The 54,625-nt window shown below is 63.2% G+C and carries 56 protein-coding genes and 2 pseudogenes (2 of these 58 running past the window's edge); 22 read left to right on the top strand and 36 right to left on the bottom strand.

Annotated features, from left to right (window positions below; all coding sequences use genetic code 11):
* Positions 1 to 905: the 3' portion of an ABC transporter substrate-binding protein gene (locus BVH03_RS14915; protein WP_075961887.1), read on the top strand. It extends 40 nt beyond the left edge of the window; the window shows 905 of its 945 coding nt (coding positions 41-945); its start codon lies off the left edge, out of view; the stop codon is at positions 903 to 905.
* A 73-nt stretch (positions 906 to 978) separates the two neighbouring features.
* The gene (locus BVH03_RS14910; RefSeq protein WP_075961886.1) at positions 979 to 1,932 is read left to right on the top strand and encodes an ABC transporter substrate-binding protein; all 954 of its coding nucleotides are present in this window, start codon (positions 979 to 981) and stop codon (positions 1,930 to 1,932) included.
* Positions 1,933 to 2,078: 146 nt separating this feature from the next.
* Here BVH03_RS14910 and BVH03_RS14905 read toward each other — a convergent pair whose 3' ends face one another.
* Together BVH03_RS14905 and fnr are read right to left on the bottom strand one after the other, a co-directional pair.
* Positions 2,079 to 2,627: an adenine phosphoribosyltransferase gene (locus BVH03_RS14905; protein WP_075961885.1), complete on the bottom strand. Its 549-nt coding sequence runs from the start codon at positions 2,625 to 2,627 to the stop codon at positions 2,079 to 2,081.
* Positions 2,628 to 2,653: 26 nt separating this feature from the next.
* Entirely contained in the window at positions 2,654 to 3,388 is a 735-nt protein-coding gene (fnr, locus tag BVH03_RS14900) for a fumarate/nitrate reduction transcriptional regulator Fnr (RefSeq protein WP_075961884.1), read from the bottom strand.
* Between the two features lie 145 nt (positions 3,389 to 3,533).
* On the opposite strand from fnr, the gene BVH03_RS14895 reads away from it, so the two are divergent.
* On the top strand, positions 3,534 to 4,016 hold the full coding sequence (locus BVH03_RS14895) for a hypothetical protein (RefSeq protein WP_075961883.1): 483 nt from the start codon (positions 3,534 to 3,536) through the stop codon (positions 4,014 to 4,016).
* Between the two features lie 32 nt (positions 4,017 to 4,048).
* On the opposite strand, the gene hemN is transcribed toward BVH03_RS14895, so the two are convergent.
* From hemN to ccoN (BVH03_RS14820), 15 genes and pseudogenes are all read right to left on the bottom strand, one after another.
* On the bottom strand, positions 4,049 to 5,431 hold the full coding sequence (gene hemN, locus BVH03_RS14890; protein ID WP_075961882.1) for an oxygen-independent coproporphyrinogen III oxidase: 1,383 nt from the start codon (positions 5,429 to 5,431) through the stop codon (positions 4,049 to 4,051).
* A 164-nt stretch (positions 5,432 to 5,595) separates the two neighbouring features.
* Positions 5,596 to 6,279, bottom strand: coding sequence for a sulfite exporter TauE/SafE family protein (locus tag BVH03_RS14885; RefSeq protein ID WP_075961881.1), 684 nt, complete (start codon positions 6,277 to 6,279; stop codon positions 5,596 to 5,598).
* Positions 6,272 to 6,475 carry a cbb3-type cytochrome oxidase assembly protein CcoS gene (gene ccoS / locus BVH03_RS14880; protein WP_027910383.1) on the bottom strand — a complete coding sequence of 68 codons (204 nt, stop codon included), beginning with the start codon at positions 6,473 to 6,475 and terminating at the stop codon, positions 6,272 to 6,274. The genes BVH03_RS14885 and ccoS overlap by 8 nt, the downstream gene beginning before the upstream one ends.
* A complete protein-coding gene (locus BVH03_RS14875; RefSeq protein ID WP_075961880.1) occupies positions 6,472 to 8,910 on the bottom strand; it encodes a heavy metal translocating P-type ATPase in 2,439 nt (812 codons plus the stop codon). Before BVH03_RS14875 ends, ccoS begins: the two co-directional genes overlap by 4 nt.
* Entirely contained in the window at positions 8,910 to 9,416 is a 507-nt protein-coding gene (locus BVH03_RS14870; RefSeq protein WP_075961879.1) for a FixH family protein, read from the bottom strand. Before BVH03_RS14870 ends, BVH03_RS14875 begins: the two co-directional genes overlap by 1 nt.
* Before the next feature lie 104 nt (positions 9,417 to 9,520).
* A complete protein-coding gene (gene ccoG / locus BVH03_RS14865; RefSeq protein WP_075961878.1) occupies positions 9,521 to 10,927 on the bottom strand; it encodes a cytochrome c oxidase accessory protein CcoG in 1,407 nt (468 codons plus the stop codon).
* A gap of 180 nt (positions 10,928 to 11,107) precedes the next feature.
* Entirely contained in the window at positions 11,108 to 12,055 is a 948-nt protein-coding gene (gene ccoP, locus BVH03_RS14860; protein WP_075961877.1) for a cytochrome-c oxidase, cbb3-type subunit III, read from the bottom strand.
* Positions 12,052 to 12,255 carry a CcoQ/FixQ family Cbb3-type cytochrome c oxidase assembly chaperone gene (locus tag BVH03_RS14855; protein WP_075961876.1) on the bottom strand — a complete coding sequence of 68 codons (204 nt, stop codon included), beginning with the start codon at positions 12,253 to 12,255 and terminating at the stop codon, positions 12,052 to 12,054. Before BVH03_RS14855 ends, ccoP (BVH03_RS14860) begins: the two co-directional genes overlap by 4 nt.
* A gap of 4 nt (positions 12,256 to 12,259) precedes the next feature.
* The gene (gene ccoO / locus BVH03_RS14850; protein WP_027910389.1) at positions 12,260 to 12,868 is read right to left on the bottom strand and encodes a cytochrome-c oxidase, cbb3-type subunit II; all 609 of its coding nucleotides are present in this window, start codon (positions 12,866 to 12,868) and stop codon (positions 12,260 to 12,262) included.
* Positions 12,865 to 14,319 carry a cytochrome-c oxidase, cbb3-type subunit I gene (gene ccoN, locus BVH03_RS14845; protein ID WP_075961875.1) on the bottom strand — a complete coding sequence of 485 codons (1,455 nt, stop codon included), beginning with the start codon at positions 14,317 to 14,319 and terminating at the stop codon, positions 12,865 to 12,867. Before ccoN (BVH03_RS14845) ends, ccoO (BVH03_RS14850) begins: the two co-directional genes overlap by 4 nt.
* Positions 14,320 to 14,604: 285 nt before the next feature.
* Positions 14,605 to 15,053: pseudogene (locus tag BVH03_RS14840) on the bottom strand (transposase).
* 164 nt (positions 15,054 to 15,217) lie between these two features.
* The gene (gene ccoP, locus BVH03_RS14835) at positions 15,218 to 16,147 is read right to left on the bottom strand and encodes a cytochrome-c oxidase, cbb3-type subunit III (protein WP_075961874.1); all 930 of its coding nucleotides are present in this window, start codon (positions 16,145 to 16,147) and stop codon (positions 15,218 to 15,220) included.
* Complete coding sequence (locus tag BVH03_RS14830; protein WP_177344911.1) at positions 16,144 to 16,332, bottom strand: cbb3-type cytochrome c oxidase subunit 3; 189 nt, start codon at positions 16,330 to 16,332, stop codon at positions 16,144 to 16,146. The genes ccoP (BVH03_RS14835) and BVH03_RS14830 overlap by 4 nt, the downstream gene beginning before the upstream one ends.
* Positions 16,333 to 16,336: 4 nt before the next feature.
* Entirely contained in the window at positions 16,337 to 16,945 is a 609-nt protein-coding gene (gene ccoO, locus BVH03_RS14825) for a cytochrome-c oxidase, cbb3-type subunit II (protein ID WP_073264723.1), read from the bottom strand.
* Complete coding sequence (ccoN, locus tag BVH03_RS14820) at positions 16,945 to 18,384, bottom strand: cytochrome-c oxidase, cbb3-type subunit I (RefSeq protein ID WP_070887082.1); 1,440 nt, start codon at positions 18,382 to 18,384, stop codon at positions 16,945 to 16,947. Before ccoN (BVH03_RS14820) ends, ccoO (BVH03_RS14825) begins: the two co-directional genes overlap by 1 nt.
* A gap of 100 nt (positions 18,385 to 18,484) precedes the next feature.
* Between ccoN (BVH03_RS14820) and BVH03_RS14815 the strand changes: the two genes are divergently transcribed.
* Both BVH03_RS14815 and BVH03_RS14810 read left to right on the top strand, forming a co-directional pair.
* Positions 18,485 to 19,180, top strand: a complete 696-nt coding sequence (locus BVH03_RS14815) for an alpha/beta family hydrolase (protein ID WP_075961915.1) — start codon at positions 18,485 to 18,487, stop codon at positions 19,178 to 19,180.
* 298 nt (positions 19,181 to 19,478) lie between these two features.
* Entirely contained in the window at positions 19,479 to 19,850 is a 372-nt protein-coding gene (locus BVH03_RS14810; RefSeq protein WP_075961873.1) for a hypothetical protein, read from the top strand.
* Positions 19,851 to 20,021: 171 nt separating this feature from the next.
* Here the strand turns inward: BVH03_RS14810 and BVH03_RS14805 are convergent, their stop codons facing one another.
* From BVH03_RS14805 to BVH03_RS25965, 5 genes are all read right to left on the bottom strand, one after another.
* A complete protein-coding gene (locus tag BVH03_RS14805) occupies positions 20,022 to 22,070 on the bottom strand; it encodes a TonB-dependent receptor domain-containing protein (RefSeq protein ID WP_075961872.1) in 2,049 nt (682 codons plus the stop codon).
* Positions 22,071 to 22,328: 258 nt separating this feature from the next.
* A complete protein-coding gene (locus BVH03_RS14800; protein WP_075961871.1) occupies positions 22,329 to 22,511 on the bottom strand; it encodes a hypothetical protein in 183 nt (60 codons plus the stop codon).
* An 81-nt stretch (positions 22,512 to 22,592) separates the two neighbouring features.
* Positions 22,593 to 22,757 (bottom strand): DUF2986 domain-containing protein, encoded by a 165-nt coding sequence (locus BVH03_RS14795; protein ID WP_075961870.1) that lies wholly within the window; start codon positions 22,755 to 22,757, stop codon positions 22,593 to 22,595.
* A gap of 29 nt (positions 22,758 to 22,786) precedes the next feature.
* Positions 22,787 to 23,215, bottom strand: a complete 429-nt coding sequence (locus BVH03_RS14790) for a GNAT family N-acetyltransferase (protein ID WP_075961869.1) — start codon at positions 23,213 to 23,215, stop codon at positions 22,787 to 22,789.
* Positions 23,216 to 23,968: 753 nt separating this feature from the next.
* Positions 23,969 to 24,244: a hypothetical protein gene (locus BVH03_RS25965; protein ID WP_143485973.1), complete on the bottom strand. Its 276-nt coding sequence runs from the start codon at positions 24,242 to 24,244 to the stop codon at positions 23,969 to 23,971.
* Positions 24,245 to 24,821: 577 nt separating this feature from the next.
* Between BVH03_RS25965 and BVH03_RS14785 the strand changes: the two genes are divergently transcribed.
* Positions 24,822 to 25,160 carry a hypothetical protein gene (locus BVH03_RS14785; RefSeq protein ID WP_075961868.1) on the top strand — a complete coding sequence of 113 codons (339 nt, stop codon included), beginning with the start codon at positions 24,822 to 24,824 and terminating at the stop codon, positions 25,158 to 25,160.
* Between the two features lie 154 nt (positions 25,161 to 25,314).
* Here the strand turns inward: BVH03_RS14785 and BVH03_RS26370 are convergent, their stop codons facing one another.
* The 5 genes and pseudogenes from BVH03_RS26370 to acnA form a co-directional block, all read right to left on the bottom strand.
* The gene (locus BVH03_RS26370) at positions 25,315 to 25,473 is read right to left on the bottom strand and encodes a hypothetical protein (RefSeq protein WP_168175622.1); all 159 of its coding nucleotides are present in this window, start codon (positions 25,471 to 25,473) and stop codon (positions 25,315 to 25,317) included.
* A 718-nt stretch (positions 25,474 to 26,191) separates the two neighbouring features.
* Positions 26,192 to 26,341, bottom strand: a complete 150-nt coding sequence (locus BVH03_RS27255) for an IS3 family transposase (RefSeq protein WP_371915363.1) — start codon at positions 26,339 to 26,341, stop codon at positions 26,192 to 26,194.
* A 277-nt stretch (positions 26,342 to 26,618) separates the two neighbouring features.
* A complete protein-coding gene (locus BVH03_RS14775; protein ID WP_371915362.1) occupies positions 26,619 to 27,737 on the bottom strand; it encodes a methyl-accepting chemotaxis protein in 1,119 nt (372 codons plus the stop codon).
* Between the two features lie 117 nt (positions 27,738 to 27,854).
* Positions 27,855 to 28,184: pseudogene (locus tag BVH03_RS27250) on the bottom strand (PAS domain-containing protein); the annotation flags it as partial.
* A gap of 343 nt (positions 28,185 to 28,527) precedes the next feature.
* Positions 28,528 to 31,266 carry an aconitate hydratase AcnA gene (acnA, locus tag BVH03_RS14770; protein WP_075961866.1) on the bottom strand — a complete coding sequence of 913 codons (2,739 nt, stop codon included), beginning with the start codon at positions 31,264 to 31,266 and terminating at the stop codon, positions 28,528 to 28,530.
* A 242-nt stretch (positions 31,267 to 31,508) separates the two neighbouring features.
* Between acnA and rlmM the strand changes: the two genes are divergently transcribed.
* Together rlmM and tusA are read left to right on the top strand one after the other, a co-directional pair.
* Complete coding sequence (gene rlmM / locus BVH03_RS14765) at positions 31,509 to 32,564, top strand: 23S rRNA (cytidine(2498)-2'-O)-methyltransferase RlmM (RefSeq protein WP_075961865.1); 1,056 nt, start codon at positions 31,509 to 31,511, stop codon at positions 32,562 to 32,564.
* A gap of 77 nt (positions 32,565 to 32,641) precedes the next feature.
* Positions 32,642 to 32,884: a sulfurtransferase TusA gene (gene tusA / locus BVH03_RS14760; protein WP_013791937.1), complete on the top strand. Its 243-nt coding sequence runs from the start codon at positions 32,642 to 32,644 to the stop codon at positions 32,882 to 32,884.
* Between the two features lie 257 nt (positions 32,885 to 33,141).
* Here the strand turns inward: tusA and BVH03_RS14755 are convergent, their stop codons facing one another.
* Complete coding sequence (locus BVH03_RS14755; protein ID WP_075961864.1) at positions 33,142 to 34,533, bottom strand: MATE family efflux transporter; 1,392 nt, start codon at positions 34,531 to 34,533, stop codon at positions 33,142 to 33,144.
* Positions 34,534 to 34,647: 114 nt separating this feature from the next.
* Here BVH03_RS14755 and pdxB point away from each other — a divergent pair, with 114 nt between their 5' ends.
* Complete coding sequence (pdxB, locus tag BVH03_RS14750; RefSeq protein WP_075961863.1) at positions 34,648 to 35,796, top strand: 4-phosphoerythronate dehydrogenase PdxB; 1,149 nt, start codon at positions 34,648 to 34,650, stop codon at positions 35,794 to 35,796.
* 21 nt (positions 35,797 to 35,817) lie between these two features.
* On the opposite strand, the gene BVH03_RS26365 is transcribed toward pdxB, so the two are convergent.
* Positions 35,818 to 35,994 (bottom strand): PA1571 family protein, encoded by a 177-nt coding sequence (locus BVH03_RS26365; RefSeq protein ID WP_168175621.1) that lies wholly within the window; start codon positions 35,992 to 35,994, stop codon positions 35,818 to 35,820.
* 164 nt (positions 35,995 to 36,158) lie between these two features.
* Here BVH03_RS26365 and BVH03_RS14745 point away from each other — a divergent pair, with 164 nt between their 5' ends.
* Positions 36,159 to 36,734, top strand: a complete 576-nt coding sequence (locus BVH03_RS14745; RefSeq protein WP_083640068.1) for a DUF1287 domain-containing protein — start codon at positions 36,159 to 36,161, stop codon at positions 36,732 to 36,734.
* Positions 36,735 to 36,793: 59 nt separating this feature from the next.
* On the opposite strand, the gene BVH03_RS14740 is transcribed toward BVH03_RS14745, so the two are convergent.
* Together BVH03_RS14740 and BVH03_RS14735 are read right to left on the bottom strand one after the other, a co-directional pair.
* Positions 36,794 to 37,081 carry a DUF3509 domain-containing protein gene (locus tag BVH03_RS14740; protein WP_070887068.1) on the bottom strand — a complete coding sequence of 96 codons (288 nt, stop codon included), beginning with the start codon at positions 37,079 to 37,081 and terminating at the stop codon, positions 36,794 to 36,796.
* Between the two features lie 113 nt (positions 37,082 to 37,194).
* Complete coding sequence (locus BVH03_RS14735) at positions 37,195 to 37,416, bottom strand: hypothetical protein (protein WP_075931448.1); 222 nt, start codon at positions 37,414 to 37,416, stop codon at positions 37,195 to 37,197.
* A 586-nt stretch (positions 37,417 to 38,002) separates the two neighbouring features.
* On the opposite strand from BVH03_RS14735, the gene dnaX reads away from it, so the two are divergent.
* From dnaX to BVH03_RS14705, 6 genes are all read left to right on the top strand, one after another.
* Complete coding sequence (dnaX, locus tag BVH03_RS14730; RefSeq protein WP_075961862.1) at positions 38,003 to 40,099, top strand: DNA polymerase III subunit gamma/tau; 2,097 nt, start codon at positions 38,003 to 38,005, stop codon at positions 40,097 to 40,099.
* 17 nt (positions 40,100 to 40,116) lie between these two features.
* A complete protein-coding gene (locus tag BVH03_RS14725; RefSeq protein WP_075961861.1) occupies positions 40,117 to 40,443 on the top strand; it encodes a YbaB/EbfC family nucleoid-associated protein in 327 nt (108 codons plus the stop codon).
* Positions 40,444 to 40,699: 256 nt separating this feature from the next.
* The gene (gene recR, locus BVH03_RS14720; protein WP_075961860.1) at positions 40,700 to 41,299 is read left to right on the top strand and encodes a recombination mediator RecR; all 600 of its coding nucleotides are present in this window, start codon (positions 40,700 to 40,702) and stop codon (positions 41,297 to 41,299) included.
* A 103-nt stretch (positions 41,300 to 41,402) separates the two neighbouring features.
* Positions 41,403 to 41,909, top strand: a complete 507-nt coding sequence (locus tag BVH03_RS14715) for a sigma-70 family RNA polymerase sigma factor (protein WP_075961859.1) — start codon at positions 41,403 to 41,405, stop codon at positions 41,907 to 41,909.
* Positions 41,910 to 41,912: 3 nt separating this feature from the next.
* On the top strand, positions 41,913 to 42,860 hold the full coding sequence (locus BVH03_RS14710) for a FecR domain-containing protein (protein ID WP_075961858.1): 948 nt from the start codon (positions 41,913 to 41,915) through the stop codon (positions 42,858 to 42,860).
* A 115-nt stretch (positions 42,861 to 42,975) separates the two neighbouring features.
* Positions 42,976 to 45,465, top strand: a complete 2,490-nt coding sequence (locus BVH03_RS14705; protein ID WP_075961857.1) for a TonB-dependent siderophore receptor — start codon at positions 42,976 to 42,978, stop codon at positions 45,463 to 45,465.
* A 173-nt stretch (positions 45,466 to 45,638) separates the two neighbouring features.
* Here the strand turns inward: BVH03_RS14705 and BVH03_RS14700 are convergent, their stop codons facing one another.
* A complete protein-coding gene (locus BVH03_RS14700; protein ID WP_075961856.1) occupies positions 45,639 to 46,553 on the bottom strand; it encodes an AraC family transcriptional regulator in 915 nt (304 codons plus the stop codon).
* A gap of 273 nt (positions 46,554 to 46,826) precedes the next feature.
* Between BVH03_RS14700 and BVH03_RS14695 the strand changes: the two genes are divergently transcribed.
* Positions 46,827 to 47,564 carry an SDR family oxidoreductase gene (locus BVH03_RS14695; protein WP_075961855.1) on the top strand — a complete coding sequence of 246 codons (738 nt, stop codon included), beginning with the start codon at positions 46,827 to 46,829 and terminating at the stop codon, positions 47,562 to 47,564.
* Positions 47,565 to 47,840: 276 nt separating this feature from the next.
* On the top strand, positions 47,841 to 48,113 hold the full coding sequence (locus BVH03_RS14690) for a putative quinol monooxygenase (RefSeq protein WP_075961854.1): 273 nt from the start codon (positions 47,841 to 47,843) through the stop codon (positions 48,111 to 48,113).
* A gap of 219 nt (positions 48,114 to 48,332) precedes the next feature.
* On the opposite strand, the gene BVH03_RS14685 is transcribed toward BVH03_RS14690, so the two are convergent.
* Together BVH03_RS14685 and BVH03_RS14680 are read right to left on the bottom strand one after the other, a co-directional pair.
* Complete coding sequence (locus BVH03_RS14685; RefSeq protein WP_075961853.1) at positions 48,333 to 48,761, bottom strand: organic hydroperoxide resistance protein; 429 nt, start codon at positions 48,759 to 48,761, stop codon at positions 48,333 to 48,335.
* 189 nt (positions 48,762 to 48,950) lie between these two features.
* Complete coding sequence (locus tag BVH03_RS14680; protein WP_075961852.1) at positions 48,951 to 49,400, bottom strand: MarR family winged helix-turn-helix transcriptional regulator; 450 nt, start codon at positions 49,398 to 49,400, stop codon at positions 48,951 to 48,953.
* A 189-nt stretch (positions 49,401 to 49,589) separates the two neighbouring features.
* On the opposite strand from BVH03_RS14680, the gene BVH03_RS14675 reads away from it, so the two are divergent.
* Positions 49,590 to 49,982: a hypothetical protein gene (locus BVH03_RS14675; RefSeq protein ID WP_075961851.1), complete on the top strand. Its 393-nt coding sequence runs from the start codon at positions 49,590 to 49,592 to the stop codon at positions 49,980 to 49,982.
* 4 nt (positions 49,983 to 49,986) lie between these two features.
* Here the strand turns inward: BVH03_RS14675 and BVH03_RS14670 are convergent, their stop codons facing one another.
* Complete coding sequence (locus BVH03_RS14670) at positions 49,987 to 50,247, bottom strand: DUF2892 domain-containing protein (protein WP_075961850.1); 261 nt, start codon at positions 50,245 to 50,247, stop codon at positions 49,987 to 49,989.
* 11 nt (positions 50,248 to 50,258) lie between these two features.
* Positions 50,259 to 50,636, bottom strand: a complete 378-nt coding sequence (locus tag BVH03_RS14665; RefSeq protein WP_075961849.1) for a termination factor Rho — start codon at positions 50,634 to 50,636, stop codon at positions 50,259 to 50,261.
* A 233-nt stretch (positions 50,637 to 50,869) separates the two neighbouring features.
* Between BVH03_RS14665 and BVH03_RS14660 the strand changes: the two genes are divergently transcribed.
* The 3 genes from BVH03_RS14660 to katE all read left to right on the top strand — a co-directional run.
* Complete coding sequence (locus BVH03_RS14660; RefSeq protein ID WP_075961848.1) at positions 50,870 to 51,268, top strand: DUF2513 domain-containing protein; 399 nt, start codon at positions 50,870 to 50,872, stop codon at positions 51,266 to 51,268.
* Positions 51,269 to 51,286: 18 nt separating this feature from the next.
* Entirely contained in the window at positions 51,287 to 53,743 is a 2,457-nt protein-coding gene (locus BVH03_RS14655; protein ID WP_075961847.1) for a glycogen/starch/alpha-glucan phosphorylase, read from the top strand.
* A 241-nt stretch (positions 53,744 to 53,984) separates the two neighbouring features.
* Positions 53,985 to 54,625: the beginning of a catalase HPII gene (katE, locus tag BVH03_RS14650; RefSeq protein WP_075961846.1), read on the top strand. 1,498 nt of this gene lie beyond the right edge of the window; the window shows 641 of its 2,139 coding nt (coding positions 1-641); the start codon lies at positions 53,985 to 53,987; its stop codon lies beyond the right edge, outside the window.

Genomic DNA, 54,625 nt, shown 5'->3' with positions numbered 1-54,625 from the left:
TCGCCGTGGCTGCGCCCCTGGCACACGCCGCAGACCCAACGGTGCTGCGCATTGGTGATCAGAACTACTACAACGTGCGCGCCTCGGTGGAGGCTTCCGGCGTATTGGAAGGCGCGCCGTACAGCGTGGACTGGAAGCACTTCCAGTCCGCCGCCCCGGTCGCCGAGGCGCTGGAGGCAGGCGCCGTCGACCTTGGTTTTCTCGGTGACTCGGGCTTCATCTTCCTGGCTGCCAAAGGCGCGCCGGTCAAGCTGATCGGCGTGTCGCGGCAGAACCCGGACACCATCGCCTTGCTGGTGCCGAAGGACTCCACCGTCAAAACCATCGAAGACCTCAAGGGTAAGAAGGTCGCCTACTGGCCCGGCGCCTGGAGCCAGCAACTGACCTTGCGTGCGCTGGAAAAGGCCGGTCTGCCCCAGGATTACATCGAGTTCGTCAAACTGATGCCCATCGATGCGGCGGCTGCCTTTCCCCAAGGCAGCATCGATGCCTTCCCTGTGTGGGAGCCCTATATCTCACAGCAAACCCTGTTCTCTGGTGCCAAGCCAATCATTACCGCCAAGGGGCTGATGCCGGGGCTGTCGAGCATCGCCGCCAACGCCGAATCGATCGAGCCCAAGCGCGCCGCCATCGCCGACTTCCTTGGCCGCTTGCAGAAAGCCCGCGCCTGGGTCGAGGCTAACAAGGAGGACTACGCCGATCTGTGGGCCAAGAAGGCCAACCTGGATCAGGCGGTATCTCGCAACTGGATCGGCCACGCCAACATGACCATCGGCCCGGTCGACGAGCAGGCTGCGCGCGACTATCAGGAGACCGCTGACTTCCTCATAGAGACCGGTACGCTGAAACAGAAAGTCGACACCAGCAGGATCATCGACACGTCATTCGACAAGGCCTTTGATTAACCCTCAATTCGCTGGCCATCACTCACGAGACCGCGCGCGCGGATCGACAGCCCATACCACAGGACATCTCCACATGCGCATCTTTCGCTGTCTGGCGCTGGCCACGGCCACCGCGCTGGTTTCGGTCTCCGCTCTGGCCGAGACCCTGGTCATCGGTGACCAGAGTTACAACACCCGTACCGTCATGGAGGCTGCCGGCGTGCTCGATGACGTGCCCTATGAGGTCGACTGGAAGCAGTTCACCGCGGGCTCGCCGGTCGCCGAGGCACTGAATGTCGGCAGCCTCGACCTGGGCTTGCTCGGCGATGCGCCGCCGTTGTTTCTCGGCGCTCTGGGCGCGCCCATCAAGGTGGTGGCGGTAACCAAACAGAATCTGCAAGGCGTGGCCATCTTGGTGCGCGAGGACTCGCCGATTCGCAACCTGGCGGATTTGCGCGGCAAGCGCGCTGCCGTGTGGAAGGGTTCCTGGAGCCAGCAACTGCTGTTCACCGCGCTGGACCGTGAGGGTATCGCCCGGGACGATCTGCAGTTGAGCTACCTGAGCGCGCTCGATGCCTCCCATGCACTGGAGGGCGGTTCGGTGGACGTGATCGCCACCTGGGAGCCCTACGTCACCCAGGCCGAGCGCCACGGCGCCCGCGTGCTGACCACTGCCGAGGGGCTGATCCCCGCGCAGAGCTTCGCCGTCGCCAGCGACAAGGCTCTGGCCGGCAAACGCGCGATCATCGGCGACTTTCTGCAGCGCCTGAAACGTGCCCGTGAATGGGCGCTGGCCAACCCGGCCCACACCGACGCCTACGCCAGCGCCTGGGCCAAGCACACCCGCGCTAACGAATCCGTCGCCCGTGCCTGGTTCGCCCGTGCCCGCACCGACATCGGCCCGGTAACGCCGGCAGCCATCGAGCAGGCGCAACAGACCGTCGATTTTTTCGCCGGTCTGGGGCTGGTGAAGGGGTATCCGGCCGAGCGGCTGTTCGACAGCTCCTTCACCTCGACCTTGCAACCGGCCACCGCCCGGGCGCAATGAGTAAAGATCCTGGCGCTCGATGGATACCGGTCCTCAGGTCCAGATGGGCCGAGGGCGCGGAAAAACACATCGGAGAGCGGGGGGCAGACGCCCATCGGTTGAGCGAGCGTTTCGCTCGTCGATGGGCGCGTTGCCGGAAGGCGCTCTCAGCGCTCGTCGAGGGTGAAAGCCGTCAGGCTGTAGGTGGGGATGCCCATGTCCTGCAGTTTGCGCGAGCCGCCTAGCTCCGGCAGGTCGATGATCGCGGCCGCTTCATACAGTTCGGCGCCCATGCGCTTGACCAGTTGCACGGCAGCCAGGAGCGTGCCGCCAGTGGCGATCAGGTCGTCGACGATCAGTACCTTGTCGCCTTCGCACAGACTGTCGGCGTGGGCCTCCAGGAAGGCCTCGCCGTATTCGGTCTGGTAGCCCTGGCTGAGCACGTCAGCCGGCAGCTTGCCCTGCTTGCGAAACAGCACCAGCGGCTTGTTCAGCTCGTAGGAGAGAATCGATCCGATCAGAAAACCCCGTGCATCCATGGCGCCGACGTGGCTGAAGTCCGCTTCGACGTAGCGCTGGATCAGGCTGTCGATGACCATGCGCAGGGCACGAGGGGACTGGAACAGCGGCGTGATGTCGCGAAATACCACGCCCGGTTTGGGGAAGTCGTTGACCGGGCGGATAAGGGTCTTGATGGTGAATTCATCAAAGATCATGGCTGGGTGAATCCTTAACGGGGGTATCAGCCTTTAAGGTTACCACCTGCCAGGGCGCACAGCTCGATCGGGTCGAGAATATGCACTTCCTTGCCTTCGGCCTCGATCAGGTTGCTCTGCTGGAAGCGTGTGAACACCCGCGAGACGGTTTCCACGGCCAGGCCCAGGTGATTGCCGATCTCGTTGCGCGACATCGACAGGCGGAACTGGTTGGCCGAGAAGCCACGGGCGCTGAAGCGCGCGGACAGGTTGACCAGAAAGGTGGCGATGCGCTCGTCGGCGGTCTTCTTGGAGAGCAGCAACATCATTTGCTGGTCGTCACGAATTTCGCGGCTCATCACGCGCATCAACTGGCGGCGCAGCTGGGGCAGGCTCACCGACAGTTCGTCGAGGCGCTCGAAGGGGATTTCGCAGACCGAAGTGGTTTCCAGTGCCTGGGCCGATACCGGATACAGCTCGGTGTCCATGCCGGACAGGCCGACCAGTTCGCTAGGCAGGTGGAAGCCGGTGATCTGCTCCTCGCCGGCGTCGCTCAGGCTGAACGTTTTCAGCGCGCCGGAGCGTACGGCGAACACCGAGTTGAAGGTGTCACCCTGGCGGAACAGGAACTCGCCTTTTTTCAGGGGACGGCCGCGTTTGACGATATCGTCGAGCGCGTCCATGTCTTCGAGATCCAGCGAAAGGGGCAGGCAGAGGCTGGCGAGGCTGCAGTCCTTGCAGTGTGCCTGGTGAGTAGTACGCAGCTTGATGCTTTCGGACATCGCCCTTATCCCTAGGTAATCACTCAGAAGTCGTAAGGGTAACGCACCAGAGGGGTGCGCGGCCACCTGCCGCAGGGGGCTCAAGTGTCGCACGTGCCTGCCGATAGACTTGAACCGAGTAGTGAACGGAAAAGGAGAATTGCTGATGCGTGTGGATACCCCCGTTTCGGTCGAGCGCAATACCTCGCTGGCCAGCTCAGCGCTGGCTGCCGCCCCTGCACCTGCTGAAACCAGCGATCAAGCCGTTGTAGCCGTGCCGCTAGCCAGCGTAGCTGCAGAGCCTGGCGTCAAAATCACCTTGTCGATGGAAGGTCTGGCGCGATCCAAGGAGAAGGACAAGAATAAAGATATCGATGAAAGCGATTTGCCTATGACCATCAAGGAACTTCTGAAGATGATTCGTGAGTTGAAGATGCAACTCGCGCAGAAAATGGCCGAGTTGCAGGCGATCATGCAAAGCGATACGGACGACGAGACGCGGCAGGCCAGTGTTCAGGCCCTGCAGAACCAAGTCAGCTCCATCAGCGGTGCACTCAGCTCTGCCAGCGCTCAATTGGTCAAGGCGATGAGAGATTCGGGCCTCAGCCAACAGCAGAGTGCCACCGTGTCGTCGCTGATGAGCAGCTGATCGGCAGGTTCGTCGGTCACGCCGCGACGCACTCAGATCACCCGCGAAAAACGCTGCAGGTTGGTCTCGCCCAGGTAGCGGTCGAACAGCATGCACAGCGAGCGCACCAGCAGGCGTCCCGCCGGCAGGACCTCGATGCCGCTGTCACGCAAATCGATCAGACCGTCGCGGTGCAACTGCTGCAGCGCCGGCCAGGCGTCCGCGAAGTAGCTGGGCATAGTGATGGCGAAATGCTCTTCGATATCCGCGAACGCCAATTGGAAGTGACAGATCAGCTGCTGAATCACGGCGCGGCGAATGCGATCGTCAGCGTTGCAGCCCAGGCCGCGTTGGGTCGCCAACTGGCGATTGTTCAGGCTGGTCTGATAGGCGGCCAGGTCCGAGCCGTTCTGGCAGTACAGGTCGCCGATCTGGCTGATCGACGATACGCCCAGACCGATCAGGTCGCAGTGGCCGTGGGTGGTATAGCCCTGGAAGTTGCGCTGCAGGCTGCCGTCTTCCTGGGCGCTGGCCAGCTCGTCATCGGGCAGGGCGAAATGGTCCATGCCGATATAGCGATAACCCGCGCTGGCCAGCTGCTCGATGCTGCCCTGCAGCATGGCCAGCTTGGCTGCCGCGCTCGGTAGCTGCCCGCTGTCGATGCGCCGTTGCGGCATGAAACGCTCCGGCAGATGGGCGTAGTTGAACAGCGACAGACGATCCGGCTGCAGGGCGATGACCTGCTGCACCGTACGGGCGAAATTCTCCGGCGTCTGCAGCGGCAGGCCATAGATCAGGTCGATGTTCACCGAGCGAAATTGCAGGGTGCGCGCCGCCTCGATGATGGCGCGGGTTTCTTCCAGGCTCTGCAGGCGGTTGATGGCGCGCTGCACGTTGGGGTCCAGGTCCTGCACGCCGAGGCTGACGCGGTTGAAACCCAGCTCGCGCAGCAGGCCCATGGTCGACCAGTCCGCCTCGCGCGGGTCGATCTCGATGCTGTAGTCGCCGGAGTCGTCGTCGAGCAGTGTGAAGTGCTCGCGCAGCTTGCCCATCAGCTGGCGCAGTTCGTCATGGCTGAGAAAGGTCGGGGTGCCGCCGCCCAGGTGCAGCTGTTCGATGCGCTGGCGCTTGTCGACATGCAGGCCGATCAGCGCCATCTCCCGCTCCAGGGCTTGCAGGTACGGCTGGGTGCGGCCGCGATCCTTGGTGATGACCTTGTTGCAGGCGCAGTAGTAGCAGATGTTGGCGCAGAACGGCAGGTGCAGGTACAGCGACAGCGGACGCAGGGCGCGGCGACTCTCGCGCAGGGCGTGCAGCAGGTCGAATGAGCCGACGCCGTCGTGGAACTGCACGGCGGTCGGGTAGGAGGTGTAGCGCGGGCCGGCTTGATCGTAGCGGCGGATCAGGTCGGAATCCCACTGGATGGCGTCGAGCATGGCGAATTCCGCTTCAGCGTTGATTGCTCAGCAGTCTAGGGGGCGTATGGGCGGGGCTTTTTGATCTGAGTCATGGGGTCGCAGCGGTGGTGTGACCGCTCGTAGATTCGCAGATCGGCTCGTAGCCTGGGTGTCGCTTCGCTCACCCAGGCTACGGGGGAGCGTTAGTGACCCATCAACCAATGCTGATGCGGGCCGGGCAGGGTCCACAGGCCGAACAGGATCACCAGCAGGCCGCCGGCGATGCGCACGCCACGCCGGCGCAGCAGGCTGACCAGGCGCTCGGCCGCAAGCCCCGTGGCCAGCAACACCGGCAGGGTACCGAGGCCGAAGGCGAACATCAGCGCGGCGCTGCGCAGGGCATCACCCTGGCTCGCCGCCCACAGCAGGGTGCTGTACACCAGGCCGCAGGGCAGCCAGCCCCACAGGCCGCCGAGCATCAGGGCACGCGGCGCGTTGCTGATCGGCATGACGCGTCGGGTGATCGGTTGCAGGTGCCGCCAGAGGCCGCGGCCGAGTGCTTCGATACGCGTCAGGCCGCTCCACCAGCCGGCCAGGTAAAGGCCCATGGCGATCAGCAGCAGGCCGGCGATGCTGCGCATTACCGTGGCGAGCGGACCACTGGCCAACGCCCACCCAGCCAGGCCGAGCAGCAGGCCGGCAGCCGTGTAGCTGAGGATGCGCCCGGCGTTGTAGGCGACCAGCAAGCGTAGGCGCTGGTGGCGCCGTTCGGCGGGGATGGCCAGGGTCAGCGCGCCCATCAGCCCGCCGCACATGCCCAGGCAATGGCCGCCGCCGAGCAGGCCGAGCATCAGCGCGGAAAGCAGTTGCGGCAGCAGGTCAGTCATGGTCTTTGGCGGCGGGCTCGTGTTTGGCCTGTTTCACCGCTGCCTGGTGGCGCGGGTCATCGTCATCGAAGAGGATGCGGTGCGCCGGGCTGTCGAGGTCGTCGTACTGGCCGCTGTCCACCGCCCAGAAGAACAGCCACACGGCGAAGGCGACCAGCAGCAGGGCGACGGGAATCAGGATGTACAGCGCGGTCATGGTGCTTTCCCCAGGCGCAGTGCGTTGAGTACCACCAGCAACGAGCTGGCCGACATGCCCAGCGCGGCCCAGATCGGCGTGATCCAGCCCAAGGCGGCGAAGGGCAGCACCAGGCCATTGTACAGCCCGGCCCAGGCCAGGTTCTCGATGATGATGGTGCGGGTGCGGCGCGCCAGGCGCAGGGCATCGACCAGGCTGGTCAGCCGGTTGGAGAGCAGCACGGCATCGGCGCTGGTCTTGGCCAGATCCGAGGCCGAGCCCATGGCCACGCTGATATCGGCGCCGGCGAGCACCGGCACGTCGTTGACGCCGTCGCCGAGCATCAGCACGCGGCGGCCTTGCGTCTGCAGATCATGCAGGATGGCCAGCTTGGCGTCCGGGGTCAGCCCGCCGCGGGCTTGGTCGATACCCAACTGGCGGGCCACTTCGCCGACCATGGGCGAGCTGTCGCCGCTCAGCAGCAGGAGCTGCCAACCGCGCCCGCGCGCCGCCTCGACCAGGGCCGGCGCATCGTCGCGCAGGCGGTCGTCGAGTACGAACCAGGCCAGCGGCCCCTGTTCGTCGCCGAGCAGCAGCCACTGGCCCTGTTCGCCGACAATGACTGGCGCAGGGCTGGCGCTCAGGCCACTGACGAAATCGGCCTGACCGATACGCAACCGGCGCCCCTCGACGACACCCTCGAGGCCCAGCCCTGGCACGTTCTGCAGCGCCTCCACCGGTGCCGTGGCGTGGCCGAAGGCGCGGGCTATGGGATGTTCGGACTGGCTTTCCAGCGCCGCGGCCAGGGCCAGGCAAGTGTCGCTATCCAGGCCGCCGAGCGGTTGCACGGTGCGCAGGGTCAGGCGGCCTTCGGTGAGGGTGCCGGTCTTGTCGACGATCAGTGTGTCGATCTGCTCCATGCCTTCGAGCACATGACCGCGGGTCAGCAGCATGCCGAGCTTGTGCAGGGTGCCGGTAGCGGTGGTCAGCGCCGTCGGCGTAGCCAGGGCGAGGGCGCAGGGGCAGGTGGCGACGAGCAGGGCGAGCACCACCCAGAACGCCCGCGATGCATCGAGCTGCCACCAGACAACCCCGACGATGGCCGCCACCACCAGCACGATCAACAGGAACCATTGCGCCACCCGGTCGGCGATCTCGGCCAGGCGCGGCTTCTCGCCTTGTGCCCGCTCCAGCAGGCGGACGATGGCCGACAGCCGGGTGGCGTCGCCCAGCGCCTGCACCTCGACGGTGAGCGGCCCTTCTACATTCAGCGTGCCGGCGGTCACGGCATCGCCGACGCTGCGCGGTTGCGGCAGGTACTCGCCGGTGAGCAGGGATTCATCGACGCTGGACTGCCCGGCCAGCACCCGGCCGTCAGCCGGTAGCAGCGCGCCCGGCGGCACCAGCACGCGGTCGCCGGGTTGCAGCTCGCTGAGCAGGATGCGCTGGCTGTGGCCCTGCTCATCCAGGCGCAGGCAGGAGGCCGGCAGCAGCTTGACCAGTTGCGCGGTAGCCGCCGCTGTACGCTCCCGGGCACGGCGTTCCAGGTAGCGACCGCTGAGCAGGAACAGGGCGAACATGCCCACGGCATCGAAATACAACTCGCCATGGCCCATGACGGTGGACCAGATGCCTGCTGCATAGGCGCCGCCGATGGCCAGCGACACCGAGACGTCCATGCTCAGGTGGCGGGTGCGCAGGTCGCGCAGCGCGCCACGGAAGAATTGGCCGCAGCAGTAGAAGACGATGGGCGTGGTGAGAAACAGGCTGACCCAGCGCAGGATGCTGTCCAGCTCGGGGCTCAGGTCGACGTTGAATTCCGGCCAGGTGGCCATGCTGGCCATCATCACCTGCATCCATAGCAGCCCGGCGACGCCCAGCTGGCGCATTGCGCGGCGATTCTCGCGGGTCAGCTGCTCGGCGGCGGCATCGGCTTGCCAGGGGTGGGCGGCGTAGCCGATGCGGCGCACCTCGCCGAGCAGTGCGCTCAAGGGCAGGGCGCTGGCGCTCCAGCGTACCCGCAGGCGATGGTTGGACAGGTTCAGGTGCGCCTCGGCTACACCGGGCAGGGCCGCGAGGTGCTTTTCGATCAGCCAGCCACAGGCCGCACAACTGATGCCCTCGATCAGCAGGTTGGTTTCGCGCCATTCACCGTTCTGTTCGACGAAGGGCTGCTGCACGTCGCGGCGGTCATACAGGGCCAGCTCGTCGGGCAGCGCCTGGGGCAACTGTTGGGGGTTGTTGGCCGCTTCGCTGCGGTGGCTGTAGTAGTGCTCCAGGCCGTTCTGCACGATGGTTTCCGCCACCGCCTGGCAGCCTGGGCAGCACATCTCACGGGCCTGGCCCAGCACCACTGCCGAGAAGCGGCTGCCCGCCGGCACCGGCAGGCCGCAGTGGTAGCAGGGCGCCGGGCTGCTGCGCTCGAGCGGCGCGCCGGTGGCAAGCGAGGTGTCGATCAGCGTTCATCCCCGAGCTGGATGCGTTTTCCGGCTTCGAGGGTTTCTTCCTCGAACAGGCGCCAGTCCTGGCCGCCTTCCTGACCGACCAGCTCGACGAAGCGCCGGCCCTGCACGCTGTCCTGCAGGTTGCCGCGATACAGGCCTTCACCCTGATGTTGCAGCACCACGCGGCGATCGCGCTCCGGCTGGGTCGGCGATACCAGGTTGAGCACCAATTGCGCGGGCGCGCTGGCGCCGTGCAGTTGCAGCTCGGCGATGCCACGTTCGTCGTCCAGGTCCAGCGTCGCCTGCAGTTTCAGGCGCACTGCCAGGTTCTCGCGCTCCAGGGACTGGTTGATGCCTTTGCCGACGTCGTAATAGTCGTCGGAGATCAACCCCGGCGGATTGCGCGTGGCGACGGTCAGCAGGGTCAGCCCCTGGATCACCGAGTAGCCGAGCAGGGCGATCAGGAACCAGGGCCAGAACTGCTTGTACCAGGGGGTGGGTTGGAGGTCTTCGTTCATGGTTGGCCTGCTCTTTGATTCGATTTGGTGGGCTGAAGCCCAGCCTACAGTTGTAACTCGGTAGGGTGGGCCGGGCGGCGATCCGCGAAGCCCACCGGCTTTCGCTATTTCACGCTCGGCCCGATAAAGCGGCTGCTGGCGTCGTTGTGGATGCTGTCGTCGTCGGTGGCACGGATACGGAAGGTGATCTCGTTGGTGCTCGACGGCAGCTTCTCGGCGTCGATGGACAGCTCCACGGGGATCGCCAGCACCTCGCCGGCCAGGGCGCGGACTTCGCGGCGGCCTTCGTAGACCAGGCCGTCCAGGCCGTCGGCGTCGATGCGGTAGATTACGTCCTGCTGGGCCTTGTTCATGATCTTCAGGGTGTAAACGTTCTCGATTCGGCCCTGCTCGTTCTCGCGGTAGAGTACCCGATCCTTGAGCACGTCCAGTTCGACCAGCGGGCGGTTGCTCACCGCCCAGGCGAATACCGCCAGCATGGCCATCAGGGCGGCGGCGTAGCCGATCAGCCGTGGGCGCAGCAGGCGGGTCTTCTGTCCCGAGAGGTTGTGTTCGGTGGTATAGCTGATCAGCCCGCGCGGGTAGTTCATCTTGTCCATGACGGCGTCGCAGGCGTCGATGCACGCGGCGCAACCGATGCACTCGATCTGCAGGCCGTCGCGAATGTCAATGCCGGTCGGGCACACCTGCACGCACAGGGTGCAGTCGATGCAGTCGCCCAGGCCCTGGCCCTTGTGGTCGGCGGTCTTCTTGCGCGGGCCGCGGGTTTCGCCACGGCGTGGGTCGTAGGAGACGATCAGCGTGTCCTGGTCGAACATCACGCTCTGGAAGCGCGCATAGGGGCACATGTGGATGCACACCTGCTCGCGCAGCCAGCCGGCATTGCCGTAGGTGGCGAGGGTGAAGAAGGCGATCCAGAACAGCGCCCAGCCGCTGGCTTCGAAGGTGACCAGTTCGGCGAGCAGTTCGCGGATCGGCGCAAAATAGCCGACGAAGGTCAGTGCAGTGGCCAGGGAAACGCCCAGCCAGATGCTGTGCTTGGCGAAGCGACGAGCGAACTTGTTGGCACTCATCGGCGCCTTTTCCAGTTTCATGCGCTGGTTGCGGTCGCCCTCGGTGACCTTTTCCGCCCACATGAATATCCAGGTGAACACGCTCTGCGGGCAGGTATAGCCGCACCACACCCGGCCGGCGAACACGGTGATGAAGAACAGCCCGAAGGCGGCAATGATCAGCAGCGCCGAGAGCAGCACGAAATCCTGAGGCCAGTAGGTGGCGCCGAAGATGTGGAACTTGCGCTCCGGCAGGTTCCACCATACCGCCTGGTGGCCGTCCCAGTTCAGCCACACGGTGCCGAAGTAGAGAACGAACAACAGAGCCCCGCCAGCACGCCGCAGGTTGCGGTAGAAGCCACTGAACGCGCGGGTGTGGATCTTCTCGCGGCTGGCATAGAGGTCGATGGTCTCGCCGGCGGGCGGCGTGACGTTCTTGACGGGGATCTGTTGGCTCATCGAGGGCTACCACAACGGTTGGTCGGGCCTGCTGCGACCGATACGTGCCGGTCGCGATCGTTCGCTGCGCCGATGGTACGCCGCAACGCCAGATCGGGCTTGCGGCTACCCGTCGCAGGGTAGGTACCGGGCCATGCTAGGCGCAGCATGCCGGAGCCGTCCTGACCCAGATCAGGGCACTCAATCTTTCTCCTGGTTTTGCGCTTCTGCCGGCGCCTTTTCGCGCTGCGACAGGCTGTACACGTAGGCGGCCAACAGGTGCACCTTGTCGTTGCCGAGAAATTCCGCCTGCGCCGGCATCTTGCCGCTGCGCCCATGGCGAATGGTCTGCTGCACCTGGGCGAAGCTGGAACCGTATAACCACACCTTGTCCGTCAGGTTCGGTGCGCCGAGCACCTGCATGCCCTTGCCGTCGGGGCCGTGGCACATGGCGCAATTGGTGGCGAAGAGCTGTTTGCCCGCGTCCAGATCGACGGCGATGCCCGCCGGGTTTTCCAGGTTCGAGAGGCTGCGCACGTACCCGGTCACGTCACGCACGCCGTCGTCGCCGAGAATCCCCTGCCAGGCCGGCATTACACCCTGGCGGCCGTGCAGGATGGAAGTCTTGATGGTTTCCGGGTCGCCGCCGTACAGCCAGTCGTCATCGGTCAGGTTGGGAAAACCGAAGGCGCCCTTGGCATCGGCGCCGTGGCATACGGCGCAGTTGTTGGCGAACAATCGGCCACCGATTTTCAGCGCTTTCTCGTCCCTGGCCAGTTCGCTGATGGGGGTGACCGCGTACCCGGCGAAGAGTGGGCCGTAGCGTGCATCAGCAGCGGCCATCTCGCGCTGCCACTGGCCGACTTGGCTCCAGCCCTCGTCGTAACCGGGCAGCAGCCCCTTGAAGTTGCCCAGCCCGGGGTAGAGCAGCAGGTAGCCGACGGCGAATGCCAGGGTGCCGAGAAACAGCAGGAACCACCAGCGCGGCAGCGGGTTGTCGTATTCCTCGATGCCGTCGAAGTTGTGCCCCGTGGTCTGCTCGCTGTCGCCCGGCCGCTGGCCCTTGCGGGTGGCGATGAGCAGCCAGGTCAGGCCCAGCAGCGTGCCGAGGGTGGCCAGCGCGATGAACAGGCTCCAGAAGGTGCTCAAGGTTTATCGTCCCCAGCCTTCCGGTCCTGCTGGCTGGCGCTCTGCGGCGGCTCGTCGACGAAGGGCAGGTTGGCCGCTTCGTCGAAGCTGGACTTGCGCTTGCTGCTGTAGGCCCAGAGCACCACGGCGACGAAGGCGATGAACACCACGGCGGTGCCTATGCCGCGGATGGTGCCGATATCGGTCAGGAAGGTTGGCATGGCGTCACCGCTTGTTCTGGATCGAGGTGCCGAGCACCTGCAGGTAGGCGATCAGTGCGTCCAGCTCGCTCTTGCCGGCCACCGCCTCGCGGGCCTTGGCGATGTCGTCGTCGCTGTAGGGAATGCCGAAGCCCTGCATGACCTTGAGCTTTTCGGCGCTCAGGGCGCCGTCGAGCGTGCGCTCGGCCAGCCAGGGATAGGCGGGCATCTTCGATTCCGGCACCAGGTCGCGCGGGTTGATCAGGTGGGCGCGGTGCCACTCGTCCGAGTAGCGCCCGCCAATTCGCGCCAGATCCGGGCCGGTGCGCTTGGAGCCCCACAGGAAGGGGTGATCCCAGACGCTTTCACCGGCTACCGAATAGTGGCCGTAGCGCTCGGTTTCGGCACGGAACGGGCGGATCATCTGCGAATGGCAACCCACGCAGCCTTCGCGAATGTAGATGTCGCGGCCTTCGAGCTGCAGCGCGGTGTAGGGCCGCATGCCGGCCACCGGCTCGTTGACCACGTCCTGGAAGAACAGCGGGACGATCTGCGTGAGGCCGCCGATGCTCACGGCGATGACCATCAGCAGGGTCATCAGGCCGAGGTTCTTTTCGATCAGGTCGTGCTTCATCGGCCGGTTTCCCCGTTTTGCGCCAGGGCAATCCGCGCGCTGGCGTCGTAGTTGGCCGGCTCGGCGGCGCGAATGGTGCGCCAGGTGTTCCAGGCCATCAGCAGCATGCCGCTGAAGAAGATCGCGCCGCCGATCATGCGCACCACGTAGCCCCAGTGGCTGGCCGCCACCGACTCGATGAACGAGTAGGTGAGCGTGCCGTCTTCCTGCACCGCCCGCCACATCAGGCCCTGGGTGATGCCGTTGACCCACATGGCGACGATGTACAGCACGGTGCCGATGGTCGCCAGCCAGAAGTGCAGGTGGATCGCCGCCAGGCTGTGCATCTGTTCACGGCCGAATACCCGGGGGATCAGGTGATACAGCGAGCCGAAGGTGATCATCGCCACCCAGCCCAGGGCGCCGGCGTGTACGTGGCCGATGGTCCAATCGGTGTAGTGCGACAGCGCGTTGACCGTCTTGATGGCCATCATCGGCCCCTCGAAGGTGGACATGCCGTAGAACGCCAGGGAGACCACCAGAAAGCGTAGGATCGGGTCGGTGCGCAACTTATGCCAGGCACCCGACAACGTCATCATGCCGTTGATCATGCCGCCCCAGCTCGGTGCCAGGAGGATGATCGACATCACCATGCCCAGGCTCTGAGCCCAGTCCGGCAGGGCGGTGTAGTGCAGGTGGTGCGGGCCGGCCCAGATGTACAGGGTGATCAGCGCCCAGAAGTGCACGATGGACAGTCGGTACGAGTAGATCGGCCGGTTGGCCTGCTTGGGTACGAAGTAGTACATCATCCCCAGAAAGCCGGTGGTCAGGAAGAAGCCCACCGCGTTGTGGCCGTACCACCACTGGATCATCGCGTCGGTGGCGCCGGCGTATACCGAGTAGGACTTGAACAGGCTGACCGGCACGGCGGCGCTGTTGACCAGGTGCAGCATGCCGGTAACCAGGATGAAGGCGCCGAAGAACCAGTTGGCCACGTAGATATGCCGGGTGCGGCGCTTGAACAGGGTGCCGAAGAACACGCCGATATAGGCGAACCAGACGATGCCCAGGAGAACGTCGATCGGCCATTCCAGCTCGGCGTATTCCTTGCTGCTGGTGTAGCCCATTGGCAGGCTGACTACCGCCGCGACGATCACCGCCTGCCAGCCCCAGAAGGTGAAGGCCGCCAGGCGGTCTGACGCCAGCCGCACCTGACAGGTGCGCTGCACCACGTAATAGCTGGTGGCGAACAGCGCGCAACCGCCGAAGGCGAAGATCACCGCATTGGTGTGCAGCGGGCGCAGGCGGCCGAAGCTGGTCCAGGGCAGATCGAAGTTCAGTTGCGGCCATACCAGCTGCGCGGCGATGAACACCCCCAGCGCCATGCCGACCACGCCCCAGACCACGGTCATCACCGCGAACTGGCGCACCACCTTGTAGTTGTAGGCAGCCGGACTGCTTGCTGGGCTCATGCTGGGTTCCACGCTGGGCTGGGCGCTGCCGCGAGGCGACAGGCATTTCAGGCGCCGCGAGTATCCCCGACCGGCTCGGGTGGTGCAATGTTCGGAAATATCCGGAAAGCGCTCTGTGGTGAACCTTGTGGTGTTTCGATAGGAGGATGTTACTCAGGTGCTTGAATTTGTAGGAGGGGCTTCAGCCCGAGCTTCTGGCGTCAGATAGAGCTCGGGGCTGAAGCCCCTCCTACTATTTTGATAGCTAGTGTTTCGACAGCCAGACTGAAAATATTGAGCAGACTCTCAAAGCCACACTGCATCCCAAAAAGGGTAATCACCGATACGCTCTACCAGGCCTGCACGTAGAGGGTTGGCAACTATGTATCGTGCAGTTGGCAGTATGTCTTCCTCACGGCGTAGTGCTCTGTCATGGAAACCCTCTTGCCAGAGTTTGCCTTGACGACCGAGTCGATTGTTCACCTGCAAGGCGCTGCGCCCTTTGACGCGTTTCATCAACTCGCTGAGCGAGCCTTGTTGCAGGGATACCAGCCAGTGCAGGTGATCGGGCATGACTACCCAGGCGAGCGACTCCGCCAGCCCTGATGCCTGAGCGTGATATAGCTCGCGAATGAGGAGGCGGGCGGCGCTAGGTCGACAAAGATCGCCTGGCGATTTTTGACAGTGGCGGTGAGCAGGTAGATTTGATTGTTCTGCGAGGTTCGGCCTTTGCGCAAACTGACTGAGTGGGGCATGTACTTCGCCTTCTGAGTGAGTCACGCAAAAGTAGCTGATAGATGACGACCTGCGAGTATGATCTCGTAGGAGCGGCTTCAGCCGCGAGCATTGCCGCCTGATCAGACAGCAAAGAGCTCGCGGTTAAAGCGGATCGCCGCCCGGCCTCTCCCACAAGTGGGCGTTATTCGTTTGGTTGCGGCTTGCGACTCAGGCTCAGCACATAAGCCGCTAGCAGGTGCACCTTGTCGTTGCCCAGGTAGTGCTCCTGTGCCGGCATCTGGCCGTTGCGGCCGTAGCGGATGGTCTGCTGCAGTTGCGCCAGGCTCGAGCCGTAGATCCAGCCGCTGGGGTGGGTCAGGTCCGGCGCGCCCAGGGCTGCCATGCCGGTGCCTGCCGGGCCGTGGCAGGCCACGCAGGTGGTGGAGAACAGCTGCTGGCCCTGTTCCAGGTCGATATTGCTGCCCTCGGTCAGCGGCAGACCCGCCAATTCGTGGCGCACGTAGCCGGCGACGTTGCGCACGCCGTCATCACCGAGCACCTGGCCCCAGGCCGGCATCACGCCGATGCGCCCGTTGAGGATGGTGGTCTTGATGGTGTCGGCCTCGCCGCCCCAGCGCCAGTTCTCGTCGGTCAGGTTGGGAAAGCCCACTGCGCCCTTGGCGTCCGAGCCGTGGCAGATCGAGCAATAAGTGGCGAACAAGCGGCCACCCATTTTCAGCGCCTGCTCGTCCTGCGCCACCTGTTCCAGGGGCATGGCCGAGTACTTGGCGAAGATCGGCCCGTACTGGGCGTCGGCCCTGGCCACCTCGCGCTCCCATTGGGCGACCTGGGTCCAGCCGTCCTCATAGCCCGGCAGCAGGCCCTTGAAGTTGCCCAGCCCCGGATACAGCGCCAGGTAGCCGGCGGCGAAGATCAGGGTGCCGAGAAACAGCATGAACCACCAGCGCGGCAGCGGGTTGTCGTACTCCTCGATACCGTCGAAGGAATGGCCCATGGTCTGGTCGGTGGTGTTCTTGCGCTCCCCCTTGCGTGTGGCGAACAGCAGCCAGAACAACGCGACCAGGCTGCCGAGGGTCAGCAGCGTGATGTACCAGCTCCAGAAAGTGCTCATGGGGTGTCTTTCCTTACTGCTGCTTTAGTGTTGGGTTCATCGGCGAAGGGCAGGTTCGCGGCATCCTCGAAGGCCTTGGCGCGCTTGCCGCTGTAGGCCCACAGCGTCACGCAGGTGAAGGCGATCAGTACCAGGGCGGTACCGATGCCGCGCACCATGCCGATGTCGATCAGGTCGGTAAGCATGGGATCACCTCTTGTTCTTCAGCGCAGTGCCGAGCACCTGCAGGTAGGCGACCAGGGCGTCCATCTCGGTCTTGCCTTTCACCGCCGCGCTGGCGCCGGCGATGTCGTCATCCGTGTAGGGCACGCCGAGAAACTGCATGGCCTTGAGCTTGGCGGGGGTGTCTTTGCCGTCGAGCACGTTCTCGACCAGCCAGGGGTAGGACGGCATCTTCGATTCCGGCACCACGTTGCGCGGGTTGTAGAGGTGCGCGCGGTGCCACTCGTCCGAGTAGCGTCCACCGACCCGGGCCAGGTCCGGGCCGGTGCGCTTGGAGCCCCACAGGAAGGGATGGTCCCACACGCTTTCACCGGCCACCGAGTAGTGGCCGTAGCGCTCGGTTTCGGCGCGGAACGGGCGGATCATCTGCGAGTGGCAGCCCACGCAGCCTTCCTTGATGTACACGTCGCGGCCTTCGAGCTGCAGCGCGGTGTAGGGCTTCATGCCGGCGACCGGCTCGTTGACCACGTCCTGGAAGAACAGCGGGACGATCTGCGTCAGCCCGCCGATGCTGACGGCGAACACCATCAGCAGGGCCATCAGGCCGACGTTCTTTTCGACGATTTCGTGTTTCATCAGTGGGCTCCCTCAACCGAATAAAGCGCAGCGGCTTCCAGTTCTTCCGGCTTGCTGGCGCGTACGGTCTGCCAGGTGTTCCAGGCCATCAGCAGCATGCCGGTGAAGAAGATCGCGCCGCCGATCACCCGCACCACGAAGCCGGGGTGGCTGGCTTCCAGTGCCTCGACGAAGGAATAGGTGAGCGTGCCGTCGCTGTTCACTGCGCGCCACATCAGGCCCTGGGCGATGCCGTTGACCCACATCGAGGCGATGTACAGCACGGTGCCGATGGTGGCGAGCCAGAAGTGCGCGTTGATCAGGCCGATGCTGTGCATCTGCTCGCGGCCGAACACCTTGGGAATCATGTGGTAGAGCGAGCCGATGGAGACCATGGCGACCCAGCCAAGGGCCCCGGCGTGTACGTGGCCGATGGTCCAGTCGGTGTAGTGGGAGAGGGCGTTGACGGTCTTGATGGCCATCATCGGGCCTTCGAAGGTCGACATGCCGTAGAACGCCAGGGAGACCACCAGAAAGCGCAGGATCGGGTCGGTGCGCAGCTTATGCCAGGCGCCCGAGAGGGTCATCATGCCGTTGATCATGCCGCCCCAGCTCGGTGCCAGCAGCACCAGCGACATCACCATGCCGAGGCTCTGCGCCCAGTCCGGCAGCGCGGTGTAGTGCAAGTGGTGCGGGCCGGCCCAGATGTACAGGGTGATCAGCGCCCAGAAATGCACGATCGACAGGCGATAGGAATACACCGGGCGCCCGGCCTGCTTGGGCACGAAGTAATACATCATCCCCAGGAAGCCCGCGGTCAGGAAGAAGCCCACCGCGTTGTGCCCATACCACCACTGGATCATCGCGTCGGTGGCGCCGGCGTACAGCGAGTAGGACTTGGTCAGGGTGACTGGCACTTCCAGGTTGTTGACCACGTGCAGCAACGCCACGGTGAGGATGAACCCGCCGAAGAACCAGTTGCCCACATAGATGTGGCTGACGTTGCGCTTGATGATGGTGCCGAAGAACACGATCGCGTAGCTGACCCAGACGATGGTGATCAGGATGTCGATCGGCCATTCCAGCTCGGCATACTCCTTGGAGCTGGTGTAGCCCAGCGGCAAGGTGATGGCCGCCAGCAGGATCACCAGTTGCCAGCCCCAGAACGTGAAGGCCGCCAGCTTCGGTGCGAACAGCGTGGCCTGGGAGGTGCGCTGTACGGCATAGTAGCTGGTGGCGAACAGCGCGCAGCCGCCGAAGGCGAAGATCACCGCGTTGGTGTGCAGGGGCCGCAGGCGACCGAAACTGGTCCACGGCAGGTCGAAGTTGAGCCACGGCCAGGCGAGCTGTGCTGCGATAAGCACGCCGAGCCCCATCCCGACTATGCCCCACACCACCGTCATGATGGCGAATTGGCGAACCACCTTGTAGTTATAGGCGGAACTGGTTGTTGTGTTCATGTCTGGGTTTCCATCCACGGTTATGGGCAGATCATCTGCAGCCCCCGCGCACGGACAGAACCGCACACGAAAAAAGGGCTTTTTTATGAGCGAGGCAAGCATGCGAGAAGGGCAGCGAAGCGGTATTGACCCCGGTCAACAGGCACAGGAAAGCCCAGCGCCAGCGCTGCTCTGGGATCGGCCGACGGGCACCAGCCAGGGCACGCTGATCCTCGCCCACGGCGCCGGCGCGCCGATGGACAGCGACTTCATGAACCTGATGGCCGAGAAGCTGGCTGCTCGTGGGCTGACGGTGGTGCGCTTCGAGTTCGACTACATGGCCGCGCGCCGCCAGGACGGCAAGAAACGCCCACCCAACCCCCAGGCCAAACTGCTCGACTGCTGGCGAGCCGTGCATGCCGCCGTGCGACACCAGGTCACGGGCCCGTTGGCCATCGGCGGCAAATCCATGGGCGGGCGCATGGCCAGTCTGCTGGCCGACGAGTTGGATGCTGACGGCCTGGTCTGCCTGGGCTACCCCTTCCACGCCATCGGCAAGGCCGACAAACCGCGCACCGCGCACCTTGCCGACCTGAAAACGCCGACCCTGATCGTGCAGGGCGAACGTGACGCCATGGGTGACCGCCATACCGTCGCGAGTTACCGGTTATCGGCGGCCATCGAGTTGTGCTGGCTGACGGCCGGCGACCACGACCTCAAGCCGCTGAAGGTGTCCGGCTACAGCCATGAGCAGCATCTGGAGTCGGCGGCGGATGCGGTCGTGGCGTTTCTTGAAATCTGTTCACGATCTTCATGAGCATGAATCGGCAACTGCGAGGCTGAAGTGGTCGAAACTGATCCAGTGTGGGAACGGGCCATGCCCGCGAAAAATCACGGGCATGGCCCGTTCCCACAACCAATTATCAGTTTGTAGGATGGGCGACGCCTCACCTGCGCGGCCCGACCCGTCCACCGTTCTGCAATCGCAACGGTGGATGAAAAAAACGCCATCCACCCTACGAGGCTAAGAAGCGCTGAAAGCAGGTCTGCGTCGCAGCCCTGATGCACCTGGCTGGTTATTATCGGTAGCTGGGATTGGAGTCAGGAAATCAGGGATGCATTACCGCGACGTGCTGCAGATTCATCGAAGCGCCAAGCGCTTCAAGCGCCTGGCCCTGTGGACGGCCATTGTGCTGTGCCTGATCATGCTGCTGGGCAAGAGCAAGTGGTACCTGGCGGGCGTGCCGGCGAACCCAGCATCCATCGAGATGATGAAAGACTACGTACGCGGCGCTGGCGCCGATCCCGCAACACTGATCCTCAGTGACCACCACGGCACCTGCGGCCGATTCAGTTATATCGGTAAAGACGGAAAGCGCACGGCACCCATGGGCTTCGTCGCCATCCCAGGCCAGGGCGTGGCGCCAAGCCTGTTGACGGAGGAGTGGAACAAGAGCCGCTGCGCCGGGCCGCGTTCGGCGCCCTGACCTTTGCGGATGGTAATCTCGCGCTGATGGGTACCCAGCATGTGGCGCTCTACGCCATGATTGCCGTTCTCGAGACGCGGAGCGTCTTGCCAGTGCGTTCCCACGTGGAGCGTGGGAGCGAGCAAAAAAACGCCGCCCCTTTTGGAGGCGGCGCTTTTCAAACGGTTGTCATCAGAAGTAGGTCGTCGCCCCAAGGAAATAGGCGCGGCCCGGTACGTAGAAACTGGTCGAGCCGTCACGCAGATCCTTGTCCAGCAGGTTCTGCACACCAGCGTTCAGCTTCAGCCAATTGTTCACCGCCCAGTTCGCGTTGAGGTCGTAGGTGGTGTACGACTTGACGAAGTCCGTCCCCATGCCGCGTTGCTTGCCGGCATGCTGCGCCGACAGTTCGGTGGCGAAGCGATCATTCACCTGCCAGTCGATGGCGCTGTACAGCGACAGCTTCGGCGAGCTGATCAGATCGCGCCCGGTAGAAAGGTTGCGGCTTTCCAGCATGTAGGTGGCGTTGGTGCGCCAGGTCACGCGCTCGTCCAGCACCGGCACGCGCAGGGTGCCTTCCCAGCCACGGGTGCGGGCTTTGTCGGCGTTTTCCAGCATGGTCCACCAGCGACCCTGGAAGAAGCCCAGTGGCGCGTATTCGATCTTGTCCTTGAAATCGGTGTGGAAGTAGGTCAGGCCTGCCTCCCAGCCATCGGAATCGTAGGACACACCGATTTCCTTGTTGGTACTGGTTTCCGGGCGCAGGTTGGGATTGCCTGCCATCCAGCAGGAACCTGTTACATAGCCCAGTGGGCGCAATGAAGTACAGCCACGACCGGCGGAGTTGGTCGCGGCACCGGCGCTGCCTTCCTTCAGGCTTGGTGCGCGGAAGCCTTTGGACACACCGCCGCGGATGGTCCAGTCCGGGTGCGGATGGTAGACGATATAGGCGCGTGGACTGTTGTGGTTGCCATAACCATCGCTATGGTCGAAGCGGTTGCCGAGTGTCAGCGACAGGTTGTCGAGCAGGAAGATCTCGTCCTCGATAAAGGCCGCCGAGTAGTCACCTTCGAGATTTGCACCAGCGACTGCCGCGCCCTGATAGTCGACGGGAACGGTGCCGAGGGTATCTGTGTTGGTCAGCTCTTCACGCTTCCATTGGCCACCGATGGTCACGCGCTGACTGAACAGCAGCTCGAAGGGGATGTTCAGGCTGCCTTCGACGATCTTTTCCTCGGCGCTGGCCTTGCCCCAGTCGATGTCGTTCTTGAACTTGTTCAGGTAGGCATCGACTTTCGCCGTGCCAAAACCCAGGTCACCGTTGTAGGAGGCGATATAACTGTTGCGGATCAGGCGGCTGGCACCGAAGGATTCGGCTACCGTTTCGTCCCAGTCGCCAAAGGTCTTCTTCGAGCCCCAGGCACGCTGCACGCCCTGTGTGGCTTCGATCGACAGGCTGTGGTCCTCGTTGACGCGCCAGTCGAGCAGGGCATTCAGACTGTGATCCTTGGCGCCGCCAGCACCATCGTCATATATGTAGTCGCCGAAGGCATTCGTGCGCACGTCGACTTCGTCACTGGCGCGGCGAGTCAGGTTGGCGCCCAGGCGCAGGCCGACGGATTCGGTAATCGGGCCAGACAGGTTGACGCTGGTCTGGTTGGTCTGGCCGCGATCAGAGTCCTCCGCAATGCTGGTGTTGGCGCTCAGCGAGCCTGACCAGGTACGCGATACCTTGCGGGTAATGATATTGATCACTCCACCCATGGCATCCGAGCCGTACAGCGATGACATCGGACCGCGTACCACCTCGATGCGCTCGATCATGTTCGGCGAGATCCAGTTCAGATCCTGACGACCCAGGTCACGGCGGTAGTTGGTATCGGCCGAGCTGCCGATGCGTTTGCCGTCCACCAGGATCAGCGTGTACTTGTCGTCCAAACCGCGCAGCTTGATCTTCGACTGCTCGCCGACCGGGCCAAAACCACCGGTTACGCCGGGAATACGGCGTAGCAGGGTATTGAGGTCGTACACCGGCTGGCGTTCGATTTCTTCACGGGTGATCACGCTGACGCTGGCGGGCGCATCCCGCAGATCAGTGCCGCCGCCGCTGGCGGTGACGAATGAGGCGTCCAGTTCGGTAGCGGTTTCTCGTTGAGCTTCAGAGATTTCCGCGGCCTGCACGGTGGCGCTCGAAAGCACGGCAGCGGCAAGCAGGCAAAGGGGATAGGCAAGAGATTTCATTGCGACGCGATCCTTCGGTCAGTTCAAAATCTGCCGGAATCGTAATGCAAATGAAAATCGTTTGTAAATATTTTGTAAGAACTTGAGCAGTTTTCTTTACATATCCCGAAGAGCTTGTTCACGATCTTTATGCGCCTGAGGCGGCAACCAGGCAGTTCGCCAATCTTCTGTGGGAGCGCACCGCGCGCGCGAAAAATCGGGGCATGGACTAGGGGTTGTTCCCGTTTCGCGCACGACCGCGCTGAAACGGGAACAGACCTAGGCCTGATGTTGCCGGAAAAGGCTCAGCAACACGCCACCAATCACCACCGCCAAGGCGATCAGCAGCTCGTCAGCGGGGTTGAACATGGCAAACATGAACAGCGCGATCACCAATAAGGCGAGCAGGGATTCGAGAAAGTCGGCGCACTGGCGCGTGCGGTTATAATCGTCCTGATTCATGGCGGAGCATCCTTGTTCTTGTCTTGCCGAGGCTAACGCGTCTTGACGGAATGTGCTGTCGTTTAGATCGCGGGTGCCACCTTACTGCTCGGGGGATGGCACCGTATCCGGGGTTTCTTCCACTGCCATTTTTAACCTGTCAGCCTTGCTGATGTACTTGGGTTTGCTGCTTTTCGGTGCCAGCTTGGCGTTGGCCTTCTTGGCATGGGCTTCCAGCAACTGCTTGATCTTCTTGCGGCGATTCATGTGCGTACCTGGGGTAAGAAATAAGCGTTTCAGGCTGCGGTCTTCTTCAGGGCCATGCCCTGGCTCGCCGGCGCCGTCAGTGCAAAACCGAACTGCTGGTAGAGACGATAGGCCTCGCCGTCGGCGATCAAACTGACGTAGCCAGACTCCGGCACCTCGCGGGCGATAAAATCGCTGATCGCCGCCATGATCATCTTGCCCAGGCCACGGCCCTGATGCGCTGGCAGCACGGCGATGTCCACCACCTGAAAGAATGCGCCACCATCGCCGATCACCCGCCCCATGCCGACCGGCTCCCCGGCGCAGAGCACCTGCACCGCGAACAGACTATTGGGCAGGCCACGGCTGGCCGCCTCCACGGTCTTGGCACTTAGCCCGGCGGCAGTGCGCAGATGGCGATAGGTTTCTACCGATGGAATGGCATGCACGATTGAGTAGGTGGGGGCGATATTGGTCATTCGATTGATCCTTTGCTGGCCATGATACGCCGCCTGCGGTGAGTGGCTGCCAGGTGATTACCGGAGAAAGCAGTTTTGACGCAAACCAGCGCGCCTTACAGCGCAATGTATGAGCAGTATATCGAGTGGTTCACCCCATGAAGTGCTAGAGACGATCAAAAACATTTCATCTATAGATGTTGCTGAGGCGATGGCAAACTTTAACCGGTATGGAATAGTCTCTGACACTGTGATGGACTATACACGCGTGGTGTATGAGCATGGCGAGAGCCAGCTTTGTCGAAAGTTTTCTTGTGTAAGAATCGTAATGCCTGCATGAGTCTCGGGGGCTGGTTGGTTTAGCGACTACCAAACTGCCCGACTCATGTAGGTATCTTAAAGCTATCCGACTGATCTGCATGGATATTTTGTGGGGATTCCTCAAGCCTTGGAGCGGATTGTAAGTTCGCAGCCCGACGATGTTGCACAAAAAGATAAACTGCTATCACTATCGTACGGCAGCATCGAATCACAGGAAACGTGCGCGACCGTAGTTTGAGCAGCGTTGAGGTATCTGTAGCCGTTGGGCTGCGAGCACATCAATCTGGCTGGAGATTATGTATGGCGCAGCACCGCAAAGTTCGGATCGGGCAGGTTCAGGTCACTGCGGCCGCTGAAATTGGCTTAACGTGCTTTATTTTCTGTTTTCTAAAGTGCCCCGGGTAGAACCCAACCTATTACGCTACGTTACAGTAGCGTAATAGGTGTTCCCCATTAAGAGAAACTTGGAAGGCCATTCATTTCGCTTTGGAAAATTGCACTACTAATGCCAGCATTAATTTGGTCGGGAAGCTGTGGTGCAACACTTGTAAGACCGGCACCAATAGCCGCACCCGCAATGGTACCAGCCGGACCAAAAACTGATCCTAAAGCAGCACCGACAAGCCCGCCAACACCTTTAATAACAGTGTCGCCTACGACTGAAGGATCAGTGTCTAAGCTAGCGCCGCCCGCTACATGGCTCATCAGTTCAAGGGAAATTTCTTTCATGATTAATTCCTTTATGTAATGCATGATCAATAGGTATTGTTAGCTTGACCAGTCAAGCCAAGAATATAATCATTCGCATCTACCTACTAAGTCAATATGTTTTTTGAACCGCCCCGGGTATCGCGGTAGCTCCACCTTTTGAGAAACTGGAGCCACTATGCCAAAACCATCGAAAGTCTCTCCCGAAACCCGCGAGCGCGCCGTGCGGATGGTCTACGAAGTTCGCGAGTCACATGATTCTCATTTGATCGTTCCCACGCTCCGCGTGGTAACGCACTGGCAGGACGCTCTGCGTCCATGCACTCCTGAGCCGACGTAATGGCGCGAAGCGCCACAGGCTGAGAGCCCACGCAGAGCGTGGTCACTATCGATAGGGCATGCTGAGCCGTGAGGAGGCGATCTTTCACCTGGTCAAGCATTGCACCTATCATCGCGGCGCAATGGCCATACCCTTCACCGGCCTGACGGCAACCGACCCGCCGATACCTACACGGGATTTATCCATGACGCAGAGCCTGGGCGTCGAAACGCCTGAGGCATACTCCCCGTTCGGTACAGACTCACCCTCCGGCGCGCCATGACCAATCCGCACACCCAACTGAATGAACTGATCGCTCACCTGGCAGCGCTCAACGAGATTCTCGCCCACGACCCAGATAGCCACTGGGGCGCTCATTGGCGCAATTGCCTGGCGACAGCCCGAGCGCTGGCGGGTAGCCGTTACGAGGCGGATGAACTGACGGGCCTGGCGTGCTCGGTGATGTCCGTTTACGGCGGCATGGGCAGCTTCAACGATTACGCGCCGTGGCAAAATGGCCGTTTGATTACCGGCATGGAGTCACTGGATGAAGCATCTAATCGCGTCTATATGGCAGCCCGGGCGATAAGGCTGCGCGATGCCAAAGACGTAGGCTGACTTACCGCGTACACCAAAACAGGGGCCGCCTGAATCGATGTTCACGACTACCCTATCCGATCTTTTCCAGCCTGAGCCCCTTCAGTGGGGCCTGCGGGGCGATCCTCATCTGTGGCGGGAAATGCGTGAAGTACTGGCCGCTCAGTCGCTTCCGTCAAGCGAAGCGCAGCTGGCCATACTTCTCGACGATACCTTCGAGCGCCTGGTTGGCTTGCCGACGAGCGAGGAAGAGTCGTCGGCGTTCATCGAGCGGCACGCCCATGGCGGTATGTCGTCGGGCCATATAAGCCTGGGGCGGGAACGAAAACATCACCGAGCTGATCCTTCAGCACGTGCCCAAAGGCCCCGCCTCATCGGAGCGCAGCCGGTAACAGCAGGATACCATTGCTTTGCACCTGAACGTGAGTCCACGCAAACGCTTTGATTCCGAGCGTCCTACTGAAGTCATGGGCAAAGTGGTGGAGAAAGCGAGGACTATGCAGCACCGGCAACCGAGTAGCAGGGAACCTTGATTTATTCTTGACTTTTTCTATTGGCTGAATAAATTAGATTTGCGGTATTTGATTTCATACATTGAGGGATTTATCATGCGCGAGCTGAGCACGCTAGAACTGAGTGATGTAGGTGGTGCAGTAACAATTTCTGATTATCCCGCTGAGCTTGCCTCCGCGGGAGAATCTGTTGGGCGCACTCTAGGCTCGCCGATTGGTCTTGGGTCTGCTTTCGCTAGAGTTGGCTCGGATATTGGATTTGGTGTAGGCACTGCTGCAGCGATTGCCTCTGGCCTCACCGCTCGCGCTGTAGTACCTCTCGTAGAAGCTGGACTTAGGGCGTCAATGCGAGATATGGAAAGGTATGCTGGGCAAAGACTACAGCAAGAATATGGTGATCGATTATAACTACACTATATGATATGCTATGGTTTCAGCAAGCCCCGTCGATTGACGGGGTTTTATTGCCCGGATGCTCAAGATTAGCCCTGTAACTCATGCTATTCTGAGTCGGCCTGTCCGGAACCAGTGGACAGATAATTAAGAGCTACTGCTCGCATTTTGCCGCTCAAACTCCATGGGATTAAGATAGCCCAACGCAGAGTTGCAATGGCGGTGATTGTAAAGGCGGATGTAGTCGGATAGGTAAGCTTTCGCTTCCTCATAGCGATCGGCCTCCGCAGAGGTCATCTGCTTCATTGGGACTCTATCCGCTGGCTACCAAGCTGACTATCTCACCAGATTATCGAAGCTAAATTCAGAATTTCCCTAACTATATCTAGGCATCAACTGGTGCATAATTCTCCGGCCCGGCCTGGAGTATAACATCCCACGGCCTTTGTTCTGAGCCCGTCTAGATCGAGGCATACGGCGAGGCGCTGGGGTGTTTGGCGTGTTTACACCGCGCTCACTGCACTCTGCCAAGGGCAGAAAAGTCTCTTTGACTTAGATGCGCGCCCAGCGGCACTTACCGATTAAACCGCGCCACCAACGAATACTGCCCCTGCGCCGTACTGGTCAATTCCTCACTCAACAACGCCGTGCTTTGTGCCTCGCCAGCGGTCTGGTCGGACAGTTGCGCGATGGTGGTGATATTGCGGCTGATTTCGTCGGCGACGGCGCTTTGTTCTTCGGCGGCGGCGGCGATCTGGTCGGCCATTTCGTTGATATTGGCCACCGCGTCACTGATGCCGGCCAGGGCCTGGTCGGCCTGTTGCACGCGTTCGACGCCTTCGTCGGCCTGTTTGCGGCCGATGTCCATGGTCAGCACGGCTTCGTCGGCGGTGCGTTGCAGTTTGGCGATCAGGGCGTGGATCTGGCCAGTGGATTCGGCGGTGCGTTGCGCCAGGGAGCGGACTTCGTCGGCGACCACGGCGAAGCCGCGGCCCATTTCGCCGGCGCGGGCCGCTTCGATGGCGGCGTTGAGGGCCAGCAGGTTGGTCTGGTCGGCGATGCCCTTGATCACGTCGACCACGCCGCCGATCTCGTTGCTGTCCTGGGCGAGGCGGGTGACGGTTTCGCCGGTTTCGCCCACCGACAGGGACAGGCGCTGGATCGCTTCGCGGGTTTCGCTGGCGATGCCGCGGCCTTGCTGGGTCAGGCGATTGGCTTCCTGGGTGGCGATAGCGGTACGCGCCACGTTGTTGGCCACTTCGAGGGTGGTGGCGGCCATCTCGTTGACGGCAGTGGCGACCTGGTCGGTCTCCTCGCGTTGGCGTTGCAGGCCGGTGGAACTGTTGTGGGCCAGCACGTCTGCCTGGGCCGCCTGCTTGGCGAGGTTCTCGGCGCTGTCCTGCAGGCGGGTGAGGCAGGTTTTCAGGCGCGCTTCCTGGCTGAGGATGGACAGTTCCAGGCGGCCTTCGACACCGCCGTTGTCGGTGTACATCTGCGCGATCAGCGGGTCGGAGGTGCTTTGTCCGGCCAGTTGCAGCAGGCGTTTGATGCCGCGGCTTTGCCAGGCTACACCGAGAAGGCCGAGGGGAATCGACAGCGCCGCGGCGGCGACAAAGCCCCAGGTGCTGTCCAGCCAGGCACCGACCAGGAAACCGACCTGGCTGACCAGAATGAATGGCAGCCATTTCTGCATCACCGGCAGCCAGCGGTCACGGCCAGGTATCGCGGCCTTGCCGGCATTGATACGGGAATAGAGGGCCTGGGCGCGCTGCACCTGTTCGGCGGTGGGCTTACTGCGCACCGACTCGTAGCCGGTGACCTTGCCGTCATCGAGCACCGGCACCACGTAGGCATTGACCCAGTAGTGGTCGCCGTTCTTGCAGCGGTTCTTGACGATACCCATCCATGGCCGGCCGGCTTTCAGGGTTTCCCACATATGGGCGAACACGGCGGTTGGCACGTCGGGATGGCGCACCAGGTTGTGCGGCGCACGGATCAGCTCGTCGCGGGAGAAGCCGCTGATCTCGATGAAGGCTTCGTTGCAGTAGGTGATCTGGCCCTTGAGGTCGGTGGTCGAGATCAGGCGCTGCTGCACCGGGAAAGTCCGCTCGTTACCGGTGATGGGCTGGTTGTTACGCATGGCATCTACCCTGATGTCAGTGCGATGCCTGGTGGGAGGTAGGGCAGGTGGGCGGATGGCCGCGCTACCTACAGACTACGGCTATGGGCTTGAACCCAATTGCGGCTGACACGGCCGATCCTTCAGGCAACGCTTTTTTTGGTTATCGCTTACGCGTGGCAGGGCTGCAGTGTAACCAATATTCAAGGTTCGTCACATTTTAACGCCGGCAAAGCGGCAGTCCATTGGTAGCGCGTATGTGGCGGGCAGGCGGATAAAAAAGAACCTGGGTGTCGCTTCGCTTGACCCATGCTACGGAAAGCCGCATGCAGCACCGCGATTAGCGGCGCTGCACGGATGAGCATCAGCTGGCGATCAGCTGACGCAGCACGTAGTGCAGGATGCCGCCGGCCTTGAAGTACTCGACCTCGTTGAGGGTGTCGATGCGGCAAAGCAGCTCGAGGCTTTCCAGCTTGCCGTCCTCACGGGTGATTTCCAGCGTCAGCGGCATGTGCGGGCGCACTTCGACGCCGTCCAGGCCCTTGATCGCCAGGGTTTCCTTGCCGGTCAGGCCCAGGCTCTTGCGGTCCGCGCCGCCGGTGAACTGCAGCGGCAGCACGCCCATGCCCACCAGGTTGGAACGGTGGATTCGCTCGAAACTCTCGGCGATCACCGCTTTGACGCCCAGCAGGTTGGTGCCCTTGGCCGCCCAGTCGCGGCTGGAGCCGGTGCCGTACTCTTTGCCGGCGATCACCACCAGCGGCGTACCGTCCTGCTGGTAGCGCATGGCGGCATCGTAGATCGCCAGCTTCTCGCCGCTCGGCACGTGCAGGGTGAGACCGCCTTCCTCGCCGTCGAGCATCTCGTTGCGGATGCGGATATTGGCGAAGGTGCCGCGCATCATCACTTCATGGTTGCCGCGGCGCGAGCCGTAGGAGTTGAAGTCGCGCGGCTCGACACCTTGCTCGCGCAGGTAACGACCGGCCGGGCTGTCGGCCTTGATGTTGCCGGCCGGGGAGATGTGGTCGGTGGTCACCGAGTCGCCGAGCAGCGCCAGGATGCGCGCACCTGCGATGTCGGTGATCGCCGGTGGCGCCTGATCGATGGCTTCGAAGAACGGCGGGTGCTGGATGTAGGTAGAGTCGTTCTGCCAAGTGTAGGTGTCGGCTTCCGGCACCTGGATGGCCTGCCACTGCTCGTCGCCTTCGAACACCTCGGCGTATTCCTTGCGGAACATGGCGGTGTCGACCTTCTGTACGGCCTCGGCAATTTCCTTCTGGCTCGGCCAGATATCGCGCAGATACACCGGGTTGCCGTCGCGGTCTTCACCCAGCGGCTCCTCGGCGATATTCACGCGCACGCTGCCGGCCAGGGCATAGGCGACCACCAGGGGCGGCGAGGCGAGCCAGTTGGTTTTCACCAGCGGATGCACGCGGCCTTCGAAGTTGCGGTTGCCGGACAGCACCGAAGCGACGGTCAGGTCATGTTCCTGAATGGCCTTCTCGATCGGGTCCGGCAGCGGGCCGGAGTTGCCGATGCAGGTAGTGCAACCGTAGCCGACGAGGTCGAAGCCGAGCTTATCGAGGTATTCGGTCAGCCCGGCAGCGGCGAAGTATTCGGTCACTACCTTGGAGCCCGGTGCCAGCGAACTCTTGACCCACGGCTTGCGCTGGAGGCCTTTCTCCACGGCCTTCTTGGCCAGGAGACCGGCGGCCATCATCACGCTCGGGTTGGAGGTGTTTGTGCAGGAGGTGATCGCCGCGATCACCACGGCGCCGTCGCTCAGCGGGTGGCGCTGGCCGTCCATCTCGTAGTGGATCTCGTTCTGCGCGGCGTTGCCGACGGCTACGCCACCGCCGCCTTCGCTCTCCAGGCGACCTTCTTCCTTACGCGGCGGCTTGAGCTGCAGGCCGAGGAAGTCTTCGAAGGCCTGGCCGACCTGGGGCAGGGCGACGCGATCCTGTGGGCGTTTGGGGCCGGCCAGGCTGGCTTCGACCTGGCCCATGTCCAGTTCCAGGGTGTCGGTGAATACCGGCTCGCTGCCGGCTTGACGCCACATGCCCTGAGCCTTGGAATAGGCTTCCACCAGCTTGACGGTCTCATCCGGGCGGCCGGACAGGCGCAGGTAATCCAGGGTGATTTCATCGACCGGGAAGAAGCCGCAGGTGGCGCCGTATTCCGGCGCCATGTTGGCGATGGTGGCGCGGTCGGCGAGCGGCAGTTCGGCCAGGCCGTCGCCGTAGAACTCGACGAATTTGCCGACCACGCCTTTCTTGCGCAGCATCTGGGTGACGGTCAGCACCAAGTCGGTGGCGGTGATGCCTTCCTTGAGCTTGCCGGTCAGCTTGAAACCGATCACCTCGGGAATCAGCATCGACACCGGTTGGCCGAGCATCGCCGCTTCCGCCTCGATGCCGCCGACGCCCCAGCCCAGCACGCCGAGGCCGTTGATCATGGTGGTGTGCGAGTCGGTGCCGACCAGGGTGTCGGGGTAGGCGTAGGTCACGCCGTCCTCTTCCTTGGTCCACACGGTACGGCCCAGGTATTCCAGGTTCACCTGGTGGCAGATGCCAGTGCCTGGCGGCACCACGCTGAAGTTGTCGAAGGCGCTCTGGCCCCAGCGCAGGAACGCGTAGCGCTCGCCGTTGCGCTGCATCTCGATCTCGACGTTTTCGCCAAAGGCCTCGGGGCTGGCGAACTTGTCGACCATCACCGAGTGGTCGATCACCAGGTCGACCGGCGACAGCGGGTTGATCTTCTGCGGGTCGCCGCCGGCCTTGGCCATGGCGTCGCGCATGGCGGCCAGGTCGACTACCGCCGGCACACCGGTGAAGTCCTGCATCAATACGCGGGCGGGGCGGTACTGGATCTCGCGTTCGGAGCTGCGTTTTTCCAGCCAGTCGCTGATGGCTTGCAGGTCATCCTGGGTGACGGTCTTGTCGTCCTGCCAGCGCAGCAGGTTTTCCAGCAGCACCTTGAGCGAAACCGGCAGCTTGTCGATGTCGCCCAGCTGTTTGGCGGCGTCCGGCAGGCTGAAGTAATCGTAGGCTTTACCGTCCACGTCGAGAGTGCGGCGGCAGTTCAGGCTATCGATGGAGGACATCGTGCATCTCCTTGTGGCTTGCACGGTACAAGCCGTTCTGGTTTGGCAGGGGCTCTACGGCCCTGCGCGATGATTCCCTTGGCCAGGCTCGTGCGGCTTGCGGTGAGCCGTCGCCTGAACGTGCGCCTGTCGAGCGTAGCCCGCAGGCGCAGCCGGCGATGCCGGGATGCTGTTCTCTGGACAGGGAGCAGAGGCCCTGGGTTCCAGTTTTCGCTATCATGCGCGGCCCAAGGAGAGTGTCGATGAATACGTTGTTGCTGCACTGCCGCCCCGGTTTCGAGAATGAGGTGTGTTCGGAAATTTCCGAGCATGCGGCGCGCCTCGACGTGCCCGGCTATGCCAAGGCCAAGCCGGGCACCGCCTGCGCCGAATTCATCTGCAGTGACGAGGCGGGTGCCGAGCGGCTGATGGCCGGACTGCGCTTCAGCCAGTTGATCTTCATCCGTCAGTGGGCACGCGGCAGCTTCATCGAGCTGCCCGAAAAGGATCGTATCAGCGTGTTGCTCGAGCACCTGGCGCCGCTCCCGACCTTCGGCAGCCTGTGGCTGGAGGTATTCGACACCAACGACGGCAAGGAGCTGTCCGGCTTCTGCAAGAAGTTCGAAGGCCCGCTGCGCAAGGCCCTGATCGGCGCCGGAAAGCTGGCGGAAAACGCCCGTGCGCCGCGCCTGCTGCTGACCTTCAAGAGTGGTCGCGAGGTGTTTCTCGGCATGGCCGCGCCAGACAACTCGGCGATCTGGCCCATGGGCATTCCGCGCCTCAAGTTCCCCCGCGAGGCGCCCAGCCGCTCGACCCTGAAGCTCGAAGAGGCCTGGCACACCTTCATCCCCCGCGAGCAGTGGGACGAGCGCCTGTCGGACGAAATGACCGGTGTCGACCTGGGCGCCGCGCCGGGCGGCTGGACCTATCAGCTGGTACGCCGCGGCATGCTGGTCACCGCCATCGACAACGGCCCGATGGCCGAAAGCCTGATGGACACCGGGCTGGTCAAGCACCTGATGGTCGACGGCTTCACCTGGAAGCCCAAGCAGCCGGTGGACTGGATGGTCTGCGACATCGTCGAGAAACCTGCACGCAGCGCCGCGCTGCTGGAAACCTGGATTGGCGAGGGCCATTGCCGCGAGGCGGTGGTCAACCTCAAGTTGCCGATGAAGCAGCGCTACGCCGAGGTGCAGCGCCTGCTCGAACGCATCGCCGAAGGCCTGGCTGCGCGCAAGGTCAAGGCGAGCATCGCCTGCAAGCAGCTGTATCACGACCGCGAGGAAGTGACCTGCCACCTGCGCCGGCTGGGCAAATAGAGCGAATTTGAACGGTGAGCTGCCCGTGCCGGCCGCCACTTCCCGAATGCAGCAAGAATGATCAAGCGGAGCCCGTGATGCTCGATTCGACCCCTGACGACACCCTCGACGCCACCGGCCTGTTCTGCCCCGAGCCGGTGATGATGTTGCACAACAAGGTGCGCGACCTGCCGGCCGGCGGGCTGCTCAAGGTCATCGCCACCGACCCCTCGACCCAGCGCGACATTCCCAAGTTCTGCGTGTTTCTCGGCCACGAGCTGGTGGAGCAAACGCAGGATGCCGAGACTTATCTGTACTGGATTCGCAAGAAGGCTGATTGAGCGGTTCGCGAATAATAGTCATCGACACCCTACCTGTGGGAGCGGGCGGGGAAGCCTAGTTCATGCCCGCGATTCGATTGGATGGGACGCGACGAAGTCCGGCTTGATCGGGTGACCTGAGCTATAGGGCGACCTGCTTTTGGGAAACCAGAGCTGGCGCGTAGCTCACACCTGCCATTCGCGGGCATGACCCGCACAAGGGATCGCTGTCTGTTGCTTACTATTGTGAGCGCAGCGATACCCAGAAAATCACTGCATTAAGCCGAAGTAGCTGCAACCGGCTGCATCCGAATCCGCCGCCCAGCACTGCTTTTCAGGCGCAGGGTGAGCATCAACGCGGCGCAGGTCAGGCCGACGATCAGGCCTTCCCATAGTCCTGCCGGGCCACTGGCCGGGCCGAACAGGTCGGTCAGGCCGAGCACGTAACCGACCGGCAGGCCAATACCCCAATAGGCGAACAGCGTCATGATCATGGTCGCCCGGGTATCCTGATAGCCACGTAATGCGCCTGCGGCCGTAACCTGGATGGCATCGGAGAACTGGAACAACGCGGCATAGACGATCAGGCTTGCCGCCAGGGCGATGACCTCGGTTGCCGGCGTGTAGATCGCGGCAATCTCCTCGCGCAGCAGCAACATGCAGCTCGCCGACACACAGGCGTAGGCGAGGGCCGTGACCATGCTCACGCCGGCGGCGAAGCGCGCGTCACGCGGGGCGCCGCGGCCCAGGGCCTGGCCGATGCGCACGGTGGCGGCCATGCCGATGGAGTAGGGGATCATGAACACCAGCGAGGCGAAGTTCAGGGCGATCTGGTGGCCGGCCACCACGGTAGCGCCCAGGCTGCCGATCAGCAGGGCGATCACCGAAAAGATGCTGGCCTCGGCAAATACCGAAATGCCGATAGGCATGCCGATACCCAGCAAGCGCTTGATCGGTGCCCAGCGCGGTGGCTCGAAGCGACGCAGCGGCGTGGTTTGCCGGTAGGCCGCGCCGCGCCGAACCCAGACGATCATCGCCAGCAGCATGAAGGCCATCACGCCCGCCGTGGCCCAGCCGCAGCCCACGCTGCCAAGCGGCGCAATGCCGAGCTTGCCGTAGATCAGCACGTAATTGAGAGGGATGTTCAGCAGCAGGCCGAGCAGGCCGATCACCATGCTCGGCCGGGTGCGGCCCATGCCGTCGCTGTAGCAGCGCAGCACGTGATACAGCGCTACGCAGGGAAAGCCGAATGCCACGCCGTGCAGGTAGCCCATGGCGGGTTCGATCAGGTCTTCATCGACTTTCATCACGCGCAGGGCGAACTCCGCGTTCCACAACAAACCCCCCGCCACGCTGCCGACCGCCAGCGCCAACCAGAGCGCCTGGCGTACCAGCGGGCCGATCTCGTCGAGTTGCCCGGCACCGAAACGCTGCGCCACCTTCGGCGTGGTGGCCAGCAAAATGCCGGTCATCAACAGGAATACCGGCACCCAGATCGAGTTGCCCAGGGCTACGGCGGCCAGGTCACGGGCACTGAAGCGTCCGGACATCACGGTATCGACGAAGCCGATCGAGGTGTAGGCCAGTTGCGCGACGATAATCGGCAGGGCAAGGGCGAGCAGCGTGCGCAGTTCGGCGCGCACCCGCTGCAGGCGGGATTGGGCAGGCATGACGAGGTTCACAGGGCAGAGAAAACCGCACAGTTTACGCGTTGACGGCTCGGTCAGGAAAGGCGCCGCGGTGCGCTTGCAGGTAGAATGCCTGCTGGTTTGTGGAGAGCTGCCATGCGCATAGTCGCCGACGAAAACATTCCCTTGCTCGACGAATTCTTCGCCGGTTTCGGCGAGATTCATCGTTTGCCTGGCCGCGCCATCGGCCGTGCGGCGGTCGCCGATGCCGAGTTGCTGCTGGTGCGGTCGGTCACGTCCGTCGACCGCGCGCTGCTGCACGGCAGCCGGGTACGCTTCGTCGGTACCTGCACCATCGGCACCGATCACCTGGATCTCGATTATTTCAGCGACGCCGGCATCGCCTGGAGCAGCGCGCCGGGTTGCAACGCCCGTGGGGTGGTCGACTACGTGCTGGGCAGCCTGCTGGTCCTCGGCGAGCGCCTGGGCGCCGACCTGCCGCAGCGTACCTACGGCGTGGTCGGTGCCGGGCAGGTGGGCGAGCGACTGATCAGGGTGCTGCGCGCCCTGGGATGGCGGGTGCTGGTGTGCGATCCGCCCCGGCAGCGCAGCGAATGCGGCGATTATGTGAGCCTGCAGCAGATCGTCGAGCAGTGCGACGTGATCAGCCTGCATACGCCACTGACCCGTGGCGAGTTCGCCACCCGCCACCTGATCGACGCCGAGGTGCTGGAGCGGCTGCGCCCGGGTACCTGGCTGATCAATGCCAGCCGTGGGGCGGTGCTCGATACCGAGGCGCTACGTGACCACTTGCAGAGTGGCGCCGATCTTCACGCGGTACTGGACGTCTGGGAAGGCGAGCCGCTGGTCGATCTCGAACTGGCTGCACTGTGCCACATCGCCACGCCGCACATCGCCGGCTACAGCCTGGACGGCAAGCTGCGCGGCACCGCGCAGATCTACCAGGCGTTCTGCCGCGCTCGGGGCATCGAGCCGACGATTTCGCTGGAGTCGTTGACGCCGCCACGCTGGCTGCCGCGCCTGAGCATCGCCGCGGGTAGCGACCCCGCCTGGGCGCTGGCCACGGTGTGCCGGGCGATCTACGACCCGCGTCGTGACGATGCCGATTTGCGCCGCAGCCTGGTGGTGGACCAGCCGGCGCGCAAGGCCGGCTTCGACCTGCTACGCAAGCGCTATCCGGTGCGGCGTGAAATCGAAGGGCTGGAGATCGAGCTGCGCGGCGCGGACGAGCCGCTTAGGGCGCTGATCAGCGCGCTGGGCGCGCGCGTGATCAACGTGAATTAGCGAGGCGCGCGGAGTGCCAGGTCAGCTGGTGGTGTCACGCTGGCTGGCTGCGGCATCCTTGTCGAACTCGTTGCATGCTTGCTGAATCATGCTTTCGGTGATCGGAATTTCCCGGCCATTGGGATCGATGAGCGCGCCGTGGGCGAGCTCACAGGACGTATCGGACTGCGGTGCGTGCTGCTTGTCAGTGCTGCTCATGATGGTCTCCTCATCAGGTGGGGCGCATTGCCGATGGCGACGACTTCATTAGTGATGGGGGCATCCACTGTGGCTTCAACCGTGCCCAGCCATACTGTCGCAAAAAATTACCGGATAAAGAAGAGAGTCCGTCGAACGGTTCGGCCATGTAAAGGAGGCTATGCGTGCTGAGAAGGGGGTTATTGCTGCTGTGCTGCCTGGCGAGCCTGCAAGCGGCGGCCATCGAGCCGGCTCAACTGGTGAGCGGGGCGCGCGAGCAGGTCGGCGTGACCCTGTCATACGATCCCGCCTACCGGCGCATCGCCTATCCCGGTGGGGACGTGCCGGTGCAGACTGGCGTGTGCACCGACGTGGTGATCCGTGCCTTGCGCTTGCAGGGCCTGGACCTGCAGAAAACGGTACACGAGGACATGGCCGCGAACTTCTCCGCGTACCCCAGGCAGTGGGGGCTCAAGCGCCCGGATCGCAACATCGACCATCGCCGCGTGCCCAATCTGATGACCTTGTTCCGGCGCCAGGGCATGGCGCTGCCGGTCGGGCGTGAAGCCGGCGCTTATCGAGCGGGGGATATCGTCACCTGGGATCTGGGGCGCGGGCAGACTCATATCGGCATCGTTTCCGATCGGCTATCTGTGACGGGCGAACCGCTGATCCTGCACAACATTGGTGCTGGCACACGGGAGGAGGACATCCTGTTCCGTTTCTCCATCACCGGCCATTACCGCTTCACGCCCGGCTAGCGGCGCAAACGACGAAGCCCCGCGCCTTGTGGGCAGCGGGGCTTCGCTTGGAACAGCTATCAGGCGTGGTGGTAGCTGATGACGCTGTCCTGCTCCTTGAGCACCTTGCGCATCTCTGCCGGAATGTTGCCGGCTCTGACGGCCAGCTCCAGGCGGATGTCTTCGAGGCTCTGAGCGAAAGCGTTCGAATCGTTGATCTGCAGTTTCTGCAAAACCCGGCTGTAGGCGGTGGTGTCCGCTTCATCGATCAGGGAAAGAACGATGCTACCGTCCGGGCGAGGCCGACTGAAGGTGGCACGTAGTGGGGCGAATAGCTTCTCGACAAGCTGCCGATTACCATTTTCCATTGACGAACTCCAGTTTACATAGGAACCCCTATGAGTGACTGAAAATCATTTAGTTCGACGATGGCTGCTTTTTCGCTTACTTATAATGATGAATTTCGCAGTTCTTTCGATATTCAGCGACGCAGTGCCTTGCGCGTACGCTCGATCACGCCTGGCAGCGTGTCGGCGCTGTACTGGCCGGGATAGAGACGCTGGGTGTGCTGAGCCACACCGGTGTGGTCGACCACGGTGAAGCTGAAGCTGCCCTTGCGTGCCGCGAGAATATGGCAAGCCAGCGGGGCGAACGCGTTGGAAAGGGTATGGATAGCGGTCTGGATTTGTTGGGTGGTATTCATATTCGGGTGTTTCCTGTACTGCAGGCGCATGATCGCGCCATAAAAATAGGGCTCCGGTCATTGGCTCATGCCAACGGGATTGGTTATCGGAGCGAGCTGCGCGCTTTTAAGTTCAACCTATATAGGCTGAACCAGCGGGCCATTTGGGAACCTGCTCGAGGCCTTCAATGCGGGGCGAAGACAGGCGAAAAAGCGCCGTTCACGAGCTGTAAACGAGCAGTTCGACGAGCCTGGCTCCAGCGCAGCGAGGGCGACGCAGATGGTTATCCAGCGGCTTGCTGTAGCGGGTCTGTACTTCGGAAGACTGGCGAGGTCAGCGCGTGAGCGAGACGGCCAGATCAGTCAGCGGAGGGGGTCATGACAGATGTGCGTGCATCGATTGGATGCCGATTGCCAAGAAACCATCAGGAAGGCCCAGGGGCCGGATGACTTGCAGCGTGGTACGAACGGGGTGGATCATACGCAGCTGTATAAGAAATAGCCAGCGTCATTTTCATCTTTTCGCGGCCGCCGATCGGCGTCGCACTGGCTGGTCGATTTGAGCTAGCATTAGCGCTCTTTTGCTTTCCTCTGGCGACGGTTTTCAATGAGTTATCAGGTTCTTGCACGCAAATGGCGCCCGCGTTCCTTTCGCGAGATGGTCGGGCAGACCCATGTGCTGAAAGCGCTGATCAACGCACTCGACAGCCAGCGTCTGCACCATGCCTATCTGTTCACCGGCACCCGCGGGGTGGGCAAGACCACCATCGCACGCATCATCGCCAAGTGCCTGAACTGTGAAACCGGCATCAGCTCCACGCCCTGCGGCACCTGTTCGGTGTGCCGGGAGATCGACGAGGGTCGTTTCGTTGACCTCATCGAAGTGGACGCCGCCAGCCGCACCAAGGTGGAGGACACCCGCGAACTGCTCGACAACGTGCAGTACTCGCCGAGCCGTGGGCGCTTCAAGGTCTACCTGATCGACGAAGTGCACATGCTCTCCACCAGCTCCTTCAACGCGTTGCTCAAGACACTCGAAGAGCCGCCGCCCCACGTCAAGTTCCTGCTCGCCACCACCGACCCGCAGAAGTTGCCGGTCACCGTGTTGTCGCGCTGCCTGCAGTTCTCCCTGAAGAACATGCCGCCCGAGCGGGTGGTCGAGCACCTCACTCACGTGCTGGGCGCCGAGAACATCCCCTTCGAGGACGATGCCCTGTGGCTGCTCGGCCGCGCCGCCGATGGGTCGATGCGCGATGCCATGAGCCTCACCGACCAGGCCATCGCCTTTGGCGAGGGCAAGGTGCTGGCGGCTGACGTGCGCTCCATGCTCGGCACCCTCGACCATGGCCAGGTGTATGGCGTGCTGCATGCGCTGATCGAAGGCGACGCGCGCGGCCTGATCGAAGCGGTGCGCCAGCTCGCCGAGCAGGGCCCGGACTGGAGCGGCGTGCTGGCCGAAATGCTCAACGTGCTGCACCGTGTGGCCATTGCCCAGGCGCTGCCCGATGCGGTGGACAACGGCCAGGGCGACCGCGAGCGGGTTCTGCAGCTGGCCCAGGCGCTGCCGGCAGAAGACGTACAGTTCTATTACCAGATGGGCCTGATCGGCCGTCGCGATCTGCCATTGGCGCCGGACCCGCGCAGCGGTTTCGAGATGGTGCTGTTGCGCATGCTGGCGTTCAGACCGGCGGGCGAGGGCGATGCCCCGAAGGTGGCGCTAAAGCCACTGGGGATCAGCCAGGCCAAGGTTGATCCCCAGGTAACCCCGGTGGCCGACGCAGCGCCTGCTGCGTCGCCAGCCATTGCCAGCGCTGCGCCTCAGGCGCCTGCCGAGCCGGTTCAGCCAGATGTGCCCAGCCGGCCGGCGCCGGCCGCTGTCGAGCCGCCCGCTGCACGACCTACACCTGCGGTCGTCGCACCAGCGGCGGCGTCAGCCGTAACGCCACCCTGGGAAGAGATGCCGGCCGAAATCGAGCCTGCCGCACCCGCACCCGTAGCTGCTGTCAGCCAAGCACCTGCGCCGTCCCCAGAGCCGGTCGTCGCAGCGCCCGCGCCACAACAGCAGGCCGCCGTCGAGCCGCAGCCCGAAGCTGTCGCCGAGCGGCCCGTTCCGCAGTTGGCCGAGGTGCCGGTGATCGATACCAGCGATCTCAATCCGCCCGACAGCGATGATGAGCCGCCACCCGGCGACTATGACTACGTGTCGATGGACGTCGACAACCTGGATTACGATTTCGCCGATGCGCTCGCAGACGATCAGCCTCAGGCCGAGCCCGAACCGGAGCCGGCGGCGATGCCCGCCACCGGGCTCGCCGCCGAGTGGCTCGAGCTGCTCCCCAAGCTCGGCCTGAGCGGCATGACCGGCAGTATCGCCGCCAACTGCACGCTGATCGCCGCTGAAGGCGACAAGTGGCTCTTGCACCTAGACCCCGGTCACAGTGCACTGTTCAACGCGACCCAGCAGCGCCGTCTCAACGATGCCCTCAACGCCTACCATGGCCGCGAGATGCAGCTGAGCATCGAGCTGATCAAGCCTGAGCAGGAAACCCCGGCCCAGGCCGCCGCCCGCAAGCGCGCCAATCGTCAGCGCGAGGCCGAGGTCTCGATCCAGAACGATCCGCTGGTGCAGCAAATGATTTCCCAGTTCGCCGCTTCCGTGCGTGCGGGCAGTATCGAACCCGTCGATAACGTCGTTAATCCCTGACTACCGAGGACAACATCATGATGAAAGGTGGCATGGCCGGCCTGATGAAGCAGGCGCAGCAGATGCAGGAAAAGATGCAGAAGATGCAGGAAGAATTGGCCAACGCCGAGGTCACCGGTCAATCCGGTGCCGGCCTGGTCAGCGTGGTGATGACCGGTCGTCATGACGTCAAGCGCGTCAGCCTCGACGATAGCCTGATGCAGGAAGACAAGGAAATCCTCGAAGACCTGATCGCCGCCGCCCTTAATGACGCCGTTCGCAAGATCGAAGCCAACAGCCAGGACAAGATGTCCGGCATGACCTCTGGCATGCAGTTGCCGCCAGGTTTCAAAATGCCGTTCTGATTGGTGCGTGCCGCCCAGCCGACGCACAGGCTGCGTTGCCGTCGGGCTTGGAATCCTCATGTGCAAGGGCGCATTGCGGTTCCTCGCCCGCCAGCGCCTTGCCCCGCACCCCGTCTGATTGCCACCGTGATTCACTGGGCCAGCGGTAAGGCAGGTGAGCCCCGTCGCTGATCGATGGGTGTCACCCGCGTGGTTGGCCCGTGCTACGTCTTAGCGTTACACCCTTTCGCTTCATCCTCCTTCGAGCACTCGCACCATGAGCTTCAGCCCCTTGATCCGCCAACTGATCGATTCGCTGCGCATCCTGCCCGGTGTCGGCCAGAAGACCGCCCAGCGCATGGCGCTGCAACTGCTCGAGCGCGACCGCAATGGCGCTCAGCGGCTTGCCCAGGCACTGAACCAGGCAATGGAGGGCGTGGGTTACTGCAAGTTGTGTCGCAGCCTGAGCGAGAGCGAGATCTGCCAGCTCTGCGAGGATCCACGCCGCGACGACAGCCTGCTCTGCGTTGTGGAAGGGCCGATGGACGTATATGCCGTCGAGCACACCGGCTTTCGTGGCCGTTACTTCGTGCTCAAGGGGCACCTGTCGCCCCTCGATGGCCTGGGGCCGGAGGCCATCGGCATTCCCGAACTGCTGGCGCGCATCGAGGCGGGGCAGTTCAGTGAAGTGATCCTGGCTACCAACCCGACGGTGGAGGGCGAAGCGACCGCGCATTACATCGCCCAGTTGCTGGCCGGTAAAGGCATGGTCGCCTCGCGCATCGCCCACGGCATGCCGCTTGGTGGCGAGCTGGAACTGGTCGATGGCGGCACGCTGGCCCACGCCCTGGCAGGGCGCCGGCCGATCAACCTCTGATTGGTGATTCGACGCCACCCTGGCAGCGTTAGGAATACCTGTAATTTGTTTCTGAGAAGCATTACTATTCCTGCGTTATTCCCGCACGGTGATGGTGTGCTCGATGTCGTTCGCTTCCTCCCAACAGTCCTTGCAGCAGCTGTATCTCGAGCACAGCGGCTGGCTGAACGGCTGGCTGCGCAAGCGCATGGGTTGCGCGGAAAACGCCGCGGATCTGGCCCAGGACACGTTCGTGCGCCTGCTCGCCAAGCACCGCGAAGTGCCGTCTCTGCGTGAACCGCGGGCCTATCTCTCGACCATCGCCCATTCGCTGCTGGTCAACCATTGGCGTCGCCAGGCGATCGAACGCGCGTACCTCGAAGCCCTGGCGATGCAGCCGGAGCTGCACGCACCGTCGCCGGAAACCAACGAGCTGATCATCGAGACCCTACTGGCCATCGACGCCATGTTGCTGCGCCTGCCCTCCAACGTGCGCGAAGCGTTCCTGCTTTCCCAGCTCGACGGGCTGACCTATGCGGCCATCGCCATGCGCCTGCAGGTGTCCGAGCGCATGGTCAAGAAGTACATGGCCCAGGCCATGCTGCAGTGCCTGCTGTTGGCTGAGGGTTGAGCCGTGGCGTCTGATCACGCCGCCCTGCAACAGGCTGCCGAGTGGTTCGCGGTGCTCGCCGATCCACCAGCCAGTGCCCAGCAGCAGCGTGCCTGGCAGCAATGGCTGGCGGATCGCCCCGAACATGCGGCGGCCTGGCAGCAGGTCGAGGCGATCAGCAGTCAGTTCGCCAGGCTGCCTGCCGATACCCATCGCCGCGCCGCAGCTCAGGCCTTGCGCAGCCCAGCGCGCAGCCGGCGGCAGGTGCTCGGGCTGTTCGCCGTGCTGGGGGGCGCAGGGTTGTTGGCGGCTGCCGGACAGGGCCGGCCATGGCGCGCATGGCTGGCCAGCGAGTGTACCGGCACCGGGGAAATCCGTGATCTGCGTCTGGCCGATGGCAGCCATCTCTGGTTGGGCAGCCGCACGGCCATGGACATCGATTACAGCGCCTCGACCCGTTTGTTGCGACTGCTGCAGGGCGAGGTGCTGCTCGACACCGCCAGGGACCCGCGCCCGCTGTTGCTCGATACCCGGCACGGTCGGCTGCAGGCTCTCGGCACGCGCTTCAGCGTGCGCGAGGGCGATGGTTTCACGCAGCTCGCCGTGTTCGCGGGAGCGGTACGTATCGAACCGTCCAACGCCCGCGGCGTGCAGGTGCTAGAAGCTGGCCACCAGGTGCGCTTCAGCGCCAGCGGTATCTCGGCCAGCGAGCCGGCGGACCCGGCACGCCAGGCCTGGAGCCGCGGCGTGCTGCTGGCCAATGACCGGCGCCTGGGCGATTTCATCGCCGAGCTGGCCGACTACGTGCCCGGTTACCTGGGCTGCGACCCGCGGGTAGCTGACCTGCGTCTGGTCGGTGCCTATCCGTTGGGCGACACCGGGCGCATTCTCGACGCCCTGGCCGGCAGCCTGCCGATCCGCGTCAATCGACGCTTGCCCTGGTGGGTGACGGTAGAGCCGCTGACCGGCTGATGGCCTGCCGGTGAAATTATTCTGGCCAATGCGGTTCCCCTTTTTCGATCTCGCTTGGCCTCAGTGCATCCGGCCCATGCGCACTCTGCGCGGGCGATGTCTCGAGGACCGCTGCATGTCGTCACCGCTCTGCTTTTCGCCCCTTGCTCTGCGCCGTTCGATCCGCCTGGCTACCCTGGCCCTGGCGACCTGTTCGCCGCTGTTCGTGCAGGCCCAGACCATCGATGCCGGCAGCCACCAGCAGGCGACACGCAGCTACCAGATTCCGGCGGGGCCACTGTCGGCAGCGCTCAGCCGTTTCGCGGCGGAGGCCGGCGTGCTGCTGTCTGTCGATGCGCGGCTGACGGCCGGTAAGCAGAGCCCAGGGCTGCAGGGCGAGGCGGCGGTCGACGAGGGCTTCGCGCAGCTGTTGCAGGGGAGCGGTCTACAGGTCGCCGCCGACGGTCGCGGCGGCTACTCCCTGGAGGCCGCGGCGCCAACCGGCAGTGCTTCGCTGGAGCTGGACAGTACCGATGTACGCGCCTTCGCCCTGGGTAATGCGCTGGGCAGCATGGACGGCTACAACGCCACCCACAGCAGCGTGTCGACCAAGACCAGCAAGGCGCTGGCGCAAACCGCGCAGAGCGTATCGGTGGTCACCCGCGAGCAGATCGAGCGCCAGGGCGCGCTTACCGCTGCCGATGCCATGCGCTACAGCCCGGGTGTGCTGACCAATCCCTATGGCAACACCCACCGCTACGACTACCTGGCGATTCGCGGCATCAACGATGGCTCGGTGGACAACATCACCATCGATGGCCTGAAGTCCATGGGTGATCCGGGCTCCTACAGCAGCCTGCAGATCGACCCCTATTTCATCGAGCGCATCGATATTCTCAAGGGACCGTCCTCGGTGCTGTACGGGCGCAGCAACCCCGGCGGCCTGGCCGCCATCAGCACCAAGCGACCGGCGTTCACCCAGTCCGGTCGGGTGGACCTGTCCTACGGCAACAACGCCCGCAAGTCCCTGGGCTTCGATGTCACCGGGCCGCTGAACGAGAACGTCGCCTACCGGGTGGTCGGCCTGGCCAAGGACGCCGATGCTCAGGCCGATCACGTCACCGAGACGCGCTATGCGCTGATGCCCAGCCTGGCGTTGAATCTCAGCGACGACACCTTCATGACGCTCTACGCCTACTTGCAGGACGATCCCAACGGCGGCTATCACGGTAGCCTGCCGGCGTCCGGCATCCTGTACAAACGTGATGGGCGCCGCCTCTCGAGCGGCTTTTTCGAAGGTGACCCGGGCGTGGAAGAATTCACCCGCACCCAGCAGATGGTCGGTTACGAAGTCGAGCACCGCTTCAACGACACCTGGAGTGCGCGGCAGAACTTCCGCTATGTGGATGCCCGGGTGTCGAACAGCCAGATCTGGGCCTCCGGCTACCTGAGTGACACCAGCAACGAGCTGTATCGCGGCTATAGCGGCGGCCAGGAGCGGTTGCACGCCTGGATCGTCGACAACATGCTGCAGGCCGACTTCGCCACTGGCGCAGCCCAGCACACCCTGGTACTGGGCCTGGACTATCAATACTCGAAGAACAAGATCGCCGACCAGCGTGACAACTCGATCCTGCAGCCGCCCGGCTCGGTTACCCCGATCGACGTGTTCGACCCGGTCTACGGTAACAATCCCCTGACTTCCATCACCCCGGTGACCGACGCCCTGCGCCGGCAGAAGCAGACCGGCCTGTACGTGCAGGACCTGGTCGAGATCGACAACTGGAACCTGTCCTTCGGCCTGCGCCAGGACTGGTACGACGTATCCATCGATGACGAAATCAGCGGCAAGGACGCCAACCAGGGCGAGAAGCTCAGTGGCCATGTCGGTGTGCTCTACGCGTTCGACAACGGTATCTCGCCCTACGTCAGCTACTCGACCTCGTTCAACCCCACCTCCAATTACTCCAGCGGCGCGCAGATCCTCGACCCGACCACCGGCGAGCAGTGGGAAGCCGGCCTCAAGTTCCAGCCGCCCGGCACGGACGATCTGTACGCCCTGTCGTTCTTCAACCTGGAGATGGAGAACCTGTACGCCAAGGAAAACAGTCTGGTCACCGACAGTTTCTACAAAGGCGTCGGTGGTATTCGTTCCCGCGGCGTGGAGCTGGAGGCGCGCTTCAAGCCGGTCGACAACCTGCAGTTGATCGCCAGCTATACTTACACGGACGTTTCCTACAGCAAGTCCTACTTCGTCAACGATGGTGCTGCCGTGGTGGACGCCAAGGGCAATACGCCGCCGCAGACGCCCGAACGCATGGCCAGCCTGTGGGCCGACTACCGCTTCAGCGACGGCGCACTGGCCGGCCTGACCGTCGGTGCCGGCGCGCGCTATGTCGGCCAGAGCGAGGGCAGCGAGCTGAACAACTTCGACGTGCCGTCCTACACGCTGTTCGATGCCTCCATCGGCTACGACCTGAGTCAGGTCGGTTTGAGTGGAACGTCGCTGCAGCTCACCGCCAACAACCTCACCGACGAGTACTACGTGGCGTCCTGCTACTCGGCTGTGGCGTGCTACCTGGGTGAAGAGCGGACGCTGACGGCGACCGTCACTCAGCGTTTCTGAGAGGCGGCTTCGTCGTTGCGTTCGGATTCTTCGACGTGGACTGCAAAGTAGCGAAAACGGACGGCCGACCGCCACTTGTGGGAGCGGGCCATGCCCGTGATTTCGCGGGCATGGCCCGCTCCCACAGGTATTGCATCGATGTTCGCCTCTGCCTTCCAGCAGCCCTTTTACGCTCAGCCTGCATTGCGCAGGCGGTGCATGTCGCGCAGCGGCGGGGCGCCGAACAGGCGGCTGTACTCGCGGCTGAATTGCGAGGGGCTCTCGTAACCAACGCGAAAGCTCGCCGAGGCCGCTTCCAGGCCTTCACTGAACATCAGCCGGCGCGCCTCCTGCAGGCGCAGCTGCTTCTGGTACTGCAACGGGCTCAGGGCAGTGACGGCCTTGAAGCGGTGGTGCAGGGTCGAGGCGCTGAGGTTCACTTCGCGGGCCAGTTCCTCGATGCGCAGCGGCTTGTCGTAATGGCGGTTGATCCATTCGATGGCACGGGCGATGCGGTGGCTCTGGCTGTCGGCCATGACGATCTCGCGCAGGCGCTGGCCCTGGGGGCTGCGCAACAGGCGATAGAAAATTTCGCGCAGCGCCAGTGGTGCCAGCATGGCGGCGTCGCGGGGCGTTTCGAGCAGACGCAGCAGGCGAATCACCGCATCGAGCATCGACGCGTCCAATCTATCGACGAACAGTGCACGGCTCGGACCGGGCGCCGGCAGGCCGATCGGGCCGGCGGCAGACAGCAGTTCGCTGATCACTGCCGGGTCGATGTCCAGACGCACGCTCAGATAGGGCTGCTCGGGGGTCGCTTCGATCACCTGGCCGGTGACCGGGAGGGTGACCGAGGCCACCAGATAGTTGAGCGGGTCGTAGTAATACTGCTCGGCGCCCAGGCGAATTTCCTTGCGGCCCTGGGCGATGATGCACAGGCACGGCCGGTACAGCGTCGGCATGGGCAGGCTGGGCGCCGTGGTGTAGGCCAGGCCCAGGCCGTCGATAAGGGTATCGTGCATGCCCTCGGTGGGGGTGTTCTGCTGAATCAGGTGGGCCAGTTCGCGTTGGCGAAGGGCCAGGTCATCAGGCTGGTCGGGTTGCATCATGTACTCACTCGCGAATTTGTGCGAAGCCTATCCGGGAATTGCCCAGACGTCCTGCACGGCCATCGATCTTCGCAGTATTGGGCAAGCGTTACGCAGCATTAGGCAATTGTCCGTGCTGCATGCCCCGCATTTGGCGCTCGATAGCTGAGCTTTCATGAAGGTCCGCACGATCAGGCAAGAATGTTCCAGTATCCGGCTAACGGGAAAGGGGCCTCGGCTCCTACTCTGGACCCATCGCGGCACCGTTCGCCGCACTGACCAGAGGATCGCACCATGAACAATATCCAAGACAAAGTCGTGCTCATCACCGGCGCCAGCAGTGGCATTGGCGAAGGTTGTGCACGCTTGCTGGCCGAGAAGGGCGCACGGGTCGTGCTCGGTGCCCGCCGGGTCGAACGCCTCGAAAGCCTGGTCGAGGACATTCGCGCTGCCGGTGGCCAGGCCATCGCCCGTCGCCTGGACGTGACCGATGCTGCCGACGTGCAGGCCTTCGTCGATGTCGCCATGGCCGAGTACGGCCGCGTCGATGTGCTGCTCAACAATGCCGGGGTGATGCCGCTGTCGAAGATCGAGGCGCTCAAGCTGGACGAGTGGAATCGCATGGTCGACGTCAACATCCGCGGCGTGCTGCACGGCATCGCTGCAGCCTTGCCGGTCATGCAGGCCCGGCGTAGCGGGCAGATCATCAATGTGGCGTCGATTGGTGCCTACCGGGCGTCACCGACGGCTGCGGTGTATTGCGCCACCAAGTACGCAGTGCGGGCGATCAGCGACGGCCTGCGTCAGGAGGTCGGTGGCGACATCCGAGTCACCCTGGTGTCACCCGGCGTGGTGGAATCCGAACTGGCTGACAGCATCTCCGATGACGGCGCCCGCGACGCCATGCGCGAATTTCGCAAGGTAGCCATCAGCCCGTCAGCCATCGCCCGGGCCGTGGCCTATGCCATCGAGCAACCGGCGGACGTCGACGTCAGCGAACTGGTGGTGCGGCCGACGGCAAGCATTCACTGACAGGGCAGATGCCACGGCAATTCGCCGTGACGGCACCGACTGTATCAAGAACCTGTTGATGATTTTCAAGCCCAGGTTCGGCGACTTTGGCTGCTAAATGGCGGGAGCGGACATCGGCGCAGTGCCTGTGGGAGCGGGCGCGGAAGCCTAGTCCATGCTCGCGATTTTTCGCGCGCATGGCGCGCTCCCACAGGGGATCGGCGAACGGCTGCTTCTGCCCTGTAGCTGCCGCTTCATGCGCATACCAGACTTTGAACAGGATCCAGGGAGAAAACCATGACCCTGCAAACCCACATCACCGTGTTAGAAGCCGCTCCTGGTCGTTGTGAGGAACTGGGTGGCTACCTGCGTGACCTGCTGGAGCCAACACGCCGGTTGGACGGTTGTCTGGCGTTTGAACTGCAACGTGATCGTCGGCGCTGGCAGTTGCACAGTCGCTGGCGCAGCCCTGCCGACCTCGAGCACTACTTCGCCCAACCGCTGCTGCAGGAAGTAATCGATAGCGCATGGAGGAGCGGGGCGATCCAGCACCTGCAAGGCTCGGTATGAAAGTACCTGCGCTCGGTGATGCTTCGTTAAAAATCGGCTGGAGTGCCAGCCCAGTGGGCCTGCTCATTTACAGCGCGTAAACTCCGCACCCTTACCGATTTTTGCCTCGCCTGACCTTCGCTCGGCGACCTTTCATTCAGACCCTCGCCGCGCCGCCTGAGGCCAGAAACGCAAACGCCCCAGTCCATGCCGGGGCGTTTGCGTTGGTGCGGCGGGCGCTTATTCGACCAGCGTCAGGGTCACGTCGATGTTGCCCTGGGTCGCGTTCGAGTAAGGGCAGACGATGTGCGCCTTGTCGATCAGCGCCTTGGCTTCTTGACGATCCAGGCCCGGCAGGGTGATTTTCAGTTCCACTTCGATGGCGAAGCCGGTGGGCACTGCGCCGATGCCGACGATGCCTTCGATCCAGCTGTCCGGCGAAACCTTGTGCTTGTCACGAGCCGCGACGAATTTGATCGCACCCAGGAAGCAGGCCGAGTAGCCAGCAGCGAACAGCTGCTCGGGGTTGGTGCCCTGGCCGCCAGCGCCGCCCAGCTCCTTGGGTGTGGTCAGCGCGACATCCAGCACGCCGTCGGAGGAAATGGCACGGCCCTCACGGCCACCAGTGGCTTCAGCGTAGGCGCGGTAGGCAACGGTTTCGATCGACATGGTGAAATCCTCGTATTTGATTTGTTCGATGTTTGTTAGTGCGCAATTCAACTGCTCGAAGCGAACTTTAGTTGTGATTTATTTTGCGCGCAAGTTATTTTCAAAAAATCATAATAGGGTCGAACCTGTATCGCCTCGACGACGCTTAGTCTAGACCCGGGCTACTGCTTGGTGGTTGCACGCCTGTGCTCAGAGGCTGTCCTGCAATTGCTTGCGCAGGGCGGTCAGTTCTGCGGTAAGGCTGGCGAGGCGCTCGGCCGTCTGGGCGCTGGCATCGAGGATGCAGCCGGGAATCTGCCGGGCATCGGCGTGCAGGGCGCGGCCCTTGTCGGTGAGGTGCAGGTGCACCACGCGCTCGTCGGCGCTACTGCGCTTGCGGTCGATCAGGCCCTCGGCCTCCAGGCGCTTGAGCAGAGGGGTCAGCGAACCCGGATCGGTGAGCAGACGTGCGCTGATCTCGCTCACGGTGATGCCGTCGCCTTCCCATAACACCAGCATTGCCAAGTACTGCGGATAGGTCAGGCCGAGTTTCTTGAGCAGCGGCTTGTAGACCTTGGTCATCATCAGCGAGGTCGAGTGCAGGGCGAAGCACACCTGGTTGTCGAGCAGCAGATCGGCGCAGGTGTCGTCGGTGGTCATGGAAGCTCCGGGATGAGGGCAGGCAAGGGCGCAATTTAGCGCGCCGGTCCGCTCGATGCCAGCCAAAGCGGCAGCGCACGGCGCCAGTGAGTGGCCTGCGGCCGGCGCCGGTCACCTTGCCAGTTGCTTCTGGCATACAATGCCGCACCGCTAGTGCGGCATCGATCAGACTGGTCAGGGAGTCGGTATATGAAGAGCGTGATGGCGAGTTTCGCCGTGCTGTTGCTAGTGGCCGGCTGCGGTACGCCGGGCAAGCCGCCGGCGTTGCAGGCGCCAGTGACCGGCAAGATCAACCCGACCCGGGTGCAGGTGACGCCTGGTGAAGCCGCTATCGAAGCGGCCAAGGCCAGCCTGTTCACGGCCATCGATGCCGATGGCGTCGAATTCGACTCGCTGTTCGGCACGGCAGCCAACGCATCCGGGGATGATCTGGCCGTGTGCGGCTTCGCCACGCGCGACGATCAGGACGGCGCGCTGTATTTCGCCCACTACAATGGCGAACTGCTGCTGTGGGACGAAGCCGCGCCCTACGGCACCAGCACCGAAAATCAGTTCCTGGCGATGATCTGCTCCTATCGCTAACTGATTACTGGCCTAACAGGCGCTGCGGTGGCGGCAGACGCTTGAGCGTGGCGGCCCTGCCACGCGCCGCCATGCGCCGTTTGGCCGGGCAGATTCCGGTCACCCCGCGAAAGATGCCCAACGCGCCGGCGGCGATATCGGTCAGCCCGAACAGGCCGCCAATGGCCAGCCCCTTGCGAATCAACAGTGCGCCGCCAGCGATGGAGATTACCCGCTCCATGGGGGCCAGGTTGGTGTCACTGTGTTTGCTGTCGTGTGCAGGCATGGGAGCTCCTATCAAGAGGCTTTCTTCAGGGCGCCGAGCAATTCGGCTTTGCGCATCGTCGAACGTCCGCTGATCTGCCGGGCGCGGGCCAAGTGCAACAGTTCCCGCTTGCTCTGTTCGTCGAGGGGGCGGTCGGGATGCACCTCGCCGCGTCGGCTGGCGGCTGCCTGGCGGGCGGAATCCTTGCGGGCACTGGCCTTCTGCCTGGCGCTGGTTTCACGCCCCGAGCCGCCGGCCCGTTCGCCGCCGCCGGACTGCTTGTTGACAGTGGCCCAGGCCCGGGCGCGTGCCTCGTCTTCAGGGATGCCGCGTTCCTCGTAGCTGGCTTCGATGGCCGCCGCCTTGCGCTTCTGGGCCGCGGTATACTTGTCTTTGCTTCCACGTGGCATGTCGTGGCTCCTCGTCAGAACGGCACTTGGTCAGAAAGGCATTGGCCGATATCCCTGTGGCAGGCCGTCCGCATGTCGAGTTCAGGAGGCTGGATGAGTGGTCGTCGGCAATTGGGCAGACGAATTGAACTCTCCTTCGGGTGCCGTACTCATTGCTAAGTGCTTTTGGGGCAGGGCGCGCCAAGCTCTGGCATGCGCCCGCCAGCCGCTGAACCTTATTCGAGGAGATGACGATGAAACGTGATTGGGAACTGATCCGTGAACTGCTGCTGCACATCGAAGCATTGGAAACAGGGCACCACTTTTATCCGCAGCAGGTCGGCGAGCACACGGCCGAATCGGTCAGCTACCATATTCATCTGATGTGCCAGGCCAACCTGATCGAGTGCTCCCAGCACCATCCGTGGAACGGCGCGCCGGTGTCCATCGCCAACGGCCTGACCCTGACCGGTCATGATCTGCTCGACGGCATCCGCGAAGATTCGCTCTGGGAAGCCAAGAAGGCCTTTCTGCAGGCCCGCGCCGGCGGCATCACCTATGAAGGTCTGAAGAACGCGCCGACCGCCGACTCGATGTTGTTTGCCGCCAGCCGCGGCACCGAAGAGGGTCACAACGGCCACGTCTACAACTGATTCAGGGAGCGAACCCGCATGGCCGAGGAAGCAGTGAAAGCAACAGACACCGTCGATACTTTCAAACAACTGATCCTGGCCAAGCTCAGGTACTCGGTGGGCAAGGACCCGGGCAACGCTTTCGCCCACGACTGGTTCGAGGCGGTCGCCCTGGCGGCTCGTGATCATCTGGTCGATCACTGGGAAGACGCGTCCCTGCAGGTCGACCGTCAGGAGCAGAAGCGCGTCTACTACCTCTCGCTGGAGTTCCTGATCGGCCGCCTGCTGGTCGACAACCTCAGCAACCTCGGCCTGCTGGATACCGCTCGCGAAGCGCTGGCCCAGCTGGACGTGGACTTCGAGCAGATTCGTAACCTGGAGCCCGATGCCGCCCTCGGCAATGGTGGCCTGGGTCGCCTGGCCGCCTGCTTCATGGAAAGCATGGCGACCCTGAACATCGCCGCCCACGGTTATGGCATCCGCTATGAGCACGGCCTGTTCCGTCAGGTGGTGGTCGATGGCTGGCAGCAGGAGCACACCGAAACCTGGCTGGATTTCGGCAACCCCTGGGAGTTCGAGCGCCCGGAAGTCAGCTACAGCGTCGGCTTCGGCGGCAGCGTGGTGAACCTGGCCGAATCCGCCGATATCTCGCGCCACGAGTGGCACCCCAACGAGCAGGTGCGCGCCATCGCCTATGACACCCCGGTGGTCGGCTGGCGCCATTCCAGCGTCAACACACTGCGCCTGTGGCGTGCCCGGGCCGAGGAAGATCTGCAGTTGGAGCGCTTCAACGCCGGTGATCACTTCGGCGCGGTCGCCGATGTGGTCAAGGCAGAGAGTATTTCCCGGGTGCTCTATCCGGCCGACAGCACCGAGGCTGGCCAGGAGTTGCGTCTGCGCCAAGAGTTCTTTTTCGTGTCCGCCTCGCTGCAGGACCTGATCGCCCGGCACCTGGAGCTGAATCTCGACATTCATTCGCTGCCCGATCGTGTCGCCATCCAGCTCAACGACACCCACCCGGCGATTGCCGTGGCCGAGCTGATGCGCCTGCTGGTCGACGTGTATCGCCTGGAGTGGTTCGAGGCCTGGAAGCTGACGACCGCGACCCTGTCCTACACCAACCACACCTTGCTGCCCGAGGCGCTGGAGTCCTGGCCGGTGTCGCTGATGGAGCGCCTGCTGCCGCGGCACATGCAGATCATTTATCTGATCAATGCGTACCACATCGATTCGCTACGCGCGAAGGACATCCACGATTTCGAGCTGCTGCGCTCCATCTCGCTGATCGACGAGGACCATGGCCGCCGCGTGCGCATGGGCAACCTGGCATTCCTGGGTTCGCACAGCATCAACGGTGTGTCGGCGCTGCACACCAACCTGATGCGCAAGAGCGTGTTCAGCGATTTCCATCGCCTGTACCCGGAGCGCATCAACAACAAGACCAACGGCGTGACCTTCCGCCGCTGGCTGTACCAGTCCAACCCGCAGCTGACCGAACTGCTGGTCGGCGCGCTGGGCGAGGGCGTGCTCGACACGCCGGAAACCACCTTGCGCTCGCTCGAACCGTTCGCCGCCAAATCGTCGTTCCGCAAGCAGTTCGCCGCCCAGCGCCAGCACGCCAAGCGAGCCCTCGCCGAACTGGTGCGCGAGCGCATGGGCATCAGCCTGGACACCCAGGCGATCTTCGACGTGCAGGTCAAGCGCATCCATGAATACAAGCGCCAACTGCTCAACCTGCTGCATACCGTGGCGCTGTACCAGGCGATGCGCAACGACCCGGCCACCGACTGGGCGCCGCGGGTGAAGATCTTCGCCGGCAAGGCTGCGGCCAGCTATCACCAGGCCAAGCTGATCATCAAACTGGCCAACGACATCAGCCGCACCGTCAACGCCGACCCGACCTTGCGCGGGCTGCTCAAGGTAGTGTTCATCCCCAACTACAACGTCAGCCTGGCCGAAGTGATCATCCCGGCAGCGGACCTCTCCGAGCAGATTTCCACGGCCGGCCTGGAAGCGTCCGGTACCAGCAACATGAAGTTCGCCCTCAACGGCGCGCTGACCATTGGCACCCTGGATGGCGCCAACGTGGAGATGTCCGAGCAGATCGGTCGCGAGAACATGTTCATCTTCGGCATGACCGCCCAGCAGGTCGCAGCCCGTTCGCGGCGTGATCTGAACATGAGCGCCGAGGTGGCGGCTTCCGAGCGGCTGGCCGGCGCACTGGAGGCGATCCGTTCCGGGGTGTTCTCGCCCGACGATCCGGGTCGCTACAGCGGGCTGATCGATGGCTTGCTGGCCCATGACCGCTTTCTGGTCTGCGCCGATTTCCAGGCCTACTGGGAGGCGCAGCGCAAGGTCGACATCCTCTGGCGCACCCCGGATCGCTGGTGGCAGGCGGCGGTGCTCAACACCGCGCGCACCGGTTGGTTCTCCTCGGATCGCACCATCCGCGAATACGCCAAGGAAATCTGGAACGTGTCCGGCATCGACAACTGATCGCTGCGTCGTGACGAGAAGCCCGGCATGCCTTGCGCATGCCGGGCTTTTTTCATGCTACGGGTGCCGTCCGTCTTGTTGCAGGGCACTGCCCCGCTAAATAACCCGAACGTCCCCTCCGGCACGGCCTCACATTCCTGAGGCGTCCATACGTCCATATCGCGCCTGCCTGAGCGCGGAGGACGCTGTTGCCCCCGATCAATCGATCCGGCGGGCGATACCCATGCGAGGAGAGATACTGATGAAGTCCAAAGACAAGGGCCGTACCAGCGAGTTGGCGGGAACCGACACCGCCGACCGCGGCAACAGCAACAAGAAGATCGAGCAACTCGAACGTTTCCGTGAAGACGCCACCGGCCAGGCCCTGACCACCGACCATGGCACGCGGATCGCCGACAACCAGAACAGCCTGCGCGCGGGCGAGCGCGGCCCATCGCTGCTCGAAGATTTCCTGCTGCGCGAGAAGCTCACCCATTTCGACCACGAGCGCATTCCCGAGCGCGTGGTACATGCCCGCGGCGCAGCGGCCCACGGCCATTTCCAGGTCTACGAAGACCTGAGCGAGCTGACCAAGGCGGATTTCCTCACTGACCCGAGCAAGAAGACCCCGGTGTTCGTGCGCTTCTCCACCGTGCAGGGCCCTCGCGGCTCGGCGGACACCGTGCGCGACGTGCGTGGCTTCGCCACCAAGTTCTACACCGACGAAGGCAACTTCGACCTGATCGGCAACAACATGCCGGTGTTCTTCATCCAGGACGCCATCAAGTTTCCCGACTTCGTGCATGCGGTGAAGCCCGAGCCACATAACGAGATCCCCACCGGGGCATCTGCCCACGACACCTTCTGGGACTTCGTGTCGCTCACCCCGGAGTCGGCCCACAT

The organism is Pseudomonas sp. PA15(2017), assembly GCF_001945395.1.
Classification (GTDB): Bacteria; Pseudomonadota; Gammaproteobacteria; order Pseudomonadales; family Pseudomonadaceae; genus Aquipseudomonas.
Note: the sequence above shows the minus strand (reverse complement) of the source record. Positions and strands in the feature narration are given on the sequence as shown.

What these genes read in the sequence shown, in the direction of transcription:
- BVH03_RS14775 (WP_371915362.1), bottom strand. Translation starts at nt 27,737, where the DNA reads ATGCAGAAATGGCTGCCATTCATTCTGGTCAGCCAGGTCGGTTTCCTG.
- BVH03_RS14740 (WP_070887068.1), bottom strand. Translation starts at nt 37,081, where the DNA reads ATGGAAAATGGTAATCGGCAGCTTGTCGAGAAGCTATTCGCCCCACTA.
- BVH03_RS14680 (WP_075961852.1), bottom strand. Translation starts at nt 49,400, where the DNA reads ATGACCACCGACGACACCTGCGCCGATCTGCTGCTCGACAACCAGGTG.
- fnr (WP_075961884.1), bottom strand. Translation starts at nt 3,388, where the DNA reads ATGTCCGAAAGCATCAAGCTGCGTACTACTCACCAGGCACACTGCAAG.
- BVH03_RS14670 (WP_075961850.1), bottom strand. Translation starts at nt 50,247, where the DNA reads ATGCCTGCACACGACAGCAAACACAGTGACACCAACCTGGCCCCCATG.
- hemN (WP_075961882.1), bottom strand. Translation starts at nt 5,431, where the DNA reads ATGCTCGACGCCATCCAGTGGGATTCCGACCTGATCCGCCGCTACGAT.
- BVH03_RS14815 (WP_075961915.1), top strand. Translation starts at nt 18,485, where the DNA reads ATGCGAGAAGGGCAGCGAAGCGGTATTGACCCCGGTCAACAGGCACAG.
- BVH03_RS14725 (WP_075961861.1), top strand. Translation starts at nt 40,117, where the DNA reads ATGATGAAAGGTGGCATGGCCGGCCTGATGAAGCAGGCGCAGCAGATG.
- BVH03_RS26365 (WP_168175621.1), bottom strand. Translation starts at nt 35,994, where the DNA reads ATGAGCAGCACTGACAAGCAGCACGCACCGCAGTCCGATACGTCCTGT.
- BVH03_RS14885 (WP_075961881.1), bottom strand. Translation starts at nt 6,279, where the DNA reads ATGACTGACCTGCTGCCGCAACTGCTTTCCGCGCTGATGCTCGGCCTG.
- BVH03_RS14795 (WP_075961870.1), bottom strand. Translation starts at nt 22,757, where the DNA reads ATGAATCGCCGCAAGAAGATCAAGCAGTTGCTGGAAGCCCATGCCAAG.
- acnA (WP_075961866.1), bottom strand. Translation starts at nt 31,266, where the DNA reads ATGTCCTCCATCGATAGCCTGAACTGCCGCCGCACTCTCGACGTGGAC.
- BVH03_RS14660 (WP_075961848.1), top strand. Translation starts at nt 50,870, where the DNA reads ATGAAACGTGATTGGGAACTGATCCGTGAACTGCTGCTGCACATCGAA.
- pdxB (WP_075961863.1), top strand. Translation starts at nt 34,648, where the DNA reads ATGCGCATAGTCGCCGACGAAAACATTCCCTTGCTCGACGAATTCTTC.
- BVH03_RS27255 (WP_371915363.1), bottom strand. Translation starts at nt 26,341, where the DNA reads ATGACCTCTGCGGAGGCCGATCGCTATGAGGAAGCGAAAGCTTACCTA.
- ccoS (WP_027910383.1), bottom strand. Translation starts at nt 6,475, where the DNA reads ATGACCGCGCTGTACATCCTGATTCCCGTCGCCCTGCTGCTGGTCGCC.
- BVH03_RS14800 (WP_075961871.1), bottom strand. Translation starts at nt 22,511, where the DNA reads ATGAATCAGGACGATTATAACCGCACGCGCCAGTGCGCCGACTTTCTC.
- BVH03_RS14870 (WP_075961879.1), bottom strand. Translation starts at nt 9,416, where the DNA reads ATGAACGAAGACCTCCAACCCACCCCCTGGTACAAGCAGTTCTGGCCC.
- ccoO (WP_027910389.1), bottom strand. Translation starts at nt 12,868, where the DNA reads ATGAAGCACGACCTGATCGAAAAGAACCTCGGCCTGATGACCCTGCTG.
- BVH03_RS14695 (WP_075961855.1), top strand. Translation starts at nt 46,827, where the DNA reads ATGAACAATATCCAAGACAAAGTCGTGCTCATCACCGGCGCCAGCAGT.
- dnaX (WP_075961862.1), top strand. Translation starts at nt 38,003, where the DNA reads ATGAGTTATCAGGTTCTTGCACGCAAATGGCGCCCGCGTTCCTTTCGC.
- BVH03_RS25965 (WP_143485973.1), bottom strand. Translation starts at nt 24,244, where the DNA reads ATGAAAGAAATTTCCCTTGAACTGATGAGCCATGTAGCGGGCGGCGCT.
- BVH03_RS14715 (WP_075961859.1), top strand. Translation starts at nt 41,403, where the DNA reads ATGTCGTTCGCTTCCTCCCAACAGTCCTTGCAGCAGCTGTATCTCGAG.
- BVH03_RS14755 (WP_075961864.1), bottom strand. Translation starts at nt 34,533, where the DNA reads ATGCCTGCCCAATCCCGCCTGCAGCGGGTGCGCGCCGAACTGCGCACG.
- ccoO (WP_073264723.1), bottom strand. Translation starts at nt 16,945, where the DNA reads ATGAAACACGAAATCGTCGAAAAGAACGTCGGCCTGATGGCCCTGCTG.
- rlmM (WP_075961865.1), top strand. Translation starts at nt 31,509, where the DNA reads ATGAATACGTTGTTGCTGCACTGCCGCCCCGGTTTCGAGAATGAGGTG.
- BVH03_RS14690 (WP_075961854.1), top strand. Translation starts at nt 47,841, where the DNA reads ATGACCCTGCAAACCCACATCACCGTGTTAGAAGCCGCTCCTGGTCGT.
- BVH03_RS14735 (WP_075931448.1), bottom strand. Translation starts at nt 37,416, where the DNA reads ATGAATACCACCCAACAAATCCAGACCGCTATCCATACCCTTTCCAAC.
- ccoN (WP_070887082.1), bottom strand. Translation starts at nt 18,384, where the DNA reads ATGAACACAACAACCAGTTCCGCCTATAACTACAAGGTGGTTCGCCAA.
- BVH03_RS14805 (WP_075961872.1), bottom strand. Translation starts at nt 22,070, where the DNA reads ATGAAATCTCTTGCCTATCCCCTTTGCCTGCTTGCCGCTGCCGTGCTT.
- ccoN (WP_075961875.1), bottom strand. Translation starts at nt 14,319, where the DNA reads ATGAGCCCAGCAAGCAGTCCGGCTGCCTACAACTACAAGGTGGTGCGC.
- ccoG (WP_075961878.1), bottom strand. Translation starts at nt 10,927, where the DNA reads ATGAGCCAACAGATCCCCGTCAAGAACGTCACGCCGCCCGCCGGCGAG.
- ccoP (WP_075961874.1), bottom strand. Translation starts at nt 16,147, where the DNA reads ATGAGCACTTTCTGGAGCTGGTACATCACGCTGCTGACCCTCGGCAGC.
- BVH03_RS14675 (WP_075961851.1), top strand. Translation starts at nt 49,590, where the DNA reads ATGAAGAGCGTGATGGCGAGTTTCGCCGTGCTGTTGCTAGTGGCCGGC.
- BVH03_RS14855 (WP_075961876.1), bottom strand. Translation starts at nt 12,255, where the DNA reads ATGCCAACCTTCCTGACCGATATCGGCACCATCCGCGGCATAGGCACC.
- BVH03_RS14790 (WP_075961869.1), bottom strand. Translation starts at nt 23,215, where the DNA reads ATGACCAATATCGCCCCCACCTACTCAATCGTGCATGCCATTCCATCG.
- BVH03_RS14700 (WP_075961856.1), bottom strand. Translation starts at nt 46,553, where the DNA reads ATGATGCAACCCGACCAGCCTGATGACCTGGCCCTTCGCCAACGCGAA.
- BVH03_RS14705 (WP_075961857.1), top strand. Translation starts at nt 42,976, where the DNA reads ATGTCGTCACCGCTCTGCTTTTCGCCCCTTGCTCTGCGCCGTTCGATC.
- BVH03_RS14910 (WP_075961886.1), top strand. Translation starts at nt 979, where the DNA reads ATGCGCATCTTTCGCTGTCTGGCGCTGGCCACGGCCACCGCGCTGGTT.
- BVH03_RS14895 (WP_075961883.1), top strand. Translation starts at nt 3,534, where the DNA reads ATGCGTGTGGATACCCCCGTTTCGGTCGAGCGCAATACCTCGCTGGCC.
- BVH03_RS14685 (WP_075961853.1), bottom strand. Translation starts at nt 48,761, where the DNA reads ATGTCGATCGAAACCGTTGCCTACCGCGCCTACGCTGAAGCCACTGGT.
- BVH03_RS14665 (WP_075961849.1), bottom strand. Translation starts at nt 50,636, where the DNA reads ATGCCACGTGGAAGCAAAGACAAGTATACCGCGGCCCAGAAGCGCAAG.
- BVH03_RS14655 (WP_075961847.1), top strand. Translation starts at nt 51,287, where the DNA reads ATGGCCGAGGAAGCAGTGAAAGCAACAGACACCGTCGATACTTTCAAA.
- BVH03_RS14830 (WP_177344911.1), bottom strand. Translation starts at nt 16,332, where the DNA reads ATGCTTACCGACCTGATCGACATCGGCATGGTGCGCGGCATCGGTACC.
- BVH03_RS14785 (WP_075961868.1), top strand. Translation starts at nt 24,822, where the DNA reads ATGACCAATCCGCACACCCAACTGAATGAACTGATCGCTCACCTGGCA.
- BVH03_RS14810 (WP_075961873.1), top strand. Translation starts at nt 19,479, where the DNA reads ATGCATTACCGCGACGTGCTGCAGATTCATCGAAGCGCCAAGCGCTTC.
- BVH03_RS14905 (WP_075961885.1), bottom strand. Translation starts at nt 2,627, where the DNA reads ATGATCTTTGATGAATTCACCATCAAGACCCTTATCCGCCCGGTCAAC.
- recR (WP_075961860.1), top strand. Translation starts at nt 40,700, where the DNA reads ATGAGCTTCAGCCCCTTGATCCGCCAACTGATCGATTCGCTGCGCATC.
- tusA (WP_013791937.1), top strand. Translation starts at nt 32,642, where the DNA reads ATGCTCGATTCGACCCCTGACGACACCCTCGACGCCACCGGCCTGTTC.